Origin of the sequence: Dactylosporangium sp. NPDC051484 (assembly GCF_040689395.1) — a bacterium.
Taxonomy (GTDB): Bacteria; Actinomycetota; Actinomycetes; order Mycobacteriales; family Micromonosporaceae; genus Dactylosporangium.
In genome coordinates, this window is sequence record NZ_JBFAZX010000017.1 from 1 (window position 1) to 57671 (window position 57671).

Genomic DNA, 57671 nt, shown 5'->3' on the forward strand with positions numbered 1-57671 from the left:
GCCCGACAGCTACGACCTGCGGCGCATACCGGTGCGCGACCCGGCACCGATCTACCCGATGTCACTGATCTGGCGCGAGGACAACCCGCATCCCGGGCTCCGCGAACTTCGCGACCACCTCAGCTCCAGACGAGTGGACACACCCGGCGAGAAGGTGTGGATGCCGAACTGGGCGATCGGCGGCCCGGGCAGGTCAACGCTCGCCGGGCGCGCTACCGGGCGCTGAGCGCGAGGCTGTCCAGGCGGCGGCCGGTGGTGGCGTCGACGATGGCCGTGATCACGGCGGCCTTGGTCGCCTTGGCCGGGGCGGCCACGCTCAGCGCCTTGGCCAGCTCGCGGAGCTGGGCGACCGTCAGTTTGAGGTCGTTGAGGTACTGCGCGGCGGCCTGCCGGGTGCCGAGCCCGGCCAGCATCGCCTCGATCTCGCTCGCCGGGCGGGACGGCGCGGCGGGTGCGGCCTTCGCCGGGCGGGCCGGGTTTGCTGAGCGGCCGCCCTTGGGCACCAGCTCCAGCTTCGCGGCGCCGGAGGCCAGGTCGGCCAGCTGGTCGGCGGGGAGGGTCTTCACGAACGCGGCCACGCGCAGGAGCACCTCGTGGGCGAGGTCGGCCGGGTCGGTCATCGGGGGCTTCTCCCTCAGGTTCGCGTGCGTGCCAGGAACTCGCTGGTGAGCTGCTGCAACTCGTATCGTAGGTTCTCGATCGCGGCGCTGCCCGGCGGTGCCAGCACCGCTGGCACGGAGCGGTTGCCGGCCTCGGTGACCGCGCTCTTATTGTCGCGGATCGTCTGGTCGAACACCGGCATCTCGATGCGCGTGGTCTCCTCGATCGAGCTGCGCTGGCTGGCCAGAGGGCCCGACGGGGTGTACTGCACCATCGTGTAGACCACGCCGGTGATCTCCGGGTTGATCGGGTGCTCGGCCACCGAGTTGTAGTCCTCCACCAGCTGCGACAGCCGGTTGCGCAGCAGGTCGATGCCCAGGGTGGACAGGTAGTCGGGGCGGGCGGGGACGATCACGTGGTCACTCGCGACCAGGGCGGTGCGGGTCACCAGGTTGAAGTTCGGCGGGCAGTCGATCAGCACCACGTCGTAGGCGTTGAACGGCTGCTCGGTCAGGGCGTCGGCGAGCAGGCGGTACACCTGCAGGTATCGCGGGCTGCTGCGCTGGAACCGGGCGCCGCCGAGGCCCGCGGCCAGATCGAGGTCGGCGTCGACCAGGCCCAGGTGCGAGGCGATCAGGTGCAGGTGGCCGCCCAGCGGCTGCACGACCGCATTGACCGTGTGCGGGGCCAGCACGTACCGGAACAGCGGCTCCGGGGTGCGGGTGACGACGAACGCCTCGAACCAGGACCGGATCGTCGGCTGCTCGGTGAAGTCGGCCGGCCGGTAGAACGAGTACGTGAGGCTGGCCTGCGGGTCCAGGTCGATGAGCAGCACCTTGCGGCCGCGGGCGGCGAGCTCTGCACCGAGGTTCGCGGTCACGGTGGTCTTGCCGACGCCGCCCTTGTAGTTGATCACGGAGACGACGCTCATCGGTGCAGCATGACATTCATCCCGGCCACTTGTCGCCGGGACTCTCCCCGTTATGGTGAATTTCTTCCTGTCATGTCTACTGGAGGGGCGTTCAGACGCCGCCGCACGGCCCGCGCTGTGAACGGATGTCACCGCCTAAGCGCGGTGGTGGCGGCCCTTCGGGCGCTCGCGGCCGGAGCGCTCGTCCAGCAGGGCCGCGGTGCGCTGCAGGACCTCGTCCCACATGGACGGCGGGGCGCCGCCGGTGATCATCGCGGTCATGTCCTCGGCCAGACGGTCGAGCAGGGACAGCTCGACCGTCGGGTCCGGGTCGGGCTCGACGATCGTGCGCTGGCGCGGGATGCGGTCCGTCACGTCGCCCGGTGACTCCAGCGGGAGCGTGTCGCCGCTGCTGACGATGTCGAGGTACCGGATGGTGCGGGTCAGCGCGACGAACAGCAACCGGTGCCCGCGCGGGTCCTCGGCGACGATCTCCTCGGGCTCGACCACGATCACCGCGTCGAACTCGAGGCCCTTCGCCTCCTGCGGCGAGACCAGGTTGAGGGCGCGGTCCAGCTCACCCTGATCGGCGCGGCCCCACGGCAGGTCGTTGGCGTGCAGGGCGAACTCGAGCTCGGCCCGGCACACGGCGGGGCAGACGATGCCGACGAAGCGGTGCGCCTCCAGATGGTCGCGGGCGATCTGAGCGGCCCGGCCGGCCCGCTCTCCGGGCTCGACGACGTGGATGCCGGGGCCGGCGGGGCCGTCACGCACGACCCGGATCGGCTCGACGCCGGGGGCGGCGATCGGCAGCAGCCTGGCGGCGAGCTCGTACACCTGCCGGGGCACCCGGTAGCCGAACCGCAGCCGCTCCACGACCCGCGGGAGCGTCTGCGGCAGGTGGTCGGTGACCTCCTCCCAGCGGTCGCGGGCCCACGCGCCGGTGGACTGGGCCAGGTCGCCGACGACGGTGAGGGAACCGTTGGCCGAGCGGCGGGCGATGGCGCGCAGCTGCATCGGCGAGAGGTCCTGGGCCTCGTCGACGACGATGTGGCGGTATCGCCCGGGGGTCCCGTTGAGCAGGTCGTCGACCTCGTCGAGCAGCGGCCCGTCGGCGTCGCTCCAGACCTGCTCGGAGAGGCGGTCGGCGCCCCGGCGGTACAGCAGCGCCACCTCCTCGTCGGTGAGCTCGCCGGCGGCCGCGGCGGCTAGCCGGGCCCGCGAGCCGAACAGGCCGCGCAGGAACGCCGCGGCGCTCTGCAGCGGCCACAGCCGCTCGAGGAGGTGCTCCACCGGGGGGAGCCGCTCGGCGTCGATCGGTCCGCCGCGCTCGCGCACCAGCTCGGCGAGGCGGGCGCGCAGCCGCTGGCGGCGCAGCGCGTAGGGGCCGCCGGCCTGCCGGGCGCCGGCCACCTCGGCGGCGACCTCGGGGCCGGTCAGGGTGAGGAAGCGGCCGTCGAAGAGCATCCGCTCGGCGGCCTCGGGCGCGCCGATGCGGGCCTCGAGCGCGCGGGCGAGCAGCCCCGCCATCCGGGCCTCGCCCTTGAGCCGGCGGGTGGCCTGGTCCTCCTGCCGGCCGCGCTGCACCGGCGGGCCGAGCGCGTCGATGTCGACCTGCTCGACGTCGGCGTCGCCGAGACTCGGCAGCACGGTGCGGATGTAGCGGGTGAACGCCGGGTGCGGCCCGACGACGAGCACGTCGCGGGGGCGCAGCCGCTCGCTGTGGTTGAACAGCAACCACGACACCCGGTGCAGGGCGACCGCGGTCTTGCCGGTGCCGGGACCGCCCTCGATGATCAGCAGCTGCTCGAGCGGAGCGCGGATGAGCCGGTGCTGGGCGGCCTGGATGGTGGCGACGATGTCGCGCATGGCGCCGGTGCGCTCGCGGTCGAGCTCGCCGAGCAGGGCCGCGTCGGGGCCGTCGAGGGCCTCGATCGCCTCGGCGAGCCGCTCGAAGAGCAGGTCCTCGAAGTCGACGATCCGGTTGCCGTCGCAGCTGTACGTGCGCTTGCGGGTCAGGCCACGCGGGTCCTCGGCCGAGGCCTGGTAATACAGCTCGCCGATCGGGGTCTTCCAGTTGACGACGAGGACCTGGCGCTGGTCGTCGAGGATCGTCTCGCGGCCGATGTAGTAGCGCTCATCGCCGGCCTGGTTGACGGCCTTGTCGACCCTGTCGACGCGGCCGAACGCGACCTCCTGCTCCGGCGGGGCGAGGGACTCGCGGCGGCCGCGGCGAAACCCCGACAGCCAGCGGCCGGTCCCGGCGTTGGTGGCGACGTCAGGGTTCTCACCCAGCTCGGCGCGAAGTCGCTCGCGGTGCTTGCGGGCGAGGTCGAAGTATTCCTGCTCGGCGGCGATCGCGGCTGCCTTGGACTCCACGGCTCTCCCTTTTCGCACGCTGCGTGGGGCCAACGCTACCTTGCGCCAGGAAGGGTGGTCGATCCCCTCAGGGCCGAATCACCCTCGGACGACGGGTGAATGGCAAGAGCGTGGGTAGCGCCTCACCCGTGGTCAGGCGGGTGGTCGTCAGAATGGCGTTTCCCGTGCTCCTGCTGTCGTTGCTCGGTGCGGCGTACGTCACCCCGGCACGGGCGGGCGGCACCGACGGCATCCAGGTGTCGGGCGGCCGGCTGGTCGAGGCGGGCGGGGAGCCCCTGGTGCTGCGGGGCGTCAACCACGGGTACGCGTTCGGCCACGGTCCGGCGTCGGTCTTCGACGACATCCAGGCCAGCGGGGCCAACGCGGTGCGGGTGGCGCTGTCCAGCGGGCGCGAGTGGCCGGCGACCCGGCCGGCCGAGGTGGCCTCGATCGTGGCGCGGTGCAAGGCGGCCCGGCTGATCTGTGTGCTCGACGTGCACGACACCATGGGATACGGCACCCAGCCCGGCGCCGCGACCATCGCCCAGGCCGTCGACTACTGGCTCACCCTGGGTGACGTGCTGCGCCACCAGGAGGCGTACGTGGTGCTGAACATCGCCAACGAGCCGTCCGGGCACGCGGTCGACGCCGACTGGGTGGGCAACACGAAGGCGGCGATCGTCCGGCTGCGCGCGGCCGGGCTCCCGCACGCGCTCATGGTCGACGCGCCGAACTGGGGCAACGACGCGTTCCGGGTGATGCACGACCACGCGGCCGAGGTCTTCGCCGCCGACCCGGCCCGCAACGTGGTCTTCGACGTGCACATGTACGGTCCGTTCGACACCGCCGCCAAGGTCTCCGGCTATCTGGACACGTTCGTCGCGCAGCGGCTGCCGATCGTCGTCGGGGAGTTCTCGCAGATCCACGAGTACGGCGACCCGGACGAGGACGCCATCATGGCGTACTGCCAGGAGCACGGCCTCGGCTACCTCGGCTGGTCGTGGAGCGGCAACAGCCCGCAGTACTCCTACCTGGACGTGGTCTCCGGCTACCGCCCGGGCCGGCTGACGCGATGGGGCCGGCGGCTGATCGACGGCCCGAACGGCCTGCGCGAGACGTCGAAGCCGGCGAGCGTCTACGGCCGCCTCTGGCTCGCGGCAGCCCGATAAGCGCGAACCGCCGGCAAACACCGCAACGCGGACGCAGCAACCGCGCAGCGTGCTGCGGGAGTGGCCGCGGAGCGGGCATGGGGGGTTCCGGGGTGGGACCCCCCGGCAGCGTCCGCGCGGAGTGCGCGCCAGGCTAGGAACTGTGCGCGCGCCAGGCTAGGAGCAGTCCATGAAAAGCTGTAGGTGTGACAGCGGCGGACTTCGACCGGTTCCCGGAGCTCCTGGCGGGCGCCAAGGGCTCGGAGCCCTCTGCGGGCTCGCTGGAGGCGAGCGTGCGCTCGATCGAGCGGGCCGCCGGCGCCCTGGCCACGGCCAGCGTCGCCCGCATGGACGAGACGCTGCCCTGGTTCCGTGAGCTGCCGGCCGACCAGCGCGCCTGGGTCATGCTGGTCGCCCAGGCGGGCGTGCGCTCGCTGGTGGAGTGGCTGCGCAACCGCGAGAAGGACGGCCCGGCGCCGCCGGACAACTCCGACGAGTTCTTCGACGCCGCGCCGCGCGCGCTGGCCCGCTCGATCAACCTCGCCCAGACGGTACAGCTGATCCGGGTCACCATCGAGGTCGTCGAGGAGCAACTGCCGCACCTGGCCGCGCCCGGGCAGGAGAATGCCATGCGGTGGGCGGTGCTGTACTACAGCCGGGAGGTCGCCTTCGGCGCCGCGCGCGTCTACGCCCGGGCGGCCGAGACCCGCGGCACCTGGGACGCCCGCCTGCAGGCCCTGCTGGTCGACGCGCTGCTGCGCGGCGACTCCTCCGACGAGCTGGCCAGCCGGGCGGCGGCGCTGGGCTGGGCCGACGCCCCGCCGGTCGCGGTGGCGGTGGGCCGCTCGCCGGGTGGGGAGGCCGCGGCGGTGCTGCACACGGTGTACCGCGCGGCCCGGCGCATCGGCGTGGAGATCCTCGGCGGCGTGCACGGCGACCGCCTGGTGGTGGTCCTGGGCGGGGCGGCGGACCCGATGGCCGCCACCGAGCGGCTGCTGGTCGGCTTCGGCGACGGTCCGGTCGTGGTCGGGCCGGCGGTACCGTCGCTGGACGAGGCGACCGAGTCCGCCCGCGCGGCCCTGGCCGGCTACCGGGCCGCGCCCGCCTGGCTGGCCGCGCCACGCCCGGTCGCCGCCGCCGACCTGCTGCCCGAGCGGGCCCTCGCGGGCGACGCCGACGCGCGGCGGATCCTGCGGCACGAGGTCTACGGCGCGCTGGTGCGGGCCGGTGGGGAGCTGCTGGAGACGCTCGACGCGTTCTTCGCGGGCGGCGGGGTGCTGGAGAGCGCGGCCCGGGGGCTGTTCGTGCATCCGAACACGGTGCGGTACCGGCTGCGGCGCATCGGCGAAGTGACCGGATTCACGCCGCTGGTGCCGCGGGACGCGTTCGCGCTGCGGATCGCGCTCACGATCGGCAGGCTGGATCCGTTCGCGCCGTCCCCCGGGCCGATCCCCCCGCCCTGATTGCCATTTCCTGGCGCCTGCCCCTCATTTGTCCCTTATTCTGCTTGCGCCACCTTGGTGACCGGGATCGCATCGCAGGTGAACAACGGAGTGCAGTGGGTAACACTGCGGATCTGTTGGCGCGACACCACGCGATCTTTTGTAGGCTTCCTACAAACGAGGTGGTTCACTTTGGTGTGTAGCGCTACCCGCGCGACTCTTGGGGATCCGGAAAAGTCATAGCCGTGCTCGCTGTACTCGCTCCAGGCCAAGGCTCTCAGAAGCCTGGTTTCCTGACGCCGTGGCTCGCGCTGCCCGGTGCCGAGGCGCGTCTGCGCTGGTGGTCGGCCCTGTCCGGGGTTGATCTCGTGCACCTGGGCACGGAGGCCGACGCCGAGGAGATCAAGGACACCGCGAAGACCCAGCCGCTGCTCGTGGCGGCCGCGCTGCTGACCGCCGAGCAGCTGCCGATGCACGACGCCGCAGTCGTCACCGGCCACAGCGTCGGCGAGCTGGCCGCGTCGGCCCTCGCCGGCGTGCTCAGCGCCGAGGCCGCGGTCACCCTCGCCGGGGTGCGGGGCCGCGAGATGGCCGACGCCTGCGCGCTCGAGCCGACCGGCATGAGCGCCGTGCTCGGCGGCGACCCCGACGAGGTGCTCGCCGCGATCGACGGCGCGGGGCTCTACCCGGCCAACCGCAACGGCGCCGGCCAGCTCGTCGCCGCCGGGGCGCTGAGCGGCCTCGAGAAGCTCGCCGCCGCACCGCCGGCCCGGACCCGGATCATCACGCTGAAGGTGGCCGGGGCGTTCCACACGCCGTACATGGCCCCCGCCGAGCAGGCGCTGGGCCGGATCGCGGCCGGCATCACCGCCGGGAGGCCGAGCAAGATCGTGCTGTCCAACCTGGACGGCACCGCGGTCGACCACGGACCCACCTTGCTGCTGCGCCTGGTGCGCCAGGTCACCGCCCCGGTGCGCTGGGACCTGTGCATGCAGACCCTCGCCGACCTCGGCGTCACCGCGATCGTCGAGCTGGCCCCGGCCGGCACGCTGGCCGGGCTGGCCAAGCGGACGTTCAAGGGCGTCGAGATCGTCACGGTCAACACCCCGGACGACCTGCCCGCGGCGCGCGACGCGATCGCGCGTCACGGCGTCGCGCCCACCCATGAGCCGCACCCGGAGTTCAGCGTCGTGGTGGCCGGCACCGCCGGCAGGTTCACCCCCGCCGCGGACCTCGCCGAGGGCGCCGACATCAGCAGCGGCCAGGTCATCGGGGCCGTCGCGACCCGGCAAGGCCCGGTCGAGGTCGCCGCGCACCGCGCCGGCGTGCTCACCGAGTGGCTCGCCCACCACGATGACCCGGTCGCCCCGGGCCAGCCGCTTGCCCGCATTGGAGGCCAGCTATGACCCCGGCTGCAGGATCGAGGATCCTCGCGTTCGGCCACTATCAGCCGTCCCAGGTGGTCACCAATGACGACCTGTCCAAGGTCATCGAAACCAATGACGAGTGGATCCGTGACCGGGTCGGCATCGCCGAGCGGCGCGTCGCCGGCAGTGAGTCGGTGGCCGACATGTCGATCGCCGCAGCCGGCAAGGCGCTCGCGGCCTCCGGACTCACCGCGGCCGACATCGACATGGTCATCGTGGCCACGTGCAGCTCGATCGACCGGTGCCCCAACGTGGCCACCCGGGTCGCGGCCAGGCTCGGCATCAACGCCCCGGCCGCTTACGACCTCAACACCGCCTGCTCCGGCTTCTGCTACGCGCTGGCCGGCGCCGACCACGCGATCCGCGCCGGCGCGGCACGCAACGCGCTGGTGATCGGTGCCGAGAAGCTCTCCGACCTCCTTGACTGGACCGACCGCACCACCGCCGTGCTTTTCGGCGACGGCGCGGGCGCGGCCGTGGTGACCGCGGTCGCCGAGGGCGAGCGGCCCGGCGTCGGCCCGGTCGTGTGGGGCTCCGCCCCCGAGCGGGGCGACGTGCTCAAGATCGAGGGCTGGCGGCCGTACATCAAGCAGGAGGGCCAGGCGGTGTTCCGCTGGGCCACGACCGCCATCGCCCCCTACGCCCAGGCCGCCCTCGACCGGGCCGGCGTGCAGGGCAAGGACATCGCTGCGTTCGTTGCCCACCAGGCCAACACCCGTATCATCGACGGGATCGTCAAGCGCCTCGACCTGCCCAACGCGATAGTCCTCAAGGACCTCGTCGAGTCGGGCAACACGTCGGCGGCGAGCATCCCGCTGGCCCTGTCCAAGGCCATCGAGCGGCGCGAGGTTCCCTCCGGCGCTCCGGTGCTGCTCTTCGGCTTCGGCGGCGGCCTGACGTACGCGGGCCAAGTCATCCACTGCCCGTAGCGGTCTGTTCATCTTCATCGACGAGCGCGTCAACCCTAGGAAGGAAAGCTCTATGTCCACCCGTGAAGAGATCGCCGAAGGTCTCGCCGAGATTCTCGAAGAGGTCGCCGGAGTCAACCCCGCCGACGTCGCCGAGGAGAAGTCGTTCACCGACGACCTGGACGTCGACTCGCTGTCCATGGTCGAGGTCGTCGTGGCGGCCGAGGAGAAGTTCGGCGTGAAGATCCCGGATGACGAGGTGCCCAACCTCAAGACCGTCGGCGACGCCGTCTCGTACATCGAGAAGTCGCAGGCCTGAAATCCGCCGCCGGGGTCCTGGGCAGGGCGCGGTCACCCCGGGACCTTGCCCAGGGCCCCGTCGTTAGGTCCGCTGTAAGGAGAGTTGTGCAGTGAGTGTTGAGGTCGTCGTCACCGGCATCGGGGCCACCACCCCGCTCGGCCCGGATGCCCCGTCCACCTGGGACGCCATGCTCGCCGGCAAGTCGGGGGTGTCGCCGCTGCTGCAGGACTGGGCCGCGCAGCTCACCGTGCGGATCGCCGCGCAGCTCGCCGTCGAGCCCACCGAGCAGATCGACCGGGTGCAGGCCCGCCGGCTGGACCGCAGCGAGATGACCGCGATCCTCGCCGCCCGCGAGGCCTGGGCCGACGCCGGCTCGCCGGAGGTGGACAAGGACCGGCTCGCCGTCAGCGTGGGCACCGGCATCGGCGGTGCTCAGACCCTGCTCAACCAGGACGACATCCTGGAGGCCAGCGGACCGCGCAAGGTCTCACCGCACACCGTGCCGATGCTGATGCCCAACGGGCCCGCCGCCTGGGTCGGCCTGGAGCTGGGCGCGCGAGCCGGCGTGCACTGCGTCGCGAGCGCGTGCGCCACCGGCGCCGAGGCGATCGCGCACGGGCTCGACCTGATCCGGCTCGGCCGCGCCGACGTCGTCGTCGCCGGCGGCACCGAGGCCGTGATCCACCCGCTGCCCATCGCCGGCTTCGCCTCGATGCGCGCCATGTCGGTGCGCAACGACGATCCGGAGCGCGCCTCCCGCCCGTGGGACAAGGGCCGCGACGGCTTCGTCCTCGGTGAGGGCGCCGGTGTCATCGTCCTGGAGCGGGCCGAGCACGCCCGGGCCCGCGGCGCGCGCATCTACGCCCGCCTCGCCGGCGCCGGTCTCAGCTCCGACGGGTACGACATCGTCCAGCCGCACCCCGAGGGCGACGGCGCGGTGCGGGCCATCGCGTTCGCGCTGCGCGACGCGGACATCGCGAAGGCCGACGTGGTGCACGTCAACGCCCACGCCACCTCCACCCCGGTCGGCGACCTGGCCGAGATCAAGGCCCTGCACCGGGCGCTCGGCGACCACCCCGTGCTCACCTCGACCAAGTCGATGACCGGGCACCTGCTCGGCGCGGCCGGCGCGGTGGAGTCGATCGCGACGATCCTCGCCGTCTACCACGGCGTGGTGCCGCCGACCATCAACCTCGACGACCCGGACGACGAGCTCGACCTGGACGTGGCCGCGCACAAGGCGCGCCACCTCGACATCCCGGCGGCGCTGAACAACTCCTTCGGGTTCGGCGGGCACAACGCGGCGCTGGTCTTCGCCCGCGCCTGAACCACCGCACGACGCGCAGGGACCGCTTGGCCGGCCCCTGCGCGTACGACTCGTCGATGCGGGAACGTCAGGCCTTCGCCAGCGCCGAGCAGCAGGTGTTGATCAGCAGGCGGGTGACGACGTACGGGTCGCAGTTCGCGTTCGGCCGGCGGTCCTCGATGTAGCCCTTACCGTCGCGCTCGACCTGCCACGGGATGCGCACCGACGCGCCACGGTTGGACACGCCGTAGCTGTACTCGCTCCACGGGGCGGTCTCGTGCATGCCGGTCAGGCGGTGCTCGATGCCCGCGCCGTAACCCGCGATGTGCTCGGCGACCTTGCCGTCCTTGCCCAGCGAGTCACACGCCGTGATGATCGCGTCGTAGTTGTCACGCATCGCGTTCGTCGAGAAGTTGGTGTGCGCGCCCGCGCCGTTCCAGTCGCCCTTCACCGGCTTCGGGTCCAGCGTCGCCGACACGCCGTAGTCTTCGGCGATGCGGTAGAGCAGCCAGCGGGCCACCCACAGCTCGTCAGCCACCTGCGGCGCGGCGACCGGTCCGATCTGGAACTCCCACTGACCCGGCATGACCTCGGCGTTGATGCCGGACAGGTGCAGGCCGGCCTGCAGGCACAGGTCCATGTGCTTCTCGACGACGTCACGGCCGAACACCTCGTCCGCGCCGACACCGCAGTAGTAGCCGCCCTGCGGGGCCGGGTAGCCGCCCCCCACCGGGAAGCCGTACGGGCGGCCGTCCTTGAAGAACGTGTACTCCTGCTCGATGCCGAAGATCGCCTCCTGGTCGGCGAACTTCTCCGCCGCCTCGGCGCACGCGCGACGGGTGTTGGTCGGGTGCGGCGCGCCGCTGATCAGCTCGACCTCGCACATCACCAGCACGTTGTCGCCGCCGCGGATCGGGTCCGGACAGGAGAACACCGGACGTAGCACACAGTCGGACTTGTCGCCGGGCGCCTGGTTCGTGCTCGAGCCGTCGAAGCCCCAGATCGGAAGCTCCGCGCCGTCCTCGACGATCTTCGTCTTGGAACGCAGCTTCGCGGTCGGCTTGGTGCCGTCGACCCAGATGTATTCAGCCTTGAACGGCATGGTGTTTCGCTCCTCGTCGCAGAACTTGCTGGGTGGCCCGACGACCCTGGCGGCGCGAAGCATGTTACCGACCAATGAACTTCTCGAACGACTTCGCGCGATGAGAGTCAAACCACTCCCGCGTTTAACACAACCGAAACGTCATTCGGCTTGAATCTTTCCAACCCTTATCTTTGTGGTACGCCGTCAATGCAACCCCTCCCCGTCGCTTTTGCCCTGGGGCCGGCCACCCGCGTTCGATCCGCGGTACACGAGCTGTCGGTTACCCGGTCGTCGGGGATCGAACCTGCCCGCTTTGGCTTCGCGTCCCGCGCTTCAGGAGCTCCGCCGGACAGCCGGGGTGGGGCTCGTCAGGCAGTGATCCGCGGGCGACCCGCTCGGTGGGTCACGAGACCGCTCGCATCGAGGTCATAGGTCGTCGCGCTGCCTGCGGTGAATTGGTCGTCCGCCACGACCGTGTCCGTCTACGAACATCCACAAAGTAGCCGAGGAATGGCATTCTGGAGAGATCCTCGCGCAGATTCCCGCGAACCCATTGTTCCAGTGCGGCCGAATCGACTCCAAGTGTGGCGGTCACGCGGTCAGCGGCGACGCGAGTGTCCGGACCTTTCACCTACCCGTTTTCTGAAGCTGGACGGATCGGCAACAACGTCTTGCTTCGCCCAGGCCGCGGGTAGGCTTCCGCGGCGGCGGCGAGTCGTGCGGCGTGTTCGCGTTGGCGCTGCCAATGCCCGTATAGCGCACCCTGCTGGGACAGGCGGTCTACCGCGCGGATCGTCTCAGGGTCGACGTCGCCGGGTGGCGCGTCGCGCCATGGGGTGCCGGGCAGCGGCATGAAGGTGTGGGCGTGGATGCGGGCGCCGAGCTCAGCAAGCTCGCGGGCGAGGCTGAGGGAGGCGTTGACGTCGTCCTGGTCCTCGCCGGGCATGCCGAAGATCATGTCGACGTTGATCCGGAAGCCCTCCTCGACGCCGAGCCGGGCGGCGCGCTTGACCTCCTCGACGCCGTGGCCGCGCTTCGCCGCGTCGAGGACTCGGTCGGAGCCGGACTGGGCGCCGACGATGATGTTGTTGTTCGAGCAGTACTTCTTGACCAGCCGCAGCGCCTCGCGGCTGACGTGCTCGGGGCGGATCTCGCTGGGGAACGAGCCGAAGAAGACCCGTCCATTCGGGCCGATGCCCTCTTTGCACGTCGCGAGCAGTTCCTCGACGGCGGCCAGGTTCGGCGACTCGTCCTGGCTGCCGTACGACAGCGCCGTCGGCGTGATGAACCGGACGTCCCGCAGGCCGTGCTCGCGCATCTGGTCGACGTGCCAGCGGACGTTCTCCACGCTGCGGTGCCGGAACCGTGCCGAGAACATGAAGGGGGTTTGGCAGAACCTGCACGAGAACGCACATCCTCGGGTGATCTCGAGCGCGTTGAACCGGTGCCACCGCAGTGAGAACCCGCGGAACGTGTCGAGGGGGAGGCGCTCCGGCCGCCCGGTCTTGACCACCTGGCCGGCGGCGTCGCGGTACGCCAGGCCCGTCACGCCGGTCGGGTCGCCGCCGGCGTCGACCAGCTTGAGCAGCGTGGTCTCGCCCTCGCCGATGGCCGCGACGTCCCAGCCGGCGTCCAGCGTCTGTACCGGTTCCGCGGTGGCGTGCACGCCGCCCGCGATGTGGAGCGCGCCGGGCGCGGCGGCCTTGATGGTGGTCAGTTCGGCGGCGAGTGCCTCGGCGTCGGGGGAGTAAAACGACCAGAGCACCAGCACCCGCTTGGCGCGGTTCAGCCCCGCCTCGATCTCGGTGATCGTCGCCTCGGGCGTCTCGGCGAAGACCACCTCGTACGAGGTCGCGGTCTCGTGTTCTTCGAGAGCGCCGAGCAGCACGTGGAAGCCGTAGGTGACGGCCTTGCGGTAGCGCAGCACCAAGACAAGGTCGGGGTTACTCACAGCGACATCCTGCCAGTACTGGCAGTCGGGGGTCGCCGTGGCAGCCCGTCGGCTCAGGCGACTGCGGCCTTGACGTCGTCGAGCTTCACCGCTGCCGTCGTCTTGGACACGAACGGCGGTTCGCCCGCGAACACGAGCTGCCCGGCGCTGCCGACCGTGGCGATCCCAGCGACGTAGAGGTCAGCGGCCTTCACCGGCAAGCTTGCCGGCTTGGGCGCCGCGAAGATCGCGAACGTAGTGTTGTCGAGCTCGGCCGGGCTCTTGAGTTTCGAGTCGGCCTTTTGCACGTTCGCCATTTTCTCGTGGGTGTACGCGACGCGGCCACCCTTCTTGTCCGCCTTGTTCCACTTGCCGCTCATGTAGACGATCGTCAGCGTGCCGCCCGGCTTGACGTCGCCTTTGATGACGCTGTCAACGTTGAAGGAGACGGTCCCGTAGATCTCTGGCCCTTCCCCGGCGATGTTTCCTTCGCCCTCGGGATCGACCGGCACCTCGTAGGCGGACTCGTTCACCGCGACCACCTTGCCCGTCGCGATGATCGGCCGCTGGGTCACGAAGTCCTTGAGGCTGTCGAACGGCACGGATGACACCTGATACGGGGCGACCCCAACGGCATCGTCGGCGCTTGCCGGACCCGCACATCCACTCAGCAGCACTACGGCCGCCGCGGCAATCCATTCGCGCACAGTGGCCTGCCAAAATCGGTATTCGCTGTTGATGTGGTGGAAGCTCAGTCTAGCCAGACCACGATTCCGGTCCAGCCGGTGAGCACGGCGGCGGCGCCGGCGCGGATGGCGGCGGAGCAGCGCTCGGCGGTGAACGAGGCGGCGTCGTACGTCGAGGACATGCCCAGGCCCTCGCCGCGGAACGAGGCGCCGGACCAGTCGACCGCGGTCACGTTGTGCGTGGGCTCGGCCAGCTCCGCGCCCACGACGAGGAACTGCTGCGACAGGTGATTCGCGCTGACCACGGTGAGCGGGTCGATGAGGTCGTTGCCGGCGCTGACGACGAGGTCCGGGTGCATGTCCATGGCCCGGACGATGCCGGCGACGAGGTCGTTGTGGTCGGCGACCACGGTCCGCAGGTCGACGCGCTCGGCGGTGGCCCAGTCCCGCACCGCCGTCACGAGGGCCCTGGTCGGGGCGTCGTCGCCCGCGGTCAGCAGCACCACGCGGTAGCCCTTCGACGGGTGCACCCCGTCCCAGGAGCCGGGCCGGGGCGTGATGGTCGACTCCGGGGACGGCGAGGCGGACGGGTCGATGAACCCCGGGCCGAGCGCCCCGACGGCGGTGGGCGCGGGGCGTGGCCGGGACCAGTCGTCCCCGCTGGAGCCGCAGCCGGTCACGAGTGCGGTGGCCAAAGCGAGTACGGCGACGGCCCGAAGCGTGGGGCGCAAGGCGATCGTCCTCTCCGATCGTCGTGTCCAGGGTGACGGGATGCATCTTCCGGCCTGGGCCGGGCCCGGGGGTACCGCTGCGAGAAGTTGTTCTTGAGCGGTTCGTCGGCGGGGCGGCTCGCGTTCACTCACGGCGTGCAACGTGCTCTGGCCAACCGAAGGAGCAGCATGTCGCAACGCGTCCTCGTCACCACCGCCGCGATCGTCGCGGCGGTGATCGCCGTGCTGAGCCCCGGCCCGGCGTTCGCGCACGGATTTTCCTCCACGGTGTACGTCCACGTCACCGCCGGTGAGCAGGGCCACGTCCGGACGGCGCTGGAGCTCGAGTACGACCTCCTCGTCGTCTCCGCCGCGGACCTCGAGCGCGAGGATGCGCTGTTCCGGGCGGGCAACGCCGCCTTCGAGGCGCAGGACACCGCCGGGCAGGCCGCGGCGCTCAACGCCCACGCGGATGCGGCGGCGCGCTACGTCACCGGGCGCTTCGCGGTCACCGCGGGCGGCCGGGCCTGCACGCCGGCGCGGATGGGCGACTTCACCATGGGCCGGCGGGAGGACGTGCCGTACGCGAGCCTGCTGCTGGACTGGTCGTGTCCCGGCGGCGAAGCGCACGAGGTGCGCACCGGGCTGTTCGCCGACGCCGAGGGCTACGTCAAGGGCGTCAAGACGATCGTCACGTACGACATCGACGGCCGCTCGGGCAGCGCCGCGCTGGACGCGGGGCGCCCGTCGTTCTCGACCGGCCAGGCGTGGTACGAGCGGTTCTGGGAGTTCTTCAGCCTCGGCGCCGAGCACCTGGTGACCGGCATCGACCACGTCCTGTTCCTGCTCGCGCTGATCGCCGGATCGCGGCGGCTGCGCGAGATCGTGCTGGCGGCCACGAGCTTCACCCTGGCGCACTCGGTGACGTTCATGCTCGCCGCGCTGGGCCTGGTCGACGTGCCCGCGCGGATCGTGGAGCCGGTCATCGCGCTGTCGATCGCCGTGGTGGCCGGTTGGCACCTGTGGCGGATCCGGCGCCACGGCGGGCACGCGAGCGATCTGCGCGACGACGGGCTGGACCGGTCGGGGTGGATCCGTCTCGGCGTCGTGTTCTGCTTCGGGCTCGTGCACGGCCTCGGCTTCGCGGGCGCGCTGGGCATCGACGAGGCGTGGTCGTGGACCCTGCTGTGGTCCCTGCTGGTGTTCAACGTCGGCATCGAGGTCGTGCAGCTGGGGATCATCGCCGTCGCCTTCCCGCTGCTGATCGTGCTGCGCCGCCGCTCGCCGCGGGCCGGCCTGTGGGCGACGGGCGTGATCGCCGCGGGGGTGTCCGTCATGGGGCTGATCTGGTTCGTGCAGCGGCTGTTCGGGTTCTAAGTCCCGAAGGCGTGCAACTGGCCGCAAGATCGCGTTCATGCCGGCGTCATGGACCGGCGAAATGTTGATCTCGCCTCTATCCGTACCCCCTTCGGACAAGGGAAGAAATTGATGAAGTTAGGTACCCGTCGTGTGGCCGCAGGGGCCACCGCGGCGCTCGTGGGCCTGGCAGTGGCCCTCGGCAGTGGCGTGGGTTCCCCCGCCGCCGCCGAGGACCCGGCCGCGCTCACGGGCATCATCCTCGGCGTCGGCGCCAACGAGGCCCAGCGCATCGTGACCTGGTACTCCTCGGCCGACACCGCGCAGAAGGTCCAGCTCGCCCCGACCGCGTCGCTCGTCAATGGCGAGTTCCCGGCGTCGGCGGCCACCTTCGCGGCCGTCGGCGGGGCGAACATCGCCACCAGCGGCGGTTACAACCGTCACACGACGCTCACCGGCCTGCTGGAGCACACCGCGTACTCCTACCGGGTCGGTACCGAGGGCAACTGGTCGCCGACCTATGCCTTCAAGACGCAGGACTACGAGGGCGACTACGACTTCCTGTTCTACGGCGACCCGCAGATCGGCTCGTCCGGCGACGTGGCCAAGGACCAGGCCGGCTGGAAGGAAACCCTCGACGTCTCGCTCGCGGCCAACCCGAACGCCGAGCTGTTGGTGTCGGGTGGTGACCAGGTCGAGACGGCCAACACCGAGGCCCAGTGGACCGCGTTCCTCGCCCCCGACAAGCTGCGCCAGTACCCGTGGGCGGCGACGATCGGCAACCACGACGTCGGCGGCAAGGCCTACGAGCAGCACCTGTTCACCCCCAACACCGACCGTTCGGCCCCGCTGTACGCCAACGGGAACCCGGCGTCGAACACGTCGGGCGGTAACTACTGGTTCATCTACAAGGATGTGCTGTTCATCGACCTGAACAGCAACAGCTACGCCACGTCCCAGGGTGGCGGCGGTGACGCGGCGCACGTCGCGTACGTCACCGACGTCATCAACCAGCACGGCGCCGAGGCCAAGTGGAAGGTGCTCGTCTTCCACCACGCGATCTACTCGCCGGCCTCCCACGCCAAGGACGGGGACGCCAAGGTGCGTCGGGTCGACTTCGCGAACGCCTTCTCCAACCTCGGCGTCGACCTCGTCCTGCAGGGCCACGACCACAGCTACTCCCGCAGCTACGAGATCAAGAACGGCGCGAAGGCGAACCCGGCCGAGCAGCCCGGGGCCGCCGACGTGTACCCCGGCCCGGGCGGCGTCATCTACGTGACGGCGAACTCGGCTTCGGGCTCGAAGTACTACGACATCACCGCGCCGGACAAGAGCGGCACGAGCGGCGCCGGCAACGGTGCCGACCCGCTCAACCCGGGCAGCTACTGGTACAACTCGGCCCAGAACCAGGAGCACGTCCGCTCCTACGTGAAGGTCCAGGTCCGCAACGACCGGCTCGTCGTGGAGAACGTCCGCAGCGGCACTTGCGCGGCGCCGAACGCGGCGGTCGAGCGCGGCCTCAGCTGCAGCAACACCCCGGCGGGCCAGCCGGTCGGCTCGATCACCGACAAGGTGACGGTGCACCCGTACAACGCCGACGGCCAGCAGCTGCAGGTCAACGTGCCCAATGCCGCCCCCGGTGAGTTCGGCTGGACGATCGACGGCTACAACGGCCTGGTGAACCTGGGCACCGCCCAGGAGCACAACGGCGACTACTTCGACGCGACCGGCAACCTGAACCCGATCACCGTGTCGGACAGCCGCCGCTCGCTGGCCCCGTGGTCGATCTCGGCCAGCGTGAGCGACTTCCGGGATGCCGGCAAGACGTTCTCGGGCGCCTACCTCGGCTGGGTGCCGCGGGTGCTCAACCCCGGCGCCGGCGCGAAGGCCAGCTCGCCGGTCCTGTCCGCGTACGACGACCAGGGCCAGGGCCTGTCCGTCTCGCGCGGGCTCGGCTGGGCCGACCAGGGTCACCCGCGGGGCAACGCCCAGCTGGGGGCCGAGCTCGACCTGAAGATCCCGGCCAGCGTCGAGAAGGGCAACTACCGCGCCACGCTCACGATCACCGCGCTGAGCAGCTGACCGGATCCGTTCCACCCGGCGGGCAGGGCCTTCGGGCCCTCCCCGCCGGTGTTCCATGTCCCCTCGAAGTGTCCCCTCGAAGTCCGCCCCACCCCCCCGAGGACCCCAGATGCAGCACCGGAAGAACATCGTCCGCACCGCCGTCGTGGCGCTGCTCGCCGCCTTCGCCGTCGCCGGCCCGGGCGCCGGACCCTCGCTGGCCGCGGACGGTGATGTGGCCTGGACCGTACGGACGGCCTCGAACAGCTACGGCGCCGACCGGTCGAGTTTCAGCTACGCCGTCAACCCCGGCGGCGAGGTCAAGGACGCCATGGTCGTCGCCAACCGCGGCAAGGCCCCGGTCAACCTCACGGTGTACGCCAGCGACGGCTATACGACCGAGACGGGCCAGCTCGACCTGCTCACCAAGGACAAGAAGTCCGTCGGTATCGGCGCCTGGCTGCACGCCGATGGCGGCACCGTCGCGCTGGAGCCCGGGCAGAGCGCCGAGATCCCCTTCACGGTCAGCGTCGCGGGCAACGCCACGCCCGGCGACTACGCCGGCGGCATCGTCACCTCCCTGACCCAGCCCGACACGACGCAGGGCATCAACGTGGAGCGGCGCCTCGGCATCCGGGTCAAGCTGCGGGTGGGCGGCGACCTCAAGCCGGGCCTCGCGATCGAGGACCTGAGCGTGTCGTACGACGGTGACGCGGTCGTCAGCTACACGATCCGCAACACCGGCAATGCCATCCTCTCGGCCGACCAGGTGGTGTCGATCGCGGGCCCGTTCGGCTGGGCGCGCACCGACGCGGGCAAGATCGCGGCGCCGCCGGATCTGCTGCCCGGGGAGACGTGGAAGGTGACCACGACGGTCAAGGGCGTGGCCCGCACGGGCCGGCTCACCGTGACCGCGACGCTCACGCCCCGGCTCGCCGACGCGTCCGGCTCCATCACCTCGCTCCCGGCGGTCCGGGCCGAGGCGCACGCCTGGGCCGTGCCGTGGACGTGGCTGCTGGTCGCCGTCGCGGTGATCGCGCTCGCCGTCGGCGCCTTCCTGCTGCTGCGCCGCGCCCGTTCCCGGGGCAAGCAGCGCGAGGAGGCCCGGGTGCGGGAGGCCGTGGACAAGGCGCTGCGCGAGGAGAAGGCCAAGACGAGCTGAGCCCGCGAGGAGCGAGTGCGGGTCAGGCCGGCGGGGTGACCGCGTAGACCGGCGCCGAGCGTGGTGAGCGGGTGCCCAGCAGGCCGCGGGCGTAGACCGCGAACGTGTACTCCGTCGAGCCCGTCAGCCCGCGCAGCGTCACGTCGGCGTGGGAGGTCGTCAGCATGGGGGACTCCGACGCGCCGCTGAGCGCCACGACCGAATATGTCGTACCGCTGGAGCCGCGCTTCCACGTCAGCCGCACGCTGTTCGAGGTCACGTCGGCGACCCTCAGCCGCACCGGGGTGCCCCGCGGTGCGGTGGGGGCCTCCGCCGTGCCGTTGCGGAAGAGCGTCGCCTCCCGGGTGCCCGTCGCGATGCCGTTGGGGCCGGTCAGGAACCGCTTGCCCCAGGCCGTACGGCTGGCCGGGTCGAAGTCCTGGACCAGGTCGAGATAGCTGTACGCCTTCTCGTTGCCGCTCCACGACCAGCCGAGGTAGCCCAGGTCGTGCCCCTCCGCGTAGGCCATGATGGCGTCCTCGTCGGGGTCGCCCCACTCGTGCTCGCCGGAGAACTCGCCGATGATGAGCGGCAGCTTGCGCCGGGTGAACGAGGTCAGATACGAGTTGACCTTCGCGGCGTTGTCGAACTCGCCGTACATGTGGATGTCGAACACCGTGTTGCCGGTCGGGTCGGCGGCGCGGACCCTCTCGGCGTTGTCGCGCATCACGAACGCCTCGTCCTGGCCCCACCCGGGCCCGTCGACCATGAGCGTGTGCCGGAAGCCGGCCGCGCGCAGCGCCCGGATGGCGTCGCTGGTCTGCGCTACCCACGGCCAGTCCCCGCCCACGCCGAACGGTTCGTTGGCGATGTTGATGATGATGTGGTCCTCCTGCCCGGCCAGCTCGGGGCGCACCGACTTCCAGAACCGCACCGCCTCGGCGATGGTGGTCGCCTTCTTGTCCTGGCCCCAGCCGGTGGTGTCGTGCGCGTCGAGGATGCAGACCAGCCGCTGCCGGCGGCACAGCGTGACGATCGTGCGGATCTCCTCCGGCTTGGTCCGCCGGAACTGGTGGCCCATGCCCAGCGGTACCCGCACCGAGTTGGCGCCCGCCGCCTTGATCGCGGCGAACGAGGCGTTCTTGTCGGGGTACCAGATGAAGTCGTGGTTGACCCCGTGCAGCACCAGGTCGCTGCCGTTGGCCTCGACGAGCCGGCCGTCGCGGACGCGGAGGCCGTCCGAGGGCTCGGCCGCGCCGGCGGGGGCGGGCTCGGGCAGCAGGATCGCGGCCGCGGCGAGCAGGGCAAGGGCCAGCACGCTCCTCATGGCAGCGGCGGCTACCCGGGGCCGGGCGGGTGTACCGGGCGGCCCGGGGTGAACCACCGGGCGCCGCGGGCCGCGTCCCCAACGGCCGGGCCGGATCCGGTTGTACGGTCGGGAACGCCGGGGCTGACCGGCCGCCGGAGCGGGGCCGGCCCGACCGATCCCTGGGAAGGAGCCGTGGTGCGCGACTTCGAGGCGTCCGTGGCGGCGTTCTTCCGGGCGGTGTCGTTCGAGGCGGGCGGGTGCCCCGACTACGAGGCGATCCGCGGCCTGTTCGTGCGGCAGGGCCTGCTGATCCGGGCGCTGGAGACCCCGCCGGAGATCAGGGACGTCGACGGGTACATCGGGCCGCGGCTGGAGCAGGTGCGCTCGGGGAAGCTGAGCGAGTTCGCCGAGTCGGAGATCTCGGGCGAGACGCGGGTCTTCGGCAACGTGGCCCAGCGTTGGAGCCACTACGACAAGCGCGGCGTCCTCGACGGCAACACCTTCGCGGCGCGGGGCTGGGTCTCCACCCAGTTCGCCCGCACCCAGAGCGGCTGGCTGATCACGGCAATGGCGTGGGACGACGAGCGCTGAGCTCCTCGCGGCAGTGCGACTCCTCGGGCGGCAGGTGGATGCCCTGCTCGATCGCGTCTTCGGCGGCGGCCTCGGCGATGCGCTCGAGCACGTCCGCCAGCCGGTCGAGGGTCTCGTCGTCGAGGCGGTCGAGCAGCCGGCGCTGCGCCCGCACGCCGCCGTCGCTGATCTGGGCGAGGGTCTGCCGGCCCGTGGGGGAGAGGTGGATGCGGCGGATGCGCCGGTCGTGCGGGTCTTCGGTGCGCGTCACGTAACCCTGCGCGACCATCCGGTCGATGATGCCCGACAGAGTGGCTAGGGTCACACCGAGGTGACGGGTCAGCGCCTGCGAGGACATCCCGTCATGCCTGGAGAGTAGTAACAGCACCTTGAGCTGCTGCATCGTGAGGTTTACTGAGAACAGCGGGTTGCTGCGGTCGTAGGCGAGCAGGGCGCGCATCCGCTCCTCCGCCGTGGTGATGCGGTGCAGCAGCGCTTCCCTGTGGGTATTCACAGCAATGTTTTACCCCCTGGATAAACTTTGCGCGAGACGAACGGTTAGCATCACACGAACTAACGTCTGTCGTAGCCGACCGGAAGAAGACTCCAGACATGTCGTTCCTCGCCCGGCTCAGTTTGGCGAACAGGGGGCTGGTCGCGATCATCGCGATCGTCGTCCTGGGCTTCGGCGCCATAGCCATCCCTTCCCTGAAACAACAGCTCATCCCGTCGATCGACTTCCCGGCCGCGTTCGTGGTCGCCCCCTACCCGGGCGTATCGCCGGACATCGTCGAGGAGCAGGTGGCCAAGCCGATCGAGGGCGCGCTGCAGGGCGTGCCCGGCCTGACCGACATCACCTCGACCAGCCGCGAGGGCGTCGCGACGGTCCAGGTGTCCTTCGAGTTCGGCTCCTCGATCGACGACATCACCAACAAGATGAACACGGCCATCACACGCATCCGCTCGCAGCTGCCGTCGAGCGTCGAGCCGCAGGTCATCGCCGGCTCCACCGACGACCTGCCGGCCGTGGTGCTCGCCGCGTCCCGCTCGGGCGACCAGATCGCCTTCGCGCAGCAGCTCAACCAGGTCGTCGTGCCCGAGCTGCAGGGGATCGAGGGGGTGCGGCAGGTCGAGGTCACCGGCGCCGCGAAGCAGCACGTGCTCATCACGCTGAACCCGCAGAAGGCGATCCCGGCCGGGGTCAACGGGCAGTCTCTGACCGCCGCGCTCAAGTCCAACGGCGTGTCCTTCCCCGCCGGCACCCTGACCGAGGGCGACAAGTCCCTCGCGGTGCAGGTCGGCGGCACCCTGGCCACGATCGACGAACTCAAGAACCTCAACGTCACGCCCACCACCAAGCTCGGTGACGTGGCCACGGTCGAGCTCAAGCCGACCGATGCCACCTCGATCACGCGCACCGACGGCAAGGCCAGCCTCGGCATCTCGGTCACCGCGTCGCCCGACGGCAACGCCGTGAAGATCAGCCACGCGGTCCGGGACAAGCTCGCCGCCCTCGAGAAGCAGCTCGGCGGCGACACGAAGATCACCGCGATCTTCGACCAGGCGCCGTTCGTGGAGAAGTCCATCAAGGGCCTGTCCACGGAGGGCGGCCTGGGGCTGCTCTTCGCCGTCATCGTGATCCTGGTGTTCCTGGTGTCGATCCGCTCGACGCTGGTCACCGCCGTGTCGATCCCGCTGTCGGTGGTCGTGGCGCTGATCGGCCTGTGGATCGGCGACTACTCGCTCAACCTGCTCACCCTGGGCGCCCTCACCATCGCCGTCGGCCGGGTCGTGGACGACTCGATCGTGGTGCTCGAGAACATCAAACGGCACCTGGAGTATGGCGAGGCCAAGGTCGACGCCATCCTCACCGGCGTGCGCGAGGTGACCGGGGCGGTCGTCGCCTCCACGCTCACCACCGTCGCCGTGTTCCTGCCGATCGGCCTCGTCGGCGGCCTGGCCGGCGAGCTGTTCCGGCCGTTCGCGATCACCATCGCGGTGGCGCTGCTCGCCTCGCTGTTCGTCTCGCTGACCATCGTGCCGGTCATGGCGTACTGGTTCCTGCGCCAGCCGAAGGCGCTCGGCGCCGAGGAGCGCGAGGCGATCGAGGCCCGCGCGCTGGAGAAGGAGCGCCGCAACCCGCTGCAGCGCACCTACGTGCCGATCGTCAGCTGGGTGACCAAGAGCCGCGGCACCCGCTGGATCACCATCGGGGTCAGCCTCGTGGTGTTCATCGTCACGCTGGGCCTGGCAGGCCTGCTGAAGACCAACTTCATCGACCAGTCCGGCCAGACGCAGTTCTCCATCTCGCAGGAGCTGCCGGTCGGATCCAGCCTCGCCACCACCGACGCCGCGGCCAAGAAGATCGAGGACATGCTCGCGGCGCGCGGCGACATCGAGGCCTACCAGGCCACCATCGGCGCCTCCGCCGGCTTCGGCTTCGCCGGCGCCCAGTCGGTCAACACGGCCAACTTCTCGGTGACCGCCAAGGACGACGCCAAGGTCGACAAGGTGATCGACGAGCTGCGCACCCAGGTCGCGGCGGCCGGCGCGGGCCTGGGCAAGGTGAAGATCACCGCGGGCGGCGGTGGCGGCGGCTCCAGCGACCAGCTCCAGGTCATCGTCAAGGCCAACAACTCGGGCGACCTCACGAAGGCCGCCGGCCAGGTCGAGCAGGCGATGAAGGGCATCACCGGCATCGCCGACGTGGAGAGCAACCTCGCGGCCAGCAACCCGCGCATCGACGTGCACGTCCGGCGGGACGTGGCGGCGAAGTACGGGCTGTCGGACGCGGCCGTGGGCGGGATCGTCTCCGCGGCGTACCGCGGCCAGACCCTCACCCAGCTCACCGTCGACGGCTCGCAGCGCGACCTCGTCCTGCGCGCCGGCCCGGCGCCGGCCTCGCTGGATGAGCTCAAGGCGCTGCAGATCCCGGTGCCGGGCACCCCGCCGTTCGTGCGCCTCGACCAGATCGCCGACGTCGCGCAGGGCGCCGGCCCGGTCTCCATCACGCGCATCGACGGCCACCGCAGCGCCTCGATCACCGGCCGGGCGGCCGGCGACAACCTCGGCAAGGTCTCGACCGACCTGCAGAAGAAGCTCGACGGGCTCGACCTGCCGGCCGGCGCGACGGTCTCCCTCGGCGGCGTCAGCCAGCAGCAGCAGGAGACCTTCGGTCAGCTCGGCCTGGCGATGCTCGCCGCGATCGCGATCGTCTTCATCATCATGGTGGCGACGTTCCGCAGCGTGGCCCAGCCGCTGATCCTGCTGGTCTCGATCCCGTTCGCGGCGACCGGCGCGATCATCCTGCTGCTGGCCACGAACACCCCGCTGGGCCTGCCCGCCATGATCGGCGTGCTGATGCTCATCGGCATCGTGGTCACCAACGCGATCGTGCTGATGGACCTCATCAACCAGTACCGCGAGTCCGGCATGCCGGTCCATGAGGCGGTCATCGAGGGCGGCCGGCGCCGGCTGCGCCCGATCCTCATGACTGCGGTGGCGACGATCTGCGCGCTGCTGCCGATGGCGATCGGCCTCACCGGCGAGGGCGGGTTCATCTCGCAGCCGCTGGCCATCGTGGTCATCGGCGGCCTGATCAGCTCGACGCTGCTCACCCTGGTGCTGGTCCCGACCCTCTACTCGATGGTCGAGACCACGAAGGAGCGCCGCCGACAGAAGCGCGAGGGCCGGCACGCCTCGCCGTTGACGGCCCAGCAACCGCAGGGCGGCGAGCCGGACGGGCGGCACCGCGTCGACCCGCTGGAGCCCGCACCCTCCCGGTAACCGCTTTCGCGCACGCGGCCGGCCACCCCTAGGGGTGGCCGGCCGTTTCTTTTCAGGGTTGCGTAAACAGGTTTGTCGCGTAAAGCTGTTTCTATGACGCCCGTCGATGACGACGCACCGCCGGCCTCGGCCGCCGAGTCGCTTGAGCTCATCCGCCGGGAGCGGGCCGCCGCGGCCCGCACCATGGCGCTCAACCCGTTGCTGTACTACATGCCCTGGGGCGGCGCCTGGCTCATCGGCTTCGGGCTGCTCTTCCTGCGATACGGCCCGGACGGGCGCGTCTTCGTCCACCTGCCCGCCGGGCTGCCCCTGGCGAGCCTGTTCGCCCTGATGGCGCTCGCGATGGCCAGCACCGTGCTGGTGTCGGCCGTGCGTGGGCGGGGCCTGGAGGGCCGCCCGTCCTGGCAGGGCACCGCGTTCGGCTTCGCGTGGTTCTTCGCCTTCGCCGGCGTGGGCACCACGACGAACCACTTCGCCCAGTTCCTGCCCGAGGCCGAGCAGGGCCTGCTGTGGGCGTGCACGTCGGTCGGGCTGGTCGGCGCCCTGTACATGGCCGGCGCCGCCATCTGGACGTCCCGGGACATGTTCGTCCTCGGCGCGTGGCTGACGGTCATCAACATCGCCGGCGTCATGGCGGGCCCCGGCTGGCACTCGCTGTTCATCTCACTCGGCGGAGGCGGCGGCCTGTGCCTGCTCGGCATCCTCCTGCACCTGCGCGCTCGCTCGGCCGGCCGGCGTGGCTGACCTCGACCCGGTGATCCACGCCCAGGCGCGGTTGCGCATCATGGCGGCCCTGTCGAGCCTCGGCGACGGCGACCGGATGACCTTCCCGAGGCTGCAGCAGCTGCTCGACATGACCGCCGGCAACCTCTCGGTGCACCTGACGAAGCTCGAGCAGGCCGGCTACGTCGAGGTCGTCAAGAGCTTCCGCGGCCGCACGCCGACCACCTCGGCCGGCCTCACCAACCGGGGCCGGGCCGCCTTCGACGACTACACCAGCACCCTCCGCGCCCTCATCGACCCACCCAAGGAGCCGTGATGATGCTCGCCCGCACCGTCGAGGTCAGCCGCCGCTACGGCGACACCCTGGCCCTCGACCGCGTGACCCTGGACATCCCGCAGGGCGGCGTCGTCGGCCTGCTCGGCCCCAACGGCGCGGGCAAGTCGACGCTGATCAACCTGCTCGTCGGTCTGCGCCGCCCCACGAGCGGCACCGTCGAGCTCTTCGGCGGCGACCCGCGCGACCCGGCGAGCCGCCGCCGGATCGGCGTCACCCCGCAGGAGACCGGCCTGCCGTCCACCCTGCGGGTGCGCGAGTGCCTGGAGTTCGTGGCACGCCATTTCCCGGATCCGGTACCGCACGGCGAGATCCTCGACCGCTTCGGGCTGAACGACGTGGCCCGCCGCCAGACCGGCGCGCTCTCCGGCGGCCAGCGGCGCCGCCTCGCCGTGGCCCTGGCCTTCGTCGGCCGGCCGCGCCTGGTCTTCCTGGACGAGCCCACCACCGGCCTGGACGTGCAGGCTCGCCGCGCCCTGTGGGATGCCGTGCGCGCCTTCGCCGACGACGGCGGCACGGTCGTGCTCACCAGCCACTACCTGGAGGAGATCGAGGCCCTCGCCGACCGGGTCGTCGTCGTCGGCCACGGCCGAGTCCTGGCCGACGACACCGTGGAGGCGATCCGCGGCATGGTCGGTATCCACCGCGTCAGCCTGATCACCGGATCCGAAACCACCGACCTGTCCGGCCTGCCGGGAGTCGTCGGCGTCGAGCATGCCGACGGCCGTACGTCCCTGCTCACCCCCGACGCCGACCAGCTCGTTCGCGACCTGGTGCACGCCGGCGTGCCGTTCCGCGGCCTGCAGGTCCAGCCGACCACCCTCGAAGAGGCGTTCCTCACCCTGACCGGAAAGTAGCGCAGATGTCTCTCCTGGCCCTGACCCACGCCCGCTTCCGCATCCTGGAGACCGCCCGCATCCCGATCGCCGTGGTCGGTGGCGCGTTCTTCCCGGCCGCGTCGATGCTCTTCTTCGTCGTCCCCTTCGCCGGCGACGACCCGGCCGGCGCTACCTACGCCACCGCGTCGATGGTCATGTTCGCGGTGATGACGAGCTCCCTGTTCACCTACGGCGTCGGCGTCTCCGGGGACCGCGCCGAGCCCTGGGACCCGTACACCCGAACCCTCCCGGCCGGTCCGGCGGCGGCCTTCACGGGCCGCATCCTGTCGGGCCTGACCTTCATGGCCCTGTCCCTTCTCCCCGTGGTGCTCATCGGCTGGCTCTTCACCGCCGCGACGACCACCCCCGCCGGCCTGCTGCTCTCCGTGGCCGCCGTCGTGGCTGGCGCCCTGCCGTTCACCTTCATGGGCCTCGCGATCGGCTACGCCCTGCCGATGAAGGCCGCCCTGGCGGTAGCGCAGATAGTCTTCTTCCCGCTCGCCTTCGGCGGTGGCCTCCTGTCGGCCCCGAGTCAGGCCCCGTCCTTCGTCGAGACCATCGCCCCGTACCTTCCGACCCGCGGCGCTGTGGAGCTGGTCTGGGCCGCCGTGGGCGACTTCCACGTGTCGGCGACGTCGATGATCTCGCTGGCCGTCTGGACCGTGGCCATGGCCGCACTGGCCGCGTGGGCCTACCGCCGCGACGAGGGCACAAGGTTCAGCTGACCGGTTCCGCCCTCCGCCCGCCTGCTGCGCCGCGACAACGACGGGGGGTGGCGCAGCGGCGATACGGCGTGCCGGTTCCCTGAGGCCCAGGGCACCGGCACGCCGTCCGCGTGATCGTCATCCGGTCGGATCTGGATGCCCGTCTGGGCTGGGTGCGGCTGCGGCGCAAACCTGGCCGTACCACTCGAAGGACCGCCGAGGGGTGCGCTCCTGCGTGTCGAAGTCGACGTGGACCAGGCCGAAGCGCTGGTGGTAGCCCTCCGCCCACTCGAAGTTGTCCAGCAGCGACCAGGTGCAGTAGCCGTGTACCTCCACGCCGGCGTCCATCGCGTCGCGCACCGCCCGCAGGTCGCCGGCGATGTAGTCGATGCGGAACTGGTCGTCGATGTCCGGCCAGGAGCAGCCGCTCTCGGTGATCCAGATCGGCGGGAGCTTGTCGCCGTAGCGCTCCTTGAGGCCGGTGAGCAGCTGGCGGAGGCCGTCGGGGACGACCGGCCAGTCGAAGGCCGTCTGCGGATACCCCTCGATCGGCAGCCGGGCGAACGGCAGCAGGTCGCCGGGTGGCGGGGCGGCGATGAGGCTCGGGTTGTAGTAGTTCACGCCCAGGGCCTGGATCGGCTGCGAGATCACCTCGAGGTCGCCCTCCATGATGATCGAGTCGACGTCGGCGGTGGTCAGGAACTCGTATCCGGGCGGATACGCACCAAACAGGATCGGGTCGGTGAACAGGTGGTTCTGCACCATGTCGTAGACGGCCGCGGCCATCTGGTCCTCGTCGGAGGCGCTCGCGGGCCAGACCGGCGAGTAGTTGTTCGCGAGCGTGACCGGCGCGCTCGACGTGCGCCGCAGCGCGGAGACGGCCAGGCCGTGGGCGAGCAGCAGGTGGTGCACGACCGGCAGCTGATCGGTGAGCATGTTCAGGCCGGGTGCGTGCACGCCCTGGACGTGGCCGAGGGCGAAGTGGATGTACGGCTCGTTGAGCGTGATCCACAGCTTGACCCGGTCGCCCAGGCGCTCGCCGACGAGCTCGGCGTACTCAGCGAAGCGCATCGCCGTGTCGCGGTTGTTCCAGCCGCCCTCGTCCTGTAGGGCCTGCGGCAGGTCCCAGTGGAACAGCGTGACGAGCGGGTCGATGCCGCGCGCGGCGAGGCCGTCGACGAGCCGGTCGTAGAAGTCCAGGCCGGCGGCATTGACCGGGCCGCTGCCGGTCGGCTGGATCCGCGGCCACGCCACCGAGAAGCGATACGCCCCAGCGCCGAGCCGGGCGATCAGATCGAGGTCGGACTCCCATCGGTGGTAGTGCTCGCACGCGACGTCGCCGGTGTCGCCGCCCCGGATCCGGCCCGGGGCGTGGGCGAACGTGTCCCAGATGGACGCACCGCGCCCGTCCTCGGCGACGGCGCCTTCGATCTGGTAGGCAGCGGTGGACACGCCGAAGCGGAAGCCCGGCGGGAACTGTGGGAGATCCGGCATAGGCGCACGCTACCCCCTTCGGGCAACGTGCGGTACGGCATCAGGCTTCGCCACGGCCCCACCCCGAACGGTCGCCACGCGCGCCGAGATCCACATTGGACAGGGTTCGGCAGGGCCGCTAAACGCCGCGGTGTCGGGCAGTATTGGGGGCATGGCACAACAGATCCCAGCCATCGAGCTGGCCCCGGGCGTGAGCCTGCCGACCATCGGCTTCGGCACGTGGCAGATCACCGGCCAGTCGTCGTACGAATCGACCCGCACCGCGCTGGACGTCGGCTACCGGCACATCGACACGGCCACCATGTACGGCAACGAGGAGCAGATCGGCCGCGCGCTGCGCGACAGCGGACTGGAGCGCTCCGAGGTCTTCATCACCACCAAGCTGCCGCCGTCCCACGCGGGCCGCGAACGGCAGACCATCGAGGCGAGCCTGAGCGCGCTCGGCGTCGACTACGTCGACCTGTGGCTCATCCACTGGCCGCCGTCGCACAGCCAGTCGCTGCCGACCTGGATCTCGTTGCTGGAGCAGCGCGACGCGGGCCGCATCCGCGCGGCCGGCGTCAGCAACTACGACACCGCCCTCGTCGATGAGCTGATCCGGGAGACGGGGGAGACGCCGGTCGTCAACCAGGTCGCCTGGAGCCCGGCCCAGCACGAGCCGAAGTTCCTCGACGAGATGCGCCAGCGCCGGGTGGTCGTCGAGGGGTACAGCTCGCTCAAGAACACCCCGCTGGACGACCCGCGCCTGGTCGCGATCGCCTCCGCACACGGCGTGACGGTGCCGCAGGTGGTGCTGCGCTGGCAGCTGCACCACGACATCGTGATCATCCCGAAGTCCACCCGCGAGGCCCGCCTGCGCGAAAACCTGGCCGTCCTGGACTTCGAGCTGACCGCCGAGGAGATCGCGACGATCGACGCGCTGTAGTCGCCGCCTTCGCTCAGGAACGCTTCACCGACCGGTCGATCCGCGCCCGCCAGCCCCGCTCCTGGGGCTTGCGGCGCAGCTTGACCAGCGCGGCCACGGCGCCGGCGGTGAGCTCCTCGAACTCGAAGCCGGTGCGGTGCGTGCCCTTCTGGATTACGAACGCCATCCCGGCCGAGTTGCTCACCGCCCAGCCCTGCCGGGTCCCCAGCCGATGGGCGGCGTTGGCGCCGTATGCCGTGACGAGCTGGATGTCGAACGGGTATCGCACCTCGCCGCCCTCCCGGGTCACCACGATGCGCGCCTGAGCGAGCGTGTCGTCGCGGTTGAACAGCGCCTGCCACCACTTCTTGCGCGGCGCCTCGACGACTACCTCGACACCGTGGCCGTGCTCCCCCGGATCGCGCGCCTCGGCCACCCGCCGCACCAGGTCGACAACCCGCCCCTGCCGCGACAGCCGAAACGCCACCCACTTCTGCACAGGCTCAGTATTCCTGCGGCTCCGCCGCGGCGGGGGTTCCCACCCCGCACCCCCATGCCTCGCTTCGCGTCGGCACTGACCTGCACTTTCGCGCGCCTTCGCCGGACGGGCCGCCGGGTCCTCGCCGTCAGTCGGTCGCCTTGGGGTGGCCGGTGCTGGCATGCTTGATCCAACACGTGCGTGCCTCATGGTCGACGAGGTACCAGATCCGGCCGCCGGCCGTCACCTCGTACTGCCATTGGGGCAGGGATTTTCCGCCGTACATGTCGGTGGACAGACTTCCCTTGAGTGGGTGCTGCCGACCGGTGGGCACGGCAGGGCAGGGATCGACTTCGATCACGTCGAACGCCGCACGGGTGTTTGCAGCGGCCTGCCGGCACAGTTCCTCCCAGCCCTTGGCGGCGTCGTTCGTAGCGAAGCGCAGGGCATAGCCACTGGGGCGTGGCGGCGGTGCCGCTCGGTCGCCGCGCTTGGCGCTCACTCCTGCTCCGTCGGCCTGGACACCGGTCCGAAGTCGTTGAGCGGCTGGGTGGTCAGGGCCCGGTGCAGTTCGGGGTCGGCGTGGATCTCGGCGGTGTGCCGCCACTCGACGAGGAGCTGCGACACCGCTGCGGTGTTGCCGATGGCCGCGGCGGCCTCTGTGGTGGATACGAGTTCGGCCGCCATCGCTTCGATGTCGGCCTCGGGCAGGAAACGGACCCACGGCACAGCGTTCGGCAGTACGTCGCGCAGAAGCGCGGGGTCGCGTCGCGCGACCCCGGCAAGCAGCCGCGACGTCACATCGATCACCTCGCCCTCCGCCTCGGCGCGTTCGGCCGACATCAGCACGAGGTCCGGGGCGTCGCGCCGCCGCAGCCGCACCGCTCGGGCGCGGGTCAGACGATCGGTCGTCTCGGCCGGCTGACGCAGCAGTTCGGAGAAGGGCACAGACTCCAGCGGTGCGGCGGTCACATATCAACACTACTTCAGAAGTCGTGCCCTCCGCCAGGGATCAACTCGCGGCAGGGGTGGGCGGCGGAGGGTCGATCACGACGGTCAGGGTGGCGAAGGCCGACTTGTTGCCAACGGCGTCGAACGCGCGTACCCGGATGCCGAACGTGGTCTGGCCCGCCGGGCGCGGCTCGGTGAAGCTGGTGCCGGTCACTGAGGTCACCCACTCGGTTCCGCGGAAGATCTGGTAGCCGGCCACGCCGACGTTGTCGGTCGAGGCGGTCCACGACCAGGTCACCTGCGTGGCAGACACGGCGACCCGTAGGCCGGCCGGCACGGTGGGCGCGCTGGCATCCGAGGTCGGCCCCGGATCGATGGCGATCCGGCGGATGAGCGGCGCCGACCTCAGCCCGGCCCCGTCGAACGCGACCACCGTGAACGCGAACTCGCCGAAGCCGATCGGGGGGATCGTGAGGCTCGTGCGGCTGGTCGCGCCGTAGTGCTCGCCGTTGACGAACACGTCGTAGCCGGCGACGCCGACGTTGTCGGTGGCGGCGGTCCAGATGAGGGAGAACCCGGCGGTGCTCGTCCCGAACTGCAGGTTCGCCGGCGCGGTGGGCGCCTCGGTGTCCGGGCGGCCGCCTGGGGTGATCGTGGCGAACGGAGACGCGTTGCCCGCGGCGTCGAGGGCCCGCACACGGTACGTGAAGATCGCCGGAGGTGGCGTCGGCATCACGTACTCCGTGCCGGTCACCGTCGCGGCCAGGCTCGCCCCGACGTACACCTCGTATCCGGTGACGGCGACGTCGTCGGCCGACGGATCCCACCGCAGGGTCAGCGTATTGGTGCCGACGATCGTGCGCAGGTTGGCCGGCGTCGTGGGCGGCCGGATGTCGACCGCGCCGCCGCCCGTGCAGGAGGCGCCGTTGAGCCGGCAGTTGAGCGGACCGCCGATGCCCTGCGCCTCCCAGCCGAAGGTCGTGCTCGCGCCCGCCGCCAGCGTCTCGTTCCAGCCATCTCCCACGGCCACGTAGTGCTCGCCGCTGTGGGTTATCCGCGCGTTCCACGCGGTGGCGATGGTCGTGCCGGACGGCAGGTCGAACTCAACCCGCCAGGTGAGCGGCGCGGCGGTGTCGTTGGCGACCGTGAACACGCCGACGTACCCGGTGCTCCACGCGCTCTGTTTCGCGAACGCGGCCGTCGCCGCGGCCTGGGCGGGGTTTGGCGCCAGCGCCAGCCCGGCCGCCGCGAGGGCGAGCGTGAGCGTGGCGCGACGGAACCAACGAAAGCGACTCATGTCGATGAATGCTAGGAAGGTGCCGGCGTTCGGTCAACCGCCGCGCGCATCCATCAGGGACGCCGACCCCGTAGGAGGCGCCGCATACGCCTGTACTGGTCAGCACGTCAGCCTCGTCCGCCATGGCCGGCGTGGCGTGCAACGGCACGGTTGCGACGGCCGACGTCCGATGCCCGCTCGGTGGGCGGGCGCGTCACAGCGCGATGAACCGCTTGAGCTTGCCTGTCGAGGCGTGACGCGGGATCTGTTCGACGGTGCTGACGCTGATCTCGGGATTGGAGAGACCATACGGCGACAGCGAGGCGACCAGCGCCGCCGCCACCGCGGACACATCGGGTGACCCGACCACCAGCACATCCGCTCCGCCCGCAGTCTGACGCACCTGGTACTGCGAGATCAGTGGGTCGGTGCCCAGCACGTGCCGGAACGCGCTTGCCGGGACCGTTCGCTCGCCGTAGCGGAAGTCGTCGTCGCGCCGTCCGGCAATGTCGGCGACGCGTAGCATCTTGCTGCCGCACGCGCAGTTTCCGGGCAGCAGCGTCACCTCGTCGCCGAGGTCATAGCGGATGAACGGAAACGTGCGGCCGGCGAGCCCGGTCGCGATCGTGCGTGCGGCAGGCTCATCGGGGCCGACCGGGCGCCCGGCCGAATCAACCCGCTCGATGATCACCTCGTCCTCGCAGATGTGAAGGCCATCGCCGTAGCCGCAGCCGACTGCCTGGACGCCGATCTCGGTCGAGCCCCAGAGGTTGTGGACCGGCGCGCCCCAGGCGGTGCCGATCGCGTCGCGGTCCTCCTCGCTGAGCGGCTCGGAGTTCGTGCTCACACGAACTGGCCGGATGTCGAGCTCACCCGCCATCGTGGCACGGGCAAGGCGTCCGATCACCGAGGCATAGCCCACGAGATGGGTCGGCCGAGCGTCCGATACCGCCCGCAGCATCTGGTCGAACGGCGCCGCCGCCGGAATCACGATGGTCTCCATCAACGGCCAGGTCGCGACGTCGAACAACGGCGTGCTGGCGTGCGGTGGCTCACCGGCCTCCAGTACGGCCAGCCGGGCCCTGCGGATGCCTGACCCGGACGCACGCTCGGCGCGCGTCTGCCACCGCCAGGCGAGACAGGTGAGCGTGACGAACTGCTCCCAATCCCATACGTACACGCCGCGCACGCCACTCGAGCCGCCCGAGCTGAATACCTGATGTCCCGCAGGCGTGTAGGAGAACCAATGCTGCCGAACCAACACCTGTTCGGCGCCGGCGCGATCGATATCGGGCGCGGCGACGATCGCGTCCCACTCGTCCTGGGCCTCCTGCTTGACCATGGGCGGCAGCCGTGCGAGGTCTTCGACGGTCGCCGTGGCCGGGTCAATGTCGGCCATCCGGGCCGCGTGAAACGGCGAGCGCGCGCGAGCATGCGCGAGCAACGAGCGCAGTCGTTCGGTCCGGTAGCGCTCGATGCGAGGGCGCGGCCATTCGAGTCGTGCCACGTGGTCCTCGAGCGAGGCACGCACCGCACTCAAGTGCGCCGCGCGCAAATGCTCGTAAGCCGTCTTCCGGGCCTCGTAGGACATATACCCAGCGTGCCTCGGCCGGGTTCACGCGCACGACGCAAACGCGCGTTGCTCGCCCTCCATCTGCTGACGACCCACCCTCCGCGGAGCGGGCAGCCACCTCCGAGGCCAGTCGTCCCTCGCGAGTAGTCCAACCTGGACGGACGCGGCGAGCTGGACGGGTGACGCGGACCGCCGCAGGCCGTTGCGGGCACCGAGCTGGAGGTTCGTTCAGCTCGCGCTTGGCCTGCTGACGGCGCAAACGCCGGCATCGGCCGGCGCGGCGGCACGCATTCAGAAGTGGTACTCGTCCACGTCGACCACGGCGCCAGTCCGGGTCAGGAACGCCAGGGTCCTGCGGTCGAGCGACCAGCCGAGCAGATTCGGCTCAGACGGGTCCTCGCCGGCGGCCTCAGGCGTGTACTCCCGGACGATCTGGAGACATGCGGTAATGCCCGGCTCGTCGGCATCCAGTCGCGCCGCCAGGCCGCCGATGCGGTCGGCGTACGGTTCGAGGCGATCGAGCATGCGGCCGATCTGCTCGTGCAGGAACAGGTTGGTGTCCCGGCAGGAGACCTGCCAGGCATGCGTACGCGGGATCGGCACGTCCGGAAGTCGGCTTCCCTGGACCTTCACCTCGTCCGGCTCCAGGCCGATCTCCCGCGCGATCTGCACAGCGGAGACCCGCTCGGACCGCAGCGCGAAGTAGACATACTGGCGAACCCGCACCGCGGCAATCTACAACCGAACGCCGCCGGGTCGAGGGCGGAACGATCACCAGTGGGGCCAGCCAAAGTCGCGGGCGAGGTGACCATGCGTGGCTTGCCACCGAACGGCGCGGGCGCGGCCTGTGCGCATCGCCAGGCCGGCGTGCCCCCGCGTTCCCCAAGCCTCGGCGAACCACGGTCAAAGAGGGTGCCCAGCGGGATCGAATGGACCCGAACGAGCGGACACCCGCTGAACTGCGCGGATGCCTGATTCTTAACCTGTGGGCACGGTTGGGTTCGAACCAACGACCCCCCGCTTGTAAGGCGGGTGCTCTTCCGCTGAGCTACGCGCCCCTGTCCTCTGCTGAGAACGGGTACCCAGATGGTACCCAAGCCCGTCCCCTTGGCCCAGCCGGGCGCAACGTGCCGGTACATGAACGTGACGTGGCCAGTGCGTCTGCGTCCCGGATCAAAGGGCCGCGATCGCCTCGCGCCACGCTGACTGGTCTCTTGGTTGGCTCGCCGGGACCACTTCGGCGAAGCGGACCACGCCCGTCGCGTCGATCAGGAACGTGCCGCGGTTGGCGTAGCCCTTCGCCTCGTTCAGGACGCCGTACGCCGAGGCTACGGCGCCGTGGGGCCAGAAATCCGACAAGAGCGGAAAGGTGTATCCCTCACGATCTGCCCAGATTTTATGGGCGTACGGGGAATCTACGCTCACCGTCAGGACCTGCACCGCGTCGTTCTGGAAGTCGGCGAGACGGTGCTGCACGCCGCCGAGTTCGCCCTGGCAGGTGCCGGTGAACGCGAGCGGGTAGAAGACCAGGAGCACCGCCTTGCGGCCGCGGAAATCGGCCAGCGAGACCTCCTGGTTGTTCTGGTCGCGCAGCACGAAGTCCGGTGCCAGATCTCCGACATCCATTGTCATGCCTCGAATATGCCACCTGTCGTACCGGGGGCCTACACTCGCCCGCATGGCAGCAGGGCCGCGGCTCGGCATCGATTTCGGGACCTCCCACACCGTCGCGCTTCTCGCGTGGCCGGACGGGAGGGTGCGGCCGTTGCTGTTCGACGGTTCGCCGTTGCTCCCGTCCGCCGTCTTCGCGCAGACCGACGGGGCGCTGCTGGTCGGGCGCGACGCCGTGCACGCCGCTCGGGTGGATCCGGCGCGCTTCGAGGGTAGCCCCAAGCGCCGCATCGACGACGGCACCGTGCTGCTCGGCGACCGCGAGGTCACCGTGCCGGCGCTGATCGGGGCCGTCCTGTCGCACGTCGCGCAGGAGGCGACCCGGGTCGCGGGCGGGCCGGTGGCCGAGCTGACCCTGACCCACCCGGCCGCGTGGGGCGTGTCCCGGCGGCTCGCGCTGGTCGAGGGGGCCAAGCTCGCGGGGCTGCCCCAGCCCGCGCTCATGCCCGAGCCGGTCGCCGCCGCGCATTATTTCGCTGGTGTACTGCAAAAGCCGCTCACCGGCGACCAGGGCCTCCTGGTGTACGACTTCGGCGGCGGCACCTTCGACGCGAGCCTCGTCAGCCGGTCGGGCGACGGGTTCGACGTGCGCGCGGTCGACGGCATCGACGACCTCGGCGGCCTCGACCTCGACGCGCTGATCGTCGAGCACGCCCGTGGGCAGATCACCGACCCGGCGGTGTGGGCACGCCTGGACGGCCCGCAGAGCACCGAGGACCGGCGGCACCGCCGCATGCTGTGGGACGACGCGCGCATCGCCAAGGAGATGCTCTCGCGCACGCCCGCGGCGGCCCTGCACGTGCCGATCGCGGCCGCCGACGTCAGTGTGACCCGGGAGCAGTTCGAGGACAAGGCACGGCCGATGCTGGAGCAGACGGTGCGCACGACCTCGGCGGTCGTGCGCTGGTCCGGCGTGGACAAGGACCGCCTCGCGGGGCTGTTCCTGGTCGGCGGCTCCAGCCGGGTGCCGCTCGTGGCCACCCTCCTGCAGCGCGAGCTCGGCCTCGCCCCGACCATCATCGAGCAGCCGGAGCTGGTCGTCGCCGAGGGCAGCCTGCGCGCCTGGGTGGGCGTCGGCCACCCCCAGCAGGCACGGGCACCGCAAAACGCCGCAGGTTCGGCGAACATCCCGGGTAGTGGTCAAACACCGCAAAACGCGCAAGCGGGCCTGACCCCGCAAATCGCGCAGGCGGCCCAGGCGGTGCAGCCCATGCCGGCCGTCCCCGCCCAGCAGAACCCGCCGAACGCCTTCCAGCAGTCGCCCGCGTTCCAGCCGCCCCAGAATCCCCAACCGTCCCAGACCCAGCCGCCCCGGAATCCGCAGCAGGGTCAGCCGTTGAGGAACCCGCACGCGCCGGTCAGCGGGGTGCCGATCAGCCCGGCCGGATTCCAGCAGGGCGCCTACCCGGTCAGCGCGCCCCCGGTCGGCCAGCGCCCCGTCAGCGCCGCGCCGGTCAGCCCGATGGCGCCGGGCGCGTTCCCGGTCAGCGGCCCGCCCCGCGGCGGTGATACGGCGGCCACCCAGCCGCTGCGCCCCATGGTCCAGCCGGGCCCGCCCCCGCGAGCGGTCCCGCAGCCTCAGGTGGTGCCGCAGGGCCCGCCGCCCCAGGTGTACGTGTCGCCGGCGGCCCAGCCGGCCGTATACGCGCCGCAGCCCCGCGAGGAGGAGCCCGCCCCGTCGCGGGTCCGGCGCAGCGTTGCCGTGCCGCTGCTGGTGGGCATCCTGGTGCTGGCGCTGGCCCTGGCCGGATACGTGGTGTACCAGAACCGGGCCAACGGGCAGAGCAACGCCGGCGGCGACTCATCGCATTCGCCCGGCGACGCACAGTCCAGCGACGGGCCGCGGGCCATCCCGGCGTACAACCGCGAGGAAGAGCCCGGCTGGGTGCCCAACGGCTGGCGGGATCAGGACCTCGGCACGGTCGACCAGCTCTGGAAATCGCAGCAGGAGTCCGAGGGCGGCCGCTGCGACGCCACCCGGGACCGGCTGCGCGTCACGACGGACGCGGTGCCGGCGCTGACCGGGTGCACGCTGAAGGCGCCGCTGGACGTGCCGATGACCGACGGCAGCATCGAGGCGAAGGTCCACGCGGCGGCTGGCTGTGCGGGGATGTGGCTGCGGACCGGCGACAAGGGGTACACGCTGGGTTACTGCTCGGACGGGCACCTGCGGCTGTATCGGCTCGGCAACAAGGCGCCCGGCCCGGACTCGCTGCTCAAGGAGTGGGCGATCCAGGTCAGCGGCGACCCGTTCGTGGCCTTCAAGGTCCATGACGACCAGCTCGACGCGTACGTCAACGGCGTGCGGTTCGGGCCGGTCAGCGACGGCCAGATCCCTCGCGGCAAGATCGACCTGGGGGCGTTCGCCCTGACCGACCAGACGGCGGACGCGAGCTTCTCGCAGGTCCGGATCTTCATGCCGGGCGACTGGCAGCCGGGCACCGCCGCGACCGCGACGAAGCGCCCTCCGTCGCCGACCCCGTCGAGCTCGGGCTGGTGGTCGGGCTCACCGTCGGCCGCCCCGACCTCGAAGAAGCCCACACCTCAGCCGACCGCATAGCGTCACCGCGCGGCGACGATGTCTCGCGGAAGGCCGCGAGGAAGCCCGCGGCCCAGCCGACCGCATAGCGTCACCATGCGGCGGCGATGTCTCGCGGAAGGCCGCGAGGAAGCCCGCGGCCCAGCCGAAGGCGTAACGGCCCAGCGTCGGACGAGGTGTCGCGGGAGGCCGCGAGAAAGCCCCTGCTCCAACCGGCCACGTAGCGGCACCCGCCCTCCAGGAAGGCCCCGGAGAAGGCCGAACAGAAGCCCCGAAGCAGGCCGAGCGGAGGGCTCCGAAGAAGCCCACGCCCCCAGGCCGACCGCGCAACGGCGGGCCGGCACGCGGGGCGTGGGCCGGCGAAGTCCAGGAAGATACGGGCCGCGCCCCCAGGGCGCGACCGACGGTTTGTGCGGGCCGCGCCTGAGTCAGGGGCGCGGCCGGCAAGACCTAGCGGCGGGAACGGGCGGCGCGGGGCGCGACCAGCCGCGCCGCGGTCCAGTCCTTGCCCGCGTTGACCGTGGAGGTCTGCTGCAACCCCGCGGTGGGGGCCGACTCGTTGATCTCGCTGGGCTCGACGTGCCCGGGACGGCCGGCCTTGGGCGTGAGCAGCCACACCACGCCGTTGTCCGCCAGCGGGCCCAGCGCGTCGATGAGCGTCTCGACTAGGTCGCCGTCTTCGTCACGCCACCAGAGCAGCACCACGTCGACGACCTCGTCGGTCTCCTCGTCAACCAGGTCCCCGCACCGGTCGATCAGGACGTCGCGGAGATCCTGGTCGACGTCGTCGTCGTACCCCATCTCCATAACGACCATGCCCGGTTCGACTCCGAACCGGTCCGCCAGGCTCTTCACCTCGGCCTGACCCGCGGTCGCGTTCACTGTCCACTGCCTCCTGTCGCAACAACCACTGTTAGCGCGTAGTCCACACAGTACGGGCCGTCAACGCAAGTGGCGCACCGATGCGATCGAAAAACTATCGGTCCAAGTTACCGGGCGAGCAGCGATCTCGCGCCCTGGACGATCTGTTCCTCCGAGACCAGGACGTGATTCGCGGCCGGGCCGAGGGGCACGAACGAGTCGACGGCGGCCACCCGGCGGGCGACGCCGACGTATCCGGCGTCCACCAGGGCGGCGAGCACGCCCTCGCCCACGCCCCCGGAGCGGCGGGTCTCGTCGACGATGAGCACCCGGCCGGTGTCGGAGGCGTTCTTGATGATGTCCCCGACCGGCAGGGGCGACAGCCAGCGCAGGTCGACGACCCGGGCGGCGATGCCCTCGGCGGTCAGCCGGGCGGCGGCACGCAGGGAGAGCCGAACGCCGTTGCCGAAGGTGATGATGGTCAGGTCGTCGTTCGGGCCGTTGCTGTACGCCCGGGCTCGGCCGACCGGCACGTGGATGGCCGGCCACTCGCTTGGCGGAGCGTAGTCGGACAGCCACCAGTTGTCGTTCTCGGTGTGCAGGTCGCGGGTGTGGTACAGCGCGATCGGCTCGAGGAAGACGCAGACGCTGCCGTCCACGAGGGCACTGGCCAGGCAGGTGCGCAGCATGGGCGCGGCGTCCTCGGCGCGGGCGGGCGCGGCCACCACGAGGCCCGGGACGTCGCGCAGCACGGCCAGGGCGTTGTCGTTGTGGAAGTGCCCGCCGAAGCCGAGCTGGTAGGCCAGGCCGGCGACGCGCACCACCATCGGGTTGTGGAAGGCGCCCTGCGAGAAGAACTGCATGGTCGCCGCCTCGCCGCGTAACTGGTCCTCGGCGTTGTGCAGGTAGGCGAGGTACTGGATCTCGGGCACCGGCAGCATCCCGGCCAGGCCGGCACCGAGCCCGAGGCCCAGGATGCTGGTCTCGTCGAGGAGGGTGTCGAAGACCCTGGTGCCGCCGAAGCGGTCCCGCAGGCCTTTGGTCACCCCGTAGACCCCGCCCTTCGCCGCGACGTCCTCGCCGAAGACGAGCATCTGGGGGTACGCCAGCATCGCGTCCGTCAGCGCGGCGTTGATCGTCTGGGCGAGGGTGAGCGGGCCGGCCTGCTCCGGCAGCCTGTCGTTGAAGGCGGCGGCGCGGGTGGCGGGATGGCCGCTGCCGGCGCTGCGCGGCGTGCCGGAGACGGGCCGGTGCTCGGGCTCAGGTGCGTCTGCGGCCCGTGCTCCCGGTTCGGTGTCCGGTTCGGGCTCCGGCGGGGTCGGCTCGGGCCATGCGTCCGCCTCGTCCGCATGTTCGGCCTCCTCCGCCACGGTCGAGGCGGCCGCCGCGGGCGGCTCCGGGGAGGCCCACAGCGGCTTTCCGGCCGGCACCGGCGGTCCGGCGGGCGCCGCCGGGGTGAACTCGAGATCGTCGTCCAGCTCGCCGTCGAACTCGTCGACGGCCAGGTCGTCGGCGGCCAGGTGCGCGGCCGCGTCGCCGACCGCCCGGGACACCCGCACCGGCCGGCGCGGGGCGAGCGGTGCGGTGACCTCGGAGGCGCTGCCGAGCTTCGGCTCGCCGAGTACCTCCTCGGCGACCCGGCGCACCTCCCAGCCGATCTCGTCGTAGCGGGTCATGAGCTCCGCCGGGGTGGCCATGCCGGCCTCGACCAGCAGCCGCGCGGTGCGCACGAGCGGGTCGCGGGCCTGGTCGGCGGCGATCTCGGCGGGCGAGCGGTACGCCATCTCCGCGTCGGCGCCGGCATGGCCCATCAGCCGGACGGTGCTCAGGTGCAGCACGGCCGGCCGGCGGTACCGCCGGACCCAGGCCGCCGCCTCCGCGGCCCGGTCGTAGGTGGCGGCGCTGTCGCAGCCGTCCGCGGCGTAGTAGCGCAGGCCCGGCCGGCTCGACAGCGCGGCGGCGACCCAGCCCTCGGGCGAGCGCACGCTGATGCCCAGCCCGTTGTCCTCGCAGACGAGCAGCAGCGGCAGCTTCAGCCCGATGTGGTCGCACCAGCCGGCGGTGTTGAACGCGGCGGTCGCGGCCGCGTGGTTGATCGAGGCGTCGCCGAAGGAGCACACGACGAGGGCGTCGGCGGGCCAGCCGTGGCCGCCGCCGGGCGGGGTGAGCCGCTTGCCGCGGCCGAGGGCGTAGGCGACGCCGACGGCGCGGGGCAGGTGCGAGGCGATGGTCGACGTGGTCGGGATCACGTGCAGGTCGGCGTGGCCGAAGACCTTGTGCCGGCCGCCGGCGATCGGATCCTTCGCCGAGGCGACCACGCCGCGCAGCACGTCGCGGATCGGGTCGCTGCCGGCCACCTGGGCGCCGCGCATGCAGTAGAACCCGCCGGAGCGGTAGTGCAGCAGTGCCGGGTCGGTCGGGCGCAGCGCCGCGGCGAGCGCGGCGTTCCCCTCGTGCCCCGCCGAGCCGATGGTGTAATACCCGGCGTCGAAGCTGCGCAGCCAGCGCGCGGCCAGGTCCAGGTGGCGGCTCGTGGACTGGGCGTCGTAGAGCGCACGGGCCTGTTCCCCGGTGAGCGCGGTGTCCTCGCGGACGGGCTCGTCGAGGTCCCGGCTGACCGTTGCGGCGACGAGCCCCGCGAGCTCGGCGCGGAAGCGCTCGTCGAGATCCTGAGGGGTGGTCACGCTCGACAGCATGGCCGAAAACGGCCACCGGATGCCAGCCGATCCTGGTAGCACCGGCGATTCGGGCCCTGCCGGCCGGGTGCCGGCCGGCTGCGGGCTACCCCTTCGCGCGGGTCGCGAGCCCGCGGTACGCCTCGGAGGCGAGGAACTCGGGCAGCAGCAGGGCGGCGGTGACGCCGAGATCCTGGCCGAGCGCCTCGGCGGGTGTGAGGAACACCATGGCCTGGCCCTCGCCGAGCACCACGTCGGCCTGGGTGGCCTCGGTGGGGCCGTAGAAGACATGCATCTCGACCTCGCCGTCGGCGGTGGTCACCGAGGCCCGGGTGCGCACGGTGTACGGCAGGATGGCCTCCGCCTCGAGCCCGGTCTCCTCGCGGACCTCGCGGCGGGCCGCCTCCTGCGGCGACTCGCCGTCCTCGATCTTGCCGCCCGGCATCGCCCACTGGTTCGGCGAGACCTTCGCGTGCCGGTCGCGATGCTGCATGAGGATCCGTCCCTCGGGGTCGACGAGGAACACGACGGCGACACGGCGCTCGATCACGACTCAATCCTCACGCGGGGCCCGGCCCGGCGCACTCCGACACACGGTTCACACAATCATTCATGCAGGGAGAAAACTCAACCGGACCTGCCGAGTGGCGTTGTCACCGTTGGGGTCGACGAGGCAGACCGACTGCCAGGTGCCCAGGGCGATCCGGCCGCCGATGACCGGCAGGGTGGCGTACGGCGCGATGAACGCCGGCAGCACGTGGTCGCGGCCGTGTCCGGGGGAGCCGTGCCGGTGGGCCCAGCGGTCGTCGGCCGGCAGCACGTCGTCGAGGGCGCGCAGCAGGTCGTCGTCGCTGCCGGCGCCGGTCTCGATGAGTGCGACGCCGGCGGTGGCGTGCGGGACGAAGACGTGCAGCAGGCCGTCGCCCTGCCCGGCGACGAACCGGGCCGCCTCCTCCGTGATGTCGCGAACGACCGGCCGGGAGCCGGTCCGGACCGTGATCACCTCGGTGCGCATCGGCACAGTCTCGCAGCCTCAGTCCGAGTGGTGATGGTGGGAGGAGCCGGAATCGCCCCCGGACGACCCGGAGTCGCTCCACGACGACGAACCGGAGTCGTGGTGGACGGTGTGCCCGTGGCTCTGCCAGTGATCATGGCCGTGATGCTGGCCGTGCGACGAGTGGCCCGATTGATGGGCGTTCGGATCCGCGGCGTTGTACGGTGAATTGTCCGGCCTCCAGTTGGCGTCCAACGGGCTGCCGGGATGCTGGACGCTCTGCCGAAGCGCGTCTTCGCCGGCGGGGGAGCGAAGAACCGGGCGCGTGGCCCGGCGCATCACCAGCAGGATGGACACGATCGTCACCGTCAGCGCGATCGTGACGATGCCGCAGGGCACCAGCAACCACCAGGACGAGTTCTCGGACACGGGCCGCACCGTAGCCGACCGCGGCGCCTGGAATACTCGTAGAGTCGCCGTCGCGTCAATAGCGAAACGCCACATAAGTTACCCGCCGGTATCGTGGTGAGCGTCGCATTTGGCGTCTCATAGACGTGACGGACGGCGCCGAAGCCAGGCAGGATGGGACATGGGCTCAAAACGGCCATGAACCATCGAGCCACACCCCGAGGCCACCCAGACCGGTCGCAGGCCCGACGCGTGCCGCCGAGCACCCCGCCGGTCGCTAGAACCTAGAAGGAACGCCTGTGTCCACCGAACGCAAGCGCCCGGTGATCAGCGACGGCCTACCGAGCCAGCTGCCCGACATCGACCCCGAGGAGACCACCGAGTGGGTCGAGTCACTGGACGGTGTGATCGACGAGCGCGGCACGAAGCGCGCCCGTTACGTGATGCTGCGCCTGCTGGAGCGCGCGCGGGAGCGACAGGTAGGCGTCCCGCCGCTCACGACCACCGACTACATCAACACCATCTCGCCGGAGCGGGAGCCGTGGTTCCCCGGCAATGAGCACATCGAGCGGCGCATCCGGGCGTACATCCGGTGGAACGCCGCCATGCTCGTGCAGCGCGCGCAGCGCCCCGACGTCGGCGTCGGCGGCCATATCTCGACGTTCGCCAGCGCCGCGAGCCTCTACGAGGTCGGCTTCAACCACTTCTTCCGGGGCAAGGACCATCCCGGCGGCGGCGACCAGGTGTTCTTCCAGGGCCACGCCTCCCCGGGCATGTACGCGCGCGCGTTCCTCGAGGGCCGGCTCAGCGAGCGGCAGCTTGACGGGTTCCGCCAGGAGCTGTCGCACGGCGGCCTCGGCAGCGGCCTGCCCAGCTACCCGCACCCGCGGCTCATGCCGGGCTTCTGGGAGTTCCCGACGGTCTCGATGGGCCTCGGCGGCATCAACTCGATCTACCAGGCCAGGTTCAACCGCTACCTGCACAACCGCGGCTTCAAGGACACCAGCAACCAGCACGTATGGGCGTTCCTGGGCGACGGTGAGATGGACGAGCCCGAGTCGCTCGGCGCGATCGGTCTCGCGGCCCGCGAGGAGCTCGACAACCTCACCTTCGTGATCAACTGCAACCTGCAGCGGCTCGACGGGCCGGTCCGCGGCAACGGCAAGGTCATGCAGGAGCTGGAGGCGTTCTTCCGCGGCGCCGGCTGGAACGTGATCAAGGTCGTCTGGGGCCGTGAGTGGGACCCGCTGCTCGCCGCCGACACCGACGGCGCGCTGGTCAACCTCATGAACGTCACGCCCGACGGCGACTACCAGACGTACAAGGCCGAGTCCGGCGCCTACGTGCGCGAGCACTTCTTCGGCCGTGACCCGCGCACCCGCAAGATGGTCGAGCACCTCACCGACGACGAGATCTGGAACCTCAAGCGCGGCGGGCACGACTACCGCAAGCTCTACGCGGCGTACAAGGCGGCCACCGAGCACTCCGGGCAGCCGACGGTCATCCTGGCCAAGACCATCAAGGGCTGGACGCTGGGCTCCCACTTCGAGGGCCGCAACGCCACCCACCAGATGAAGAAGCTGACGCTGCAGGACGTCAAGGACTTCCGGGACCGGTTGTATCTCGACATTCCCGACAGCGCGATCGGCGAGAACCCCTACGCGGTGCCGTACTACCGCCCGGACGAGAAGTCCGAGGAGATGGAGTACATGCGCGAGCGCCGGCGGGCCCTCGGCGGCGCGGTGCCCGAGCGGCGCACCACGCACATCCCGCTGCAGCTGCCGGAGAGCTCCGTCTACGGCGACATCAAGCGCGGCTCCGGCAAGCAGAAGGTCGCCACCACGATGGCCTTCGTGCGTATGCTCAAGGACCTCATGCGCGACAAGGGCATGGGCAAGCGCTGGGTGCCGGTCATCCCCGACGAGGCCCGCACCTTCGGCATGGACTCGCTGTTCCCGACCGCGAAGATCTACTCGCCGCACGGGCAGAACTACACCCCGGTCGACCGGGAGCTGTTCCTGTCCTACCGCGAGTCGACGTCCGGGCAGATCCTGCACGAGGGCATCAACGAGGCCGGGTCTGTCGCCTCGTTCACCGCCGCCGCGACCAGCTACGCGACGCACGGTCAGCCGATCATCCCGGTGTACATCTTCTACTCGATGTTCGGCTTCCAGCGCACCGCCGACGGGATCTGGGCGGCCGCCGACCAGATGTCGCGCGGCTTCCTGCTGGGCGCCACCGCCGGTCGGACCACGCTCAACGGCGAGGGCCTGCAGCACGAGGACGGGCACTCGCTGCTCATCGCGGCGACCAACCCGGCCGTCGTGGCCTACGACCCGGCGTTCGGGTTCGAGATCGCGCACATCACCGAGCACGCCGTCAACCGCATGTACGGCGAGGCCCCCGAGGACCTCATCTACTACCTGACGGTGTACAACGAGCCGATCTTCCAGCCGGCGGAGCCCGAGGGCCTCGACGTCGACGGGCTGCTGCGGGGCCTCTACCGCTACGCCCCGGCGCCGGTCCAGGAGGGCCCGAAGGCGCAGATCCTCGCCTCCGGCACGGGCATGCAGTGGGCGCTCAAGGCGCAGAAGCTGCTCGCCGAGGAGTGGGGCGTCGCCGCCGACGTGTGGTCGGCGACGTCGTGGATCGAGCTGCGGCGCGACGCGATCCGCGCCGAGGAGCACAACCTGCTGCACCCGGCGGACGAGCCCGAGATCCCGTATGTCACCCGCGTCCTGCAGGACACGACGGGCCCGGTCGTCGCGGTCAGCGACTTCATGCGCGCGGTGCCGGACCTGATCGCCCGCTGGGTGCCGAACGACTACACGTCGCTCGGCACGGACGGCTTCGGCCTCTCCGACACCCGGCACGCCCTGCGCCGCCACTTCCACGTCGACGCCGAGTCGATCGTGGTGGCGGCGCTGCGCCAGCTCGCCCGCCGCGGCGAGGTGCCGGCCTCGGCCCCGGCGGACGCGGCCAAGAAGTACGCGATCGACGACGTCAACGCCGCCCCGGTCGGCGAGACCGGCGGCGACTCGTAACCGCCGCCCGCACAGAAGGGGGCCGCGCCGCGGCCCCCTTCTCGTCTTCCGGCCCGATCGACGGGTTCGGGCTCGAAGGAACTCGGGTGCATGGCGGACTCGGCCCGGTGAGGTACGACCGCCCGGATATCGTGCCGTCGACCTGAGCTGGGAAATCGAGCGCGGGCAGAACATGATCGCTAAGTAGTACAATGCTCAACAGTGAGTACGCACCCTTGCGTTCCTTAAGTGCTGCGGTCGGATTGCGAGGGTCGACGTAGGGCTACACGGGCACTACGTTGAGCACCGGCATGAATTCTGCACGTGAATCTTTCCGTGAAGAGAGAGCCGGTTGTGAGGATCTCGACGCGATCACATGGCGGTGCGCCGGGCGGCGTGCCGCCCAGCTGTGGCCACCGGCCCCGCCCCGATGGCGTCGAGCATGATCGCCTGCACCGCGTAGGGCTCGGCGGGCTTCCAGTCGTGCGCCTCCGGAGGTTGCTCCCACCGCACGCGCCCGCCGAACTGGCGGCTCGGCGGCGCCGGGACCCAGGAGTCCTGCCCGTGCAGGATCACGCCGGGGTGTGCGGCGAGTTCGGGGAGCACCCCGTGGCCGGGCAGCACCAGGAACATCCAGCGCTCCCCGGGCGCCACTGCCACCGGGCCGCGGGCGGCCGCGAAGCCGTCGCCGAGCAGTGTGGCACGGCCGAGGGTGCCGGGCACCTCCAGCGCGTCGAAGGCGTGGCCGGTGGGCAGCAGCACCGTGTACGGGTGCTCCCGCCACAGCGCGGCCGCCTCGGCCTCGCCGGCGGTGACCGGCAGCGCCGTCGGGTGGCACGCGACGGTGTGGCAGCCCGGCGTACCGCAGTCGAAGCGGCGCGGCCGGGCGGGGTGGCCCGCGTGCCGGCCGGTCAGGAACGCGCCCGGTCGCACCGGCCAGCCGTGTGCGGCGTAGCGGGCCGCCGCCTTGCGCAGTCGCGATCGTTCCCACCAGAGCATGACCGCCTCCTTTCGGGCGAGATCACTCGAAAGTGCGCACGAAATCACGTCGCGTCACCGGACGCGTTGTGCGTCGTTGACCTTGACGACGGGGGTTGCAACTTGCACATCGAAACGTACGAGCGGGCGACCGGGGGAAACCGCACAAATCGTGCGATGTCTGCCGGCCGGGTGACATCCGGAGGTGAGCGACGTGGATGAGTTGCCCATCGGCCGTCGGGTGGCGTACTGGCGAAACCGGCGCAAGATGTCGCAGCAGGTGTTCGCCGACCGGCTCGGCAAGTCCAAGAGCTGGGTGGACAAGGTCGAGCGTGGCGTGCGCCGGCTGGACAAGTTCTCCGTCGTGTACGAGATCGCCGACGTCCTCCAGCTCGACGTGCAGATCCTGCTGGGCCGGGACCCGGAGCGGCGGCCGGACAGCGTCAGCGGCGTCGACCAGGTCGAGGTCGAGGAGATCCGGGCCGCGCTGGAGCGCTACGACCAGATCAGCGCGTTCTTCTACGCGCCGCCGCAGCCGCCGTCCCTGCCGGAGATGCGCAAGGCCGTCACCCACGCCTGGCTGAGCTACCAGCACGCGAAGTACGCGACGCTGGCCCGCACCCTGCCCCGCCTGCTGCGTGAGGCGCAGGCCGCCGACACCGCCTACAGCGACGGCTCGCACGCCGTGGAGGCCGCTCACCTGCTCGGGCAGGTGTACCAGATCGCCTCGTCGGCGCTGCGCAAGCTCGGCGAGCACGAGCTGTCCTGGCTCGCCGCGGACCGCTCGATCGCGGTGTCCCAGCGCACCGGCGACCAGCTGCTGGCCGGCACCGCCACCACGCGCGTCGCGCTGGCGCTGCTGTCGCTCGGGCGTGCCCGGCCCGCGCTGGAGATCAACGTCAACATCGCCAACCGGCTCGCCCCCGGCACCAACGGCAACGACCACACGCCCGGGCGCCTGTCCGTCTACGGGCAGCTGCTGCTGCAGGGCGCGATGGCCGCGGCCCGCACCGGTGACAGCGCGACCGTGCGCGACCTGCTCGCCGGCGCTGAGGAGGCGGCCCGCGGCCTGGGGGGCGACGCCAACTACTACTGGACGTGCTTCGGCCCGACGAACGTCCAGCTGCACCGCGCCGCCGCCGCCGTGGAACTCGGCGAGGGGCGGGCGGCTGTGGAGGTACACGAGAATCTGGATCTTGAAGGTTTTCAGGCCCTGCTGCCGGAGCGCCGGGCGCACCACTACCTGGACCAGGCCCGGGCGCGGGCGCTGATCGGCGACATCGAGGTGGCCAGCGAGATGCTGCTCGAAGGCGACCGGCTGGCGCCCGCGGAGATCCGGTGCCGGCCCCTGGCTCGCGAGGTGCTCAGCGACGTTCTGCGCCGCACCCGCGGTGCCCCGTCCGCGCCGGTCGTCGAACTCGCCGAACACATGAGCGTGGGGGTCTGAACACAGGGCACAATGCCGGTATGTCCGGACCCGTCCTTTACGCCGTCGTGTGTGGTTCCCCGGCCACCCAGGGCGTCGGCACTCTGGTCTCGCTCGCGCAGCAGCGGGGCTGGGACGTCTGCGTGGTCGCCACGCCGGACGCCCTCAAATGGCTCGACATCCCCGCCGTCGTCAAGCAGACGGGCCACCCGGTGCGGCACCGCTACAAGTACCCCGGCGAACCCGACGTCCTGCCCCCGGCCGAGGCCATCATCGTCGCGCCGGCCACCGTCAACACCGTCAACAAGTGGTCGGCCGGCATCGCCGACACCCTGGCCCTCGGCCTCATCGTGGAGGGGCTCGGCATGGGCCTGCCGATCGTGGCCTTGCCGTACACCAACCGCGCGATGGCCGCCCATCCCGCCTTCGGCGAGTCGATCGCGCGGCTGCGCTCCTGGGGCGTCACCGTCCTCTACGGCGAGGACGTCATCGAGCTGCACCCGCCCGGCATCGGTGGGGCCCGCGAGGACTTCCCGTGGCACCTGCCGCTCGACGCGCTCGATCGGCACCCGTCCGTGCGGGCCCAGCTGATCGCGGGCGGGGACGCGGTGGACTAACGTTACGCCGTGCGCGTAGCCGAACTCGTGGAACTGCTGGAGCGGCGGTATCCGCCGGCGTGGGCCGAGGACTGGGACCGCGTCGGCTTCGTCCTCGGCGACCCCGACGCGACCGTCACCCGGGTGCTGCTCGCCGTCGACTGCGACCCGGCGGTCGTGGCCGAGGCGGAGGCGGCCGGGGCCGAGTTCGTGTTCACCCACCACCCGCTGTTGCTGCGCGGGGTGTCCAGCGTGGCGCCCACGACGTACAAGGGCCGGATCGTGCACCGCATGATCCGCTCCGGGATCGCGCTGTACACCGCCCACACCAACGGCGACGTCGCCAACCCGGGCGTGTCCGACGCCCTGGCCGCCACCCTCGGCCTGCGCGACGTGCGGCCGCTGCGCCCCGATCCCCGCGCGCCCGAGCGGGGACACGGACGCGTCGGGCGACTTCCCGAGCCGATGACCCTGGCCGCCTTCGCCGCCCACGCGGCGGCGAGCCTGCCGAAGACGGCCGCGGGCGTGCGCGCCGCGGGCGACCCGGCCGCGACGGTCGAGACGGTCGCGGTCTCCGGCGGCTCCGGCGACGCGTTCCTGGCCGACGCGGCGCGGGCCGGCGTTGACGCATACTTGACCGCGGATCTGCGCCACCACCCGGCGCAGGAGCACCTCGCCAATGGCGGGCCGGCCCTCGTCGACGTCGCCCACTGGGCGTCAGAGCGACCCTGGCTGGACGACGTGGCGGCGTTCCTGCGGGCGGAGGCCGGCGTGCAGACCGTGGTGTCCGATGTGGACACCTCACCCTGGGTACTGTTGAAAGGCTCCTTGGAGGGCAACGACTCGTGAAGGCTGACCCGCAAGCCCAGCGCCGCCTGCTCGACCTGCAGGCGATCGACATCGCGCTGACCCAGCTCGCGCACAAGCGCAAGGCCCTGCCCGAGCACGCCGAGCTCGACAAGCTGGCCCGTGAGCTGTCCACGATGGAGGATCGGCGGGTCCGTGCCCAGGTGGCCGTCGACGACCTCGACCGCGACATCGACCGGCTCGAGCGAGACGCCGAGCAGGTCCGCGCCCGCAAGCAGAAGGACCAGGTGCGCCTTGACGCCGGCACCGGCCCGGCGCGCGAGCTCGAGGCGCTGCAGCACGAGATCGGCACGCTCAACCGGCGCCAGTCCGAGCTCGAGGACGCCGAGCTGGAGCTCATGGAGCAGCGCGAGACCGCGCAGGCGGCCCTGGACGAGATCCTCACCGCGCTGCAGACCCGCCGGGCCACCCGCGAGGAGGCCGAGCGGCGCCGCGACGAGGCCCTCGTCGCGATCGCCAAGGACGAGGAGTTCCGCCGGTCCGGCCGCCGCCCGCTCGCCGCGGACCTGCCCGTGGACCTCGTCACCCTCTACGACAAGATCCGCGAGAGCAGCGGCGGCATCGGCGCGGCCATGCTGCGCCAGGGCCGCTGCGAGGGCTGCCGCCTCGAGCTCTCCGGCGGTGACCGGGCCCGGGTGAAGGCCGCCGCCGCGGACGACGTCGTGCGCTGCGAGGAGTGCCGCCGCATCCTGGTGCGCACCGCCGAGTCGGGGCTGTAGCCGCATGCGGGTGACCGTCGAGGCGGATGGCGGGTCGCGCGGAAACCCCGGCCCGGCCGGCTACGGCGCCGTCGTGCGCGACGAGTCCGGCGAGGTGCTCGCCGAGCGCCTCGGCGCGCTGGGTGTGACGACCAACAACGTCGCCGAGTATTCCGGGCTCATCGCCGGCCTGCGCGCCGCACGCGAGCTCGGCGCCGACGAGGCCGAGGTGCGCATGGACTCCAAGCTCGTCGTCGAGCAGATGTCCGGGCGCTGGCAGATCAAGCACCCCGGCCTGCGCCCGCTCGCCGAGGAGGCCCGGGAGCTGGCCAAGGGCTTTTCCCGGATTCGGTACAGCTGGATCCCCCGCGAACGCAACCGGCACGCCGACCGCCTCGCCAACGCCGCGATGGACGGCAAGACCGCCTCGGACGTGCAGCCTCCCGCCGCGCAGGAGCCGCCGCGGTCGTGGTCGCCGCCCTCGACCGGCTCGCCGCTGCGGATGGTGGTCCTGCGGCACGGGGAGACCCCGTATACGGCCCAGAAGCGCTACTCCGGCCGCGGCGACATCCCCCTCTCCGAGACCGGCCACGAGCAGGCCGCCCGCGCCGCCGCCCGCGCTCGGCAGCTCGCCCCGTCCATCGCCGCGGTGGTCAGCTCGCCGCTCAAGCGCTGCCTCGAGACCGCGGCCGCCTTCGGCGACGTGCCGATCCACGTCGAGGACGACCTCGTCGAGTGCGATTTCGGCGAATGGGAGGGGCTCACCTACGCCGAGGTCCGCGAGCGCTACGGCCCCGAGCAGACCCGCTGGCTCGCCTCCACCGCCGTCGCGCCGCCCGGCGGCGAGTCGTTCCAGCAGGTCGCCATGCGGGTGCGGCGGGCCGTGGGGCGGCTGCAGGAGCGATACGAGGGCCGCGAGATCGCCGTCGTCAGCCACGTCACCCCGATCAAGCTGCTGCTGCGCGACGCACTCGCCGCGAGCGACTCGCTCCTCTTCCGGCTGTATCTCGACCCTGCCGGCCTGTCGCTCGTGGACTCCTGGCCCGACGGCGGCGTCGCGGTGCGCCTGGTGAACGAGACCGCTCACCTGACCTAGAAGAAGGCGCGGTACAGCAGCACCAGCCCCACCACCGAGCCGAACACGACGACCATCGTCTTGAGCACCGCGCTCGGCAGCCGGCGGGCCAGCCGGGCGCCGATGTACCCGCCGACGACCGCGGCCGGCGCGACGATCGCCACGTCGAACCAGTCGACCGGCCCGAACAGCCCGAACGCGAGCACGCCGACCAGCCCGCCGAGCGCCGAGACGGCGTTCTTCAGCGCGCTGACCCGGGCCATGGACTGGTCCAGCACGAGCCCGATCGCGGCGACGAGCATCACGCCGAGGGCGGCGCCGAAGTACCCGCCGTACAGCGAGCCGATGAACACCATCCCGTGCAGCCCGAGCCGCTGCCGGCGGGGCGAAAGCTCGCGGGGATGCCCGACGAGCCGCCGCAGCCGGTCCTGGAACGCGAGCACCGCCGTGGCCCCCAGCACCAGGAACGGCACGACGACGTCGAACGCCTTGGCCGGCGTCAGCAGCAGCAGCGCGCACCCGAGCGCGGCCGCCACGACCGACGTCGGCCCGAGGCTCAGCAGCAGCCGCCGCGACCCGTCCCGGGCCAGGTCCGCCAGGTCGGTGCGGCTGCCGTAGACGGAGGCGACGTACCCAGGGAAGACGGCCGTGGTGTTGGTCACGTTCGCCGCCACGGGCGGCAGCCCCGTAGCGATCAGCGCGGGAAACGTGATGAGCGAGCCACCCCCCGCGATCGCGTTGACGGTCCCGGCCGCCAGCCCGGCCACGGACAGCAAGGCGATGTTTGAGGGGTTCATGGTTTGACTACCATAGTCAGCGCGACGGACGAGTCGACCGGGCGGCCGCGTCGGCACCACACTGGTGCCGCCGAGGAACGTCCGGGCTCCACAGGGCAGGGTGGTTGTTAACGGCAACCCGGGGCGACCCGCGGGACAGTGCCACAGAAAGCAGACCGCCCAGGGGGCCGGGAAACCGGTCAGCTGGGTAAGGGTGAAACGGTGGGGTAAGAGCCCACCAGCGCCCCGGGCGACCGGGGCGGCTAGGTAAACCCCGCCCGGAGCAAGGTCAAAAGGGCCGGCGCCCACGGGCCCGGCCTGCGCAGGCGTTTGAGGGCTGCCCGCCCGAGCCTGCGGGTGGACCGCTGGAGCCTGCCGGCAACGGCAGGCCGAGATGGATGGCCGCCCCCCACCGCAAGGCGGGGACAGAACCCGGCGTACAGGTCGACTCGTCCGTCGCCCCCTGATCAGGTCTGTTGAACCTCTACTGACCGCAGGACGCAAGCGCGGGCGGTTCGGCGCCGGTCGCCCAAGATAGCCTGCGATCTCCTATCCTTAGGCAATAAAAAAGGGCCGAATCCGCGATGCGGATCTAGCCTTGTTAAAAATTGCGACCGTCAACTCTTTGATTGACGCCGCAAGGCGGCCAGGCGGGGACCATGTCACCGCGCCTGGCCGCGTTCACCGTCTGTCGGTTACGGCACCAGGTCGCGCAGCGGGCCGTGGTCGTTCGGGAAGTTCCTGGTGCTCAACGCCTGCACGCCAGCGGTGTGGTCGCCGTTGAACGGCGTCACCGCGTTCGGGTCGGTCTGGCAGCCGGCCGCGACCGCATCCTTCGGCGAGTTGAACCACAGCCCGAGGTGGTACTGGTGGATCGGGTTCGTCTTCGGGTTCGACGAGGCGTCCGGGATCGGCGAGTTGTGTACCACCGGGGCCGGGGCGGTGCCGGGCGCCACGCTGAACGTCTCGACGCTGAACCGGCCGACGAACGTGCCGACGGCTTTGCCCGAGTGGTTCGTGTCCAGATCGCCCTGGTACCAGGACATGCCGAACGGCGCGTTCGGCACCTGGATGACGAACAGGTCGAACTCCGTGTTCTTCGGCAAGCCGCTCGCTACGATCGTCATCACCTCGACCGGCCCCCTCGACTGTACGGTGACCTTGGCCTTGGCGTTGGGCAGGCAGCCCGTATTCACCGAGTTCGCGGACCGGACCATTTGGAACTCGATCCTGGTGTGTTTGGCGCCGGTGGCGATGGCTGTCGCCCCACCGCCCGCGATGATCATTCCTGCGGCGCCGAGGACGACTGCGGCGCGTTTGAAGTGCGTCTTCATGTTCTGGCCTCCCTGTGTCGATCTCTTTTTGTCAGGTCTCTTCGAGACATGCGGATCTCTTTTGAGACATGCGGACGAAACTGGGCAGGCGGGATCAACCCACCTTCGTGGCGGGGGATTTGGTTACGAGAGCAGCACTCAATCGCGAGCGGATTGGCCGGTGGCGCCTTGCGGCCTTGCTCACGGACAAGGTACTCCACGGGAAATGCCCGGGGGTTGGTGTCGCGTCGGGTAGATGAGGGGGTATTGCTGTTGCCGTCCGCCTCACATGCCAGACATCACCTGCGGCTCACGAAGGGTGAGCGGCGCGATGCTTGCGCCGGCCCCGCTGCGAATCATCGGGCTCGGCCGGCGTTTCTCGGGGGTCAGCCGAAGGCGCGGTGCATGGCGCCGAGGAACTGTCACGGCTCGTAGGCGACGAAGCCGGAGAACACCGCGGCGGCCAGGGCCACGACGAGGGTCAGGCCGGCGAGGAGCAGGTTGGTGGTCTGCGGCTTCCGCGGCGCGGCGAGCTCGTGGGCTTCGACGGCCGCGCCGACGACCGGGCCGAGGCCGGCTGCGTCCGGCGGGCATCGGAGGTGGGCACCGGGCGAGCCAGGGCAAAGGCACTTCCGGGCCGTCGAGCATTGTGCGCTGTGTGACCCGCCGGCGGTCTCCCGTCTGAACAGTGTCGCCGAGGCGTCACGCGGAACGGACGGAGGCGGAAGTACAGGTATTCGCGTGCGGGGTCCGCGGGTCGAACCCACACCGATGCGGACGTCCTTCGAGGCGGGAATGTTGAGCGCCGTCGGCGACCTGGCTCGGTCGCGGGCGGCAGCGTCTCGCGTCATGCCGCCCGCCGTCGCCGCGGGCGTGGACCCGGGCGTCCGCATCGGGTTACCGGGGCTACTGCGACAGGCGGGCCAGGTCCTCGAAGTACTCCGGGTAGGTCTTCGCCACGCACCGCGGGTCGCGGATCTCGATGCCCGGCACCCGCAGGCCCAGCAGCGCCAGGCTCATCGCCATGCGGTGGTCCTCGTAGGTGTCGAACGTGGTCGGGGTGGGCGCGGCCGGGTTGATGGTGAACCCGTCGGCCTCCTCGACCGCGTCGACGCCGGCGCGGGACAGCTCCGTCACGATCGCGCCGATGCGGTCGGTCTCCTTGCGGCGGATGAAGCCGATGCCGGTGATCCGGGTCGGGGAGTCGGCGAACACGGCCACCGCGGCGAGGGTCTGCGCGGTGTCGGAGATGTCGGCCATGTCGACCTCGATGCCGTGCAACTCGCCGGTGCCGGTGACCGTGATGCTGTCGGCGGCCCACTCGACCCGCGCCCCCATCCGCTCCAGCAGCTCGGCGAAGCGCACGTCGCCCTGCAGGCTGCGGGTGCCCAACCCTTCGACGGTCACCCGCCCGCCGGTGATCGCGGCCGCGGCCAGCAGGTAGGAAGCGGCACTCGCGTCGGGCTCGATGTCGTAGTCGGTCGCCCGGTATGCGCCCGGATGCACCGTCAGACCCTCCACGGTCACGCCGAACGCGGTCATGACGGCGGTGGTCGCCTCGACGTAGGGCACGGAGACCAGCGGCGAGGTGAGCTCGACCGTCAGCCCATCGGCCATGAGCGGACCGGCCATGAGCAGACCGGAGAGGTACTGGCTGGAGATGTGCCCCGGTAGCGCCACCTTGCCCCCGGCCAGCGGCCCGGTGACGGCGACCGGCAGGTATCCGGGCTGGCCCAGGTCCTCCAAGGTCGCGCCCAGCTCGCGCAGCGCGACGACGAGCGCGGCGAACGGTCGGCCGCGCAGCTGCGGGGAGCCGTCGACCACGCCGCGCGCGGGGCGCAGCGCCGCCGCAGGCAGCACGAACCGCGACGTGGTGCCCGACTGGCGCGCGTCGATGTGTACCTCGTCGGTGGCGGCGCGCACATCGACGCCGTCGACGACCACCGTCCGCGCGGCCTCGTCGACGGTGAGGGTCACGCCCAGCGCTCGGACGGCGTCGAGCATCGCGTAGGTGTCGTCGGCGAAGAGCATTCCCGTCAGCGTGCTGCGCCCGGGCGCGAGCGCGGCGCAGATGAGGGCGCGGTTGGTGATGCTCTTCGATCCGGGCGGGCGCAGCGACACGTCAGGCGGCGAGGTCAGCGGCGTGATGGCGAGGACGTCCGGCAGGTCATCAGCATGGAGGCTCACTCTTCAATTGTCCCGCAGGCCCCGCCGGTGCGGGAACGAGGGCCGCCGTTTTGACAGCTTCGTCCGGCACCCCAGGTCGACCGGCTCCAGCGGTACCGGCTGGTCGGCCATCGGGTCGCGCACCGGGCGCCGCGCGTGGTCCGCCGGGGCTGGGATTCGCGACGGTTCGGCGATTGTCGTGCTTCTGGGCTCCACTCGTCGCGGCGGCGGTACGCATTCTGCTCACGGTCCGCCGCCGATGGGTCTTCACGGCCCCCGAGGCCGGTTCGGCGGGGGCTCGTACGGCCCGCCGCAGCGCCCTGGTGTCCACCGTGGACGATTCTCGTTCGTCTCCGAACGATGGCCGGAGGGTCGACCGGACGACTCGAATATGCTTCCTCCGTTCGGCTCATCCTCGGGTGATGGTGACCACATGGCGACGTGGCAACTCCCCGTTCCGCATGGGATTTGCAGGCTGGCACATGATCGGGAAAGCATTGCCGCGCAACGGATCCGGATCGATCCGAGGCGTATCGCCGTCACCGAATCCGGTGCGGTGCGTGGCTGGGACCGGTCTCGGCCGGTTGCGTCTACTGTGGAATCTGAACCAGGTATTTGCCAGTTTCGGTGGCGCGTGTTGTATTTGCGGTGCACAGTGATGTCATGAGCAGCAGCGGTGCTGAGCGGTACTACTGGTGCCTATCTCACCAACGGGTCGAGTCCGAGGCTGACATGTGTGCGGGAAAGGATCGCCTCGGCCCCTATGATTCGGCAGCAGAAGCCGAGCAGGCCCTCGCCAAAGTCCGCGAACGCAACGAGGCGTGGGACGCCGAGGACGAACGGTGGGAAGGCAAGCGCTAGCACGACGCCGGAGCACGGGCGACCGCGAACCGCCCGGGCCCGACGGCACGGAATCCGTCCACCCGCACAACCCAACCGCGAACATCCCGCAGGACGCGGGATAACTCCTCCAGGAGGACCACGATGGCCGCAGCAAACAAGGCCACCAAGAGATCGGCCGCAGCGCGCGCGGCCGCGACCAACGCGGCGGTCCAGGCCTCCGCGACGACCGACCCGGCCCCCGCCAAGGCCCGTGGGACGGTCGCGGCAAGTTCCCCCCGCCGCACCGCAACGGCGGCAGTGACCCCGGCGTCTTCGGCGTCGACGTCGTCGCGGAAGCCGGCGGCGGCCAAGGCTGCGACCCCGGCGGCGAAGAAGACGGCGGCGGCCAAGTCGGCCACCCCCGCGAAGAAGACG

General features: G+C 71.2%; 52 protein-coding genes, 1 tRNA gene, 1 other RNA gene and 1 pseudogene (1 of these 55 running past the window's edge). 26 read left to right on the plus strand and 29 right to left on the minus strand.

The window, feature by feature from the left end:
* Positions 1–226: pseudogene (locus tag AB0367_RS24720) on the plus strand (hypothetical protein); the annotation flags it as partial.
* Here the strand turns inward: AB0367_RS24720 and AB0367_RS24725 are convergent.
* From AB0367_RS24725 to AB0367_RS24735, 3 genes are all read right to left on the minus strand, one after another.
* Positions 213–620: a hypothetical protein gene (locus AB0367_RS24725; protein ID WP_366228780.1), complete on the minus strand. Its 408-nt coding sequence runs from the start codon at positions 618–620 to the stop codon at positions 213–215. The pseudogene AB0367_RS24720 and the gene AB0367_RS24725 overlap by 14 nt on opposite strands.
* A 14-nt stretch (positions 621–634) precedes the next feature.
* On the minus strand, positions 635–1531 hold the full coding sequence (locus AB0367_RS24730; protein WP_366228781.1) for an AAA family ATPase: 897 nt from the start codon (positions 1529–1531) through the stop codon (positions 635–637).
* Between the two features lie 135 nt (positions 1532–1666).
* Positions 1667–3889, minus strand: coding sequence for a UvrD-helicase domain-containing protein (locus AB0367_RS24735; protein WP_366228782.1), 2223 nt, complete (start codon positions 3887–3889; stop codon positions 1667–1669).
* Between the two features lie 152 nt (positions 3890–4041).
* Here AB0367_RS24735 and AB0367_RS24740 point away from each other — a divergent pair, with 152 nt between their 5' ends.
* The 6 genes from AB0367_RS24740 to fabF all read left to right on the plus strand — a co-directional run bounded on the left by AB0367_RS24740 (position 4042) and on the right by fabF (position 10421).
* Positions 4042–5037, plus strand: coding sequence for a cellulase family glycosylhydrolase (locus tag AB0367_RS24740; RefSeq protein WP_366228783.1), 996 nt, complete (start codon positions 4042–4044; stop codon positions 5035–5037).
* Between the two features lie 221 nt (positions 5038–5258).
* Complete coding sequence (locus tag AB0367_RS24745; RefSeq protein ID WP_366228900.1) at positions 5259–6479, plus strand: helix-turn-helix domain-containing protein; 1221 nt, start codon at positions 5259–5261, stop codon at positions 6477–6479.
* Between the two features lie 224 nt (positions 6480–6703).
* On the plus strand, positions 6704–7864 hold the full coding sequence (locus AB0367_RS24750; RefSeq protein ID WP_366228784.1) for an acyltransferase domain-containing protein: 1161 nt from the start codon (positions 6704–6706) through the stop codon (positions 7862–7864).
* Complete coding sequence (locus AB0367_RS24755; protein WP_366228785.1) at positions 7861–8814, plus strand: beta-ketoacyl-ACP synthase III; 954 nt, start codon at positions 7861–7863, stop codon at positions 8812–8814. Before AB0367_RS24750 ends, AB0367_RS24755 begins: the two co-directional genes overlap by 4 nt.
* A gap of 52 nt (positions 8815–8866) precedes the next feature.
* The gene (locus AB0367_RS24760) at positions 8867–9112 is read left to right on the plus strand and encodes an acyl carrier protein (protein WP_350546927.1); all 246 of its coding nucleotides are present in this window, start codon (positions 8867–8869) and stop codon (positions 9110–9112) included.
* Positions 9113–9203: 91 nt separating this feature from the next.
* Complete coding sequence (gene fabF / locus AB0367_RS24765; RefSeq protein ID WP_366228786.1) at positions 9204–10421, plus strand: beta-ketoacyl-ACP synthase II; 1218 nt, start codon at positions 9204–9206, stop codon at positions 10419–10421.
* A gap of 67 nt (positions 10422–10488) precedes the next feature.
* Here fabF and glnII read toward each other — a convergent pair whose 3' ends face one another.
* The 4 genes from glnII to AB0367_RS24785 form a co-directional block, all read right to left on the minus strand.
* On the minus strand, positions 10489–11502 hold the full coding sequence (glnII, locus tag AB0367_RS24770; RefSeq protein WP_366228787.1) for a glutamine synthetase: 1014 nt from the start codon (positions 11500–11502) through the stop codon (positions 10489–10491).
* A gap of 613 nt (positions 11503–12115) precedes the next feature.
* Positions 12116–13435, minus strand: coding sequence for a TIGR04013 family B12-binding domain/radical SAM domain-containing protein (locus AB0367_RS24775; protein ID WP_366228788.1), 1320 nt, complete (start codon positions 13433–13435; stop codon positions 12116–12118).
* Between the two features lie 53 nt (positions 13436–13488).
* Positions 13489–14016, minus strand: coding sequence for a hypothetical protein (locus AB0367_RS24780; RefSeq protein ID WP_366228789.1), 528 nt, complete (start codon positions 14014–14016; stop codon positions 13489–13491).
* 149 nt (positions 14017–14165) lie between these two features.
* Complete coding sequence (locus AB0367_RS24785; protein ID WP_366228790.1) at positions 14166–14831, minus strand: hypothetical protein; 666 nt, start codon at positions 14829–14831, stop codon at positions 14166–14168.
* A 168-nt stretch (positions 14832–14999) separates the two neighbouring features.
* Between AB0367_RS24785 and AB0367_RS24790 the strand changes: the two genes are divergently transcribed.
* The 3 genes from AB0367_RS24790 (at position 15000) to AB0367_RS24800 (ending at position 19389) form a co-directional block, all read left to right on the plus strand.
* Positions 15000–16187 (plus strand): HupE/UreJ family protein, encoded by a 1188-nt coding sequence (locus tag AB0367_RS24790; protein ID WP_366228792.1) that lies wholly within the window; start codon positions 15000–15002, stop codon positions 16185–16187.
* Between the two features lie 132 nt (positions 16188–16319).
* On the plus strand, positions 16320–18248 hold the full coding sequence (locus AB0367_RS24795) for a fibronectin type III domain-containing protein (protein ID WP_366228793.1): 1929 nt from the start codon (positions 16320–16322) through the stop codon (positions 18246–18248).
* A gap of 109 nt (positions 18249–18357) precedes the next feature.
* Entirely contained in the window at positions 18358–19389 is a 1032-nt protein-coding gene (locus AB0367_RS24800) for a DUF916 domain-containing protein (RefSeq protein WP_366228794.1), read from the plus strand.
* Positions 19390–19411: 22 nt separating this feature from the next.
* Here AB0367_RS24800 and AB0367_RS24805 read toward each other — a convergent pair whose 3' ends face one another.
* Complete coding sequence (locus AB0367_RS24805; protein ID WP_366228795.1) at positions 19412–20686, minus strand: cellulase family glycosylhydrolase; 1275 nt, start codon at positions 20684–20686, stop codon at positions 19412–19414.
* A gap of 186 nt (positions 20687–20872) precedes the next feature.
* On the opposite strand from AB0367_RS24805, the gene AB0367_RS24810 reads away from it, so the two are divergent.
* Positions 20873–21268 carry a hypothetical protein gene (locus AB0367_RS24810; RefSeq protein WP_366228796.1) on the plus strand — a complete coding sequence of 132 codons (396 nt, stop codon included), beginning with the start codon at positions 20873–20875 and terminating at the stop codon, positions 21266–21268.
* On the opposite strand, the gene AB0367_RS24815 is transcribed toward AB0367_RS24810, so the two are convergent.
* Positions 21237–21761: a MarR family transcriptional regulator gene (locus AB0367_RS24815; protein ID WP_366228797.1), complete on the minus strand. Its 525-nt coding sequence runs from the start codon at positions 21759–21761 to the stop codon at positions 21237–21239. The genes AB0367_RS24810 and AB0367_RS24815 overlap by 32 nt on opposite strands.
* 98 nt (positions 21762–21859) lie before the next feature.
* Here AB0367_RS24815 and AB0367_RS24820 point away from each other — a divergent pair, with 98 nt between their 5' ends.
* The 5 genes from AB0367_RS24820 (at position 21860) to AB0367_RS24840 (ending at position 27693) form a co-directional block, all read left to right on the plus strand.
* Positions 21860–25033, plus strand: a complete 3174-nt coding sequence (locus AB0367_RS24820; RefSeq protein ID WP_366228798.1) for an efflux RND transporter permease subunit — start codon at positions 21860–21862, stop codon at positions 25031–25033.
* Between the two features lie 93 nt (positions 25034–25126).
* Positions 25127–25777: a transporter gene (locus AB0367_RS24825; RefSeq protein WP_366228799.1), complete on the plus strand. Its 651-nt coding sequence runs from the start codon at positions 25127–25129 to the stop codon at positions 25775–25777.
* Complete coding sequence (locus tag AB0367_RS24830; RefSeq protein ID WP_366228800.1) at positions 25770–26072, plus strand: transcriptional regulator; 303 nt, start codon at positions 25770–25772, stop codon at positions 26070–26072. Before AB0367_RS24825 ends, AB0367_RS24830 begins: the two co-directional genes overlap by 8 nt.
* Positions 26072–26947 (plus strand): ABC transporter ATP-binding protein, encoded by an 876-nt coding sequence (locus tag AB0367_RS24835; RefSeq protein WP_366228801.1) that lies wholly within the window; start codon positions 26072–26074, stop codon positions 26945–26947. Before AB0367_RS24830 ends, AB0367_RS24835 begins: the two co-directional genes overlap by 1 nt.
* 5 nt (positions 26948–26952) lie before the next feature.
* Positions 26953–27693, plus strand: a complete 741-nt coding sequence (locus AB0367_RS24840; RefSeq protein WP_366228802.1) for an ABC transporter permease — start codon at positions 26953–26955, stop codon at positions 27691–27693.
* Between the two features lie 117 nt (positions 27694–27810).
* Here AB0367_RS24840 and AB0367_RS24845 read toward each other — a convergent pair whose 3' ends face one another.
* Entirely contained in the window at positions 27811–29166 is a 1356-nt protein-coding gene (locus AB0367_RS24845) for a GH1 family beta-glucosidase (protein WP_366228803.1), read from the minus strand.
* Positions 29167–29317: 151 nt separating this feature from the next.
* Between AB0367_RS24845 and AB0367_RS24850 the strand changes: the two genes are divergently transcribed.
* Entirely contained in the window at positions 29318–30091 is a 774-nt protein-coding gene (locus AB0367_RS24850; protein WP_366228804.1) for an aldo/keto reductase, read from the plus strand.
* A gap of 13 nt (positions 30092–30104) precedes the next feature.
* Here the strand turns inward: AB0367_RS24850 and AB0367_RS24855 are convergent, their stop codons facing one another.
* The 8 genes from AB0367_RS24855 to AB0367_RS24890 all read right to left on the minus strand — a co-directional run bounded on the left by AB0367_RS24855 (position 30105) and on the right by AB0367_RS24890 (position 35980).
* Complete coding sequence (locus AB0367_RS24855) at positions 30105–30569, minus strand: hypothetical protein (protein ID WP_366228805.1); 465 nt, start codon at positions 30567–30569, stop codon at positions 30105–30107.
* Between the two features lie 127 nt (positions 30570–30696).
* Positions 30697–31050 carry a hypothetical protein gene (locus tag AB0367_RS24860; RefSeq protein WP_366228806.1) on the minus strand — a complete coding sequence of 118 codons (354 nt, stop codon included), beginning with the start codon at positions 31048–31050 and terminating at the stop codon, positions 30697–30699.
* Positions 31047–31520 carry a hypothetical protein gene (locus AB0367_RS24865; RefSeq protein WP_366228807.1) on the minus strand — a complete coding sequence of 158 codons (474 nt, stop codon included), beginning with the start codon at positions 31518–31520 and terminating at the stop codon, positions 31047–31049. The genes AB0367_RS24860 and AB0367_RS24865 overlap by 4 nt, the downstream gene beginning before the upstream one ends.
* 40 nt (positions 31521–31560) lie before the next feature.
* Positions 31561–32796, minus strand: coding sequence for a cellulose binding domain-containing protein (locus tag AB0367_RS24870; protein ID WP_366228808.1), 1236 nt, complete (start codon positions 32794–32796; stop codon positions 31561–31563).
* Between the two features lie 193 nt (positions 32797–32989).
* Positions 32990–34366: a hypothetical protein gene (locus tag AB0367_RS24875; protein ID WP_366228809.1), complete on the minus strand. Its 1377-nt coding sequence runs from the start codon at positions 34364–34366 to the stop codon at positions 32990–32992.
* A gap of 273 nt (positions 34367–34639) precedes the next feature.
* Positions 34640–35074, minus strand: coding sequence for a DUF4279 domain-containing protein (locus tag AB0367_RS24880; RefSeq protein ID WP_366228810.1), 435 nt, complete (start codon positions 35072–35074; stop codon positions 34640–34642).
* 260 nt (positions 35075–35334) lie between these two features.
* Positions 35335–35406, minus strand: a tRNA-Val gene (locus AB0367_RS24885).
* Positions 35407–35521: 115 nt separating this feature from the next.
* Positions 35522–35980, minus strand: a complete 459-nt coding sequence (locus tag AB0367_RS24890; RefSeq protein WP_366228811.1) for a peroxiredoxin — start codon at positions 35978–35980, stop codon at positions 35522–35524.
* 46 nt (positions 35981–36026) lie between these two features.
* On the opposite strand from AB0367_RS24890, the gene AB0367_RS24895 reads away from it, so the two are divergent.
* On the plus strand, positions 36027–38579 hold the full coding sequence (locus tag AB0367_RS24895) for an Hsp70 family protein (protein WP_366228812.1): 2553 nt from the start codon (positions 36027–36029) through the stop codon (positions 38577–38579).
* A 429-nt stretch (positions 38580–39008) separates the two neighbouring features.
* Here the strand turns inward: AB0367_RS24895 and AB0367_RS24900 are convergent, their stop codons facing one another.
* The 5 genes from AB0367_RS24900 to AB0367_RS24920 all read right to left on the minus strand — a co-directional run bounded on the left by AB0367_RS24900 (position 39009) and on the right by AB0367_RS24920 (position 43517).
* A complete protein-coding gene (locus AB0367_RS24900) occupies positions 39009–39440 on the minus strand; it encodes a DUF3052 domain-containing protein (protein WP_190257925.1) in 432 nt (143 codons plus the stop codon).
* A gap of 107 nt (positions 39441–39547) precedes the next feature.
* A complete protein-coding gene (locus AB0367_RS24905; RefSeq protein WP_366228813.1) occupies positions 39548–42115 on the minus strand; it encodes a thiamine pyrophosphate-dependent enzyme in 2568 nt (855 codons plus the stop codon).
* An 85-nt stretch (positions 42116–42200) separates the two neighbouring features.
* Positions 42201–42644 (minus strand): NUDIX hydrolase, encoded by a 444-nt coding sequence (locus AB0367_RS24910; protein WP_366228814.1) that lies wholly within the window; start codon positions 42642–42644, stop codon positions 42201–42203.
* Positions 42645–42704: 60 nt separating this feature from the next.
* A complete protein-coding gene (locus tag AB0367_RS24915; RefSeq protein WP_366228815.1) occupies positions 42705–43109 on the minus strand; it encodes a YjbQ family protein in 405 nt (134 codons plus the stop codon).
* 18 nt (positions 43110–43127) lie between these two features.
* Positions 43128–43517, minus strand: a complete 390-nt coding sequence (locus tag AB0367_RS24920) for a hypothetical protein (RefSeq protein WP_366228816.1) — start codon at positions 43515–43517, stop codon at positions 43128–43130.
* A 278-nt stretch (positions 43518–43795) separates the two neighbouring features.
* Here AB0367_RS24920 and aceE point away from each other — a divergent pair, with 278 nt between their 5' ends.
* A complete protein-coding gene (gene aceE, locus AB0367_RS24925; protein WP_366228817.1) occupies positions 43796–46540 on the plus strand; it encodes a pyruvate dehydrogenase (acetyl-transferring), homodimeric type in 2745 nt (914 codons plus the stop codon).
* Between the two features lie 351 nt (positions 46541–46891).
* Here the strand turns inward: aceE and AB0367_RS24930 are convergent, their stop codons facing one another.
* Positions 46892–47518, minus strand: a complete 627-nt coding sequence (locus tag AB0367_RS24930; protein WP_366228818.1) for a bifunctional DNA primase/polymerase — start codon at positions 47516–47518, stop codon at positions 46892–46894.
* A gap of 193 nt (positions 47519–47711) precedes the next feature.
* On the opposite strand from AB0367_RS24930, the gene AB0367_RS24935 reads away from it, so the two are divergent.
* The 5 genes from AB0367_RS24935 to AB0367_RS24955 are packed head-to-tail and all read left to right on the plus strand — an operon-like array spanning position 47712 to position 52180.
* The gene (locus tag AB0367_RS24935; protein WP_366228819.1) at positions 47712–48944 is read left to right on the plus strand and encodes a helix-turn-helix domain-containing protein; all 1233 of its coding nucleotides are present in this window, start codon (positions 47712–47714) and stop codon (positions 48942–48944) included.
* Between the two features lie 20 nt (positions 48945–48964).
* On the plus strand, positions 48965–49540 hold the full coding sequence (locus AB0367_RS24940; RefSeq protein WP_366228820.1) for a flavoprotein: 576 nt from the start codon (positions 48965–48967) through the stop codon (positions 49538–49540).
* Positions 49541–49549: 9 nt separating this feature from the next.
* Positions 49550–50368 (plus strand): Nif3-like dinuclear metal center hexameric protein, encoded by an 819-nt coding sequence (locus AB0367_RS24945; RefSeq protein WP_366228821.1) that lies wholly within the window; start codon positions 49550–49552, stop codon positions 50366–50368.
* Positions 50365–51105, plus strand: a complete 741-nt coding sequence (locus tag AB0367_RS24950) for a C4-type zinc ribbon domain-containing protein (RefSeq protein ID WP_366228822.1) — start codon at positions 50365–50367, stop codon at positions 51103–51105. Before AB0367_RS24945 ends, AB0367_RS24950 begins: the two co-directional genes overlap by 4 nt.
* Before the next feature lie 4 nt (positions 51106–51109).
* Positions 51110–52180 (plus strand): bifunctional RNase H/acid phosphatase, encoded by a 1071-nt coding sequence (locus AB0367_RS24955; protein WP_366228823.1) that lies wholly within the window; start codon positions 51110–51112, stop codon positions 52178–52180.
* On the opposite strand, the gene AB0367_RS24960 is transcribed toward AB0367_RS24955, so the two are convergent.
* Positions 52177–52956 (minus strand): sulfite exporter TauE/SafE family protein, encoded by a 780-nt coding sequence (locus AB0367_RS24960; RefSeq protein WP_366228824.1) that lies wholly within the window; start codon positions 52954–52956, stop codon positions 52177–52179. The two genes, AB0367_RS24955 and AB0367_RS24960, sit on opposite strands and share 4 nt — an antisense overlap.
* Before the next feature lie 29 nt (positions 52957–52985).
* Here AB0367_RS24960 and rnpB point away from each other — a divergent pair.
* Positions 52986–53391, plus strand: an RNA gene (gene rnpB / locus AB0367_RS24965) — RNase P RNA component class A.
* 239 nt (positions 53392–53630) lie between these two features.
* On the opposite strand, the gene AB0367_RS24970 is transcribed toward rnpB, so the two are convergent.
* The 3 genes from AB0367_RS24970 to aroA all read right to left on the minus strand — a co-directional run bounded on the left by AB0367_RS24970 (position 53631) and on the right by aroA (position 56435).
* Positions 53631–54269 (minus strand): hypothetical protein, encoded by a 639-nt coding sequence (locus tag AB0367_RS24970; RefSeq protein ID WP_366228825.1) that lies wholly within the window; start codon positions 54267–54269, stop codon positions 53631–53633.
* A gap of 401 nt (positions 54270–54670) precedes the next feature.
* A complete protein-coding gene (locus tag AB0367_RS24975) occupies positions 54671–55099 on the minus strand; it encodes a hypothetical protein (RefSeq protein ID WP_366228826.1) in 429 nt (142 codons plus the stop codon).
* Positions 55100–55154: 55 nt separating this feature from the next.
* Complete coding sequence (aroA, locus tag AB0367_RS24980; RefSeq protein WP_366228827.1) at positions 55155–56435, minus strand: 3-phosphoshikimate 1-carboxyvinyltransferase; 1281 nt, start codon at positions 56433–56435, stop codon at positions 55155–55157.
* 642 nt (positions 56436–57077) lie between these two features.
* On the opposite strand from aroA, the gene AB0367_RS24985 reads away from it, so the two are divergent.
* Positions 57078–57275, plus strand: a complete 198-nt coding sequence (locus AB0367_RS24985; RefSeq protein ID WP_366228828.1) for a hypothetical protein — start codon at positions 57078–57080, stop codon at positions 57273–57275.
* On the opposite strand, the gene AB0367_RS24990 is transcribed toward AB0367_RS24985, so the two are convergent.
* Positions 57272–57671, minus strand: partial view of a hypothetical protein gene (locus AB0367_RS24990; RefSeq protein WP_366228829.1) — the end only. Its footprint extends 1466 nt past the window's final position; 400 of the gene's 1866 nt are visible here — the last part of the coding sequence; the start codon falls outside the window, past its right edge; it ends in the stop codon at positions 57272–57274. The two genes, AB0367_RS24985 and AB0367_RS24990, sit on opposite strands and share 4 nt — an antisense overlap.

Excerpts from the sequence above, each read along its gene's own strand:
- AB0367_RS24730 (WP_366228781.1), bottom strand. The coding sequence starts at position 1,531 with ATGAGCGTCGTCTCCGTGATCAACTACAAGGGCGGCGTCGGCAAGACC.
- glnII (WP_366228787.1), bottom strand. The coding sequence starts at position 11,502 with ATGCCGTTCAAGGCTGAATACATCTGGGTCGACGGCACCAAGCCGACC.
- AB0367_RS24960 (WP_366228824.1), bottom strand. The coding sequence starts at position 52,956 with ATGAACCCCTCAAACATCGCCTTGCTGTCCGTGGCCGGGCTGGCGGCC.
- AB0367_RS24970 (WP_366228825.1), bottom strand. The coding sequence starts at position 54,269 with ATGAAGACGCACTTCAAACGCGCCGCAGTCGTCCTCGGCGCCGCAGGA.
- AB0367_RS24875 (WP_366228809.1), bottom strand. The coding sequence starts at position 34,366 with ATGTCCTACGAGGCCCGGAAGACGGCTTACGAGCATTTGCGCGCGGCG.
- AB0367_RS24755 (WP_366228785.1), top strand. The coding sequence starts at position 7,861 with ATGACCCCGGCTGCAGGATCGAGGATCCTCGCGTTCGGCCACTATCAG.
- AB0367_RS24760 (WP_350546927.1), top strand. The coding sequence starts at position 8,867 with ATGTCCACCCGTGAAGAGATCGCCGAAGGTCTCGCCGAGATTCTCGAA.
- AB0367_RS24940 (WP_366228820.1), top strand. The coding sequence starts at position 48,965 with ATGTCCGGACCCGTCCTTTACGCCGTCGTGTGTGGTTCCCCGGCCACC.
- AB0367_RS24905 (WP_366228813.1), bottom strand. The coding sequence starts at position 42,115 with ATGCTGTCGAGCGTGACCACCCCTCAGGATCTCGACGAGCGCTTCCGC.
- AB0367_RS24955 (WP_366228823.1), top strand. The coding sequence starts at position 51,110 with ATGCGGGTGACCGTCGAGGCGGATGGCGGGTCGCGCGGAAACCCCGGC.
- AB0367_RS24845 (WP_366228803.1), bottom strand. The coding sequence starts at position 29,166 with ATGCCGGATCTCCCACAGTTCCCGCCGGGCTTCCGCTTCGGCGTGTCC.
- AB0367_RS24975 (WP_366228826.1), bottom strand. The coding sequence starts at position 55,099 with ATGACGCGAGACGCTGCCGCCCGCGACCGAGCCAGGTCGCCGACGGCG.
- AB0367_RS24820 (WP_366228798.1), top strand. The coding sequence starts at position 21,860 with ATGTCGTTCCTCGCCCGGCTCAGTTTGGCGAACAGGGGGCTGGTCGCG.
- AB0367_RS24790 (WP_366228792.1), top strand. The coding sequence starts at position 15,000 with ATGTCGCAACGCGTCCTCGTCACCACCGCCGCGATCGTCGCGGCGGTG.
- AB0367_RS24930 (WP_366228818.1), bottom strand. The coding sequence starts at position 47,518 with ATGCTCTGGTGGGAACGATCGCGACTGCGCAAGGCGGCGGCCCGCTAC.
- AB0367_RS24825 (WP_366228799.1), top strand. The coding sequence starts at position 25,127 with ATGACGCCCGTCGATGACGACGCACCGCCGGCCTCGGCCGCCGAGTCG.
- AB0367_RS24895 (WP_366228812.1), top strand. The coding sequence starts at position 36,027 with ATGGCAGCAGGGCCGCGGCTCGGCATCGATTTCGGGACCTCCCACACC.
- AB0367_RS24725 (WP_366228780.1), bottom strand. The coding sequence starts at position 620 with ATGACCGACCCGGCCGACCTCGCCCACGAGGTGCTCCTGCGCGTGGCC.
- AB0367_RS24800 (WP_366228794.1), top strand. The coding sequence starts at position 18,358 with ATGCAGCACCGGAAGAACATCGTCCGCACCGCCGTCGTGGCGCTGCTC.
- AB0367_RS24740 (WP_366228783.1), top strand. The coding sequence starts at position 4,042 with ATGGCGTTTCCCGTGCTCCTGCTGTCGTTGCTCGGTGCGGCGTACGTC.
- AB0367_RS24835 (WP_366228801.1), top strand. The coding sequence starts at position 26,072 with ATGATGCTCGCCCGCACCGTCGAGGTCAGCCGCCGCTACGGCGACACC.
- AB0367_RS24850 (WP_366228804.1), top strand. The coding sequence starts at position 29,318 with ATGGCACAACAGATCCCAGCCATCGAGCTGGCCCCGGGCGTGAGCCTG.
- AB0367_RS24840 (WP_366228802.1), top strand. The coding sequence starts at position 26,953 with ATGTCTCTCCTGGCCCTGACCCACGCCCGCTTCCGCATCCTGGAGACC.
- AB0367_RS24870 (WP_366228808.1), bottom strand. The coding sequence starts at position 32,796 with ATGAGTCGCTTTCGTTGGTTCCGTCGCGCCACGCTCACGCTCGCCCTC.
- AB0367_RS24890 (WP_366228811.1), bottom strand. The coding sequence starts at position 35,980 with ATGACAATGGATGTCGGAGATCTGGCACCGGACTTCGTGCTGCGCGAC.
- AB0367_RS24915 (WP_366228815.1), bottom strand. The coding sequence starts at position 43,109 with ATGCGCACCGAGGTGATCACGGTCCGGACCGGCTCCCGGCCGGTCGTT.
- AB0367_RS24985 (WP_366228828.1), top strand. The coding sequence starts at position 57,078 with ATGAGCAGCAGCGGTGCTGAGCGGTACTACTGGTGCCTATCTCACCAA.